Source organism: Streptomyces flavotricini (genome assembly GCF_020639365.1).
Lineage (GTDB): Bacteria > Actinomycetota > Actinomycetes > Streptomycetales > Streptomycetaceae > Streptomyces > Streptomyces flavotricini.
On the sequence record NZ_JAINUL010000001.1, the window covers coordinates 2,531,519 to 2,589,189 of the forward strand.

The 57,671-nt window shown below is 70.8% G+C and carries 41 protein-coding genes (1 of these 41 cut by a window edge); 23 read left to right on the top strand and 18 right to left on the bottom strand.

The genetic code is table 11. From position 1 onward, the window contains the following. Positions 1-1,590: alpha/beta fold hydrolase (locus tag K7B10_RS11355; protein WP_267501373.1), on the top strand; the 1,590-nt coding region annotated here is incomplete at its 5' end. 131 nt (positions 1,591-1,721) lie between these two features. Here the strand turns inward: K7B10_RS11355 and hemQ are convergent. Beyond that, positions 1,722-2,435, bottom strand: coding sequence for a hydrogen peroxide-dependent heme synthase (gene hemQ / locus K7B10_RS11360; protein WP_229335988.1), 714 nt, complete (start codon positions 2,433-2,435; stop codon positions 1,722-1,724). A gap of 47 nt (positions 2,436-2,482) precedes the next feature. After that, positions 2,483-3,937: a protoporphyrinogen oxidase gene (gene hemG, locus K7B10_RS11365; protein WP_229344946.1), complete on the bottom strand. Its 1,455-nt coding sequence runs from the start codon at positions 3,935-3,937 to the stop codon at positions 2,483-2,485. Positions 3,938-4,102: 165 nt separating this feature from the next. Here hemG and K7B10_RS11370 point away from each other — a divergent pair, with 165 nt between their 5' ends. After that, entirely contained in the window at positions 4,103-5,113 is a 1,011-nt protein-coding gene (locus tag K7B10_RS11370) for a DUF4349 domain-containing protein (protein WP_229335989.1), read from the top strand. Positions 5,114-5,196: 83 nt separating this feature from the next. Further along, the gene (locus K7B10_RS11375; protein ID WP_229335990.1) at positions 5,197-6,585 is read left to right on the top strand and encodes an FAD-dependent oxidoreductase; all 1,389 of its coding nucleotides are present in this window, start codon (positions 5,197-5,199) and stop codon (positions 6,583-6,585) included. Between the two features lie 2 nt (positions 6,586-6,587). Here K7B10_RS11375 and hemE read toward each other — a convergent pair whose 3' ends face one another. Next, the gene (hemE, locus tag K7B10_RS11380; protein ID WP_229335991.1) at positions 6,588-7,652 is read right to left on the bottom strand and encodes a uroporphyrinogen decarboxylase; all 1,065 of its coding nucleotides are present in this window, start codon (positions 7,650-7,652) and stop codon (positions 6,588-6,590) included. Between the two features lie 91 nt (positions 7,653-7,743). Between hemE and K7B10_RS11385 the strand changes: the two genes are divergently transcribed. From K7B10_RS11385 to K7B10_RS11440, 12 genes are all read left to right on the top strand, one after another. After that, positions 7,744-8,400 carry a DUF3000 domain-containing protein gene (locus K7B10_RS11385; RefSeq protein WP_229335992.1) on the top strand — a complete coding sequence of 219 codons (657 nt, stop codon included), beginning with the start codon at positions 7,744-7,746 and terminating at the stop codon, positions 8,398-8,400. A 323-nt stretch (positions 8,401-8,723) separates the two neighbouring features. Continuing rightward, positions 8,724-9,386: a helix-turn-helix transcriptional regulator gene (locus tag K7B10_RS11390; RefSeq protein ID WP_069922445.1), complete on the top strand. Its 663-nt coding sequence runs from the start codon at positions 8,724-8,726 to the stop codon at positions 9,384-9,386. Positions 9,387-9,538: 152 nt separating this feature from the next. Further along, the gene (locus tag K7B10_RS11395) at positions 9,539-10,810 is read left to right on the top strand and encodes an HRDC domain-containing protein (protein ID WP_229335993.1); all 1,272 of its coding nucleotides are present in this window, start codon (positions 9,539-9,541) and stop codon (positions 10,808-10,810) included. Positions 10,811-10,940: 130 nt separating this feature from the next. Then, complete coding sequence (locus tag K7B10_RS11400; RefSeq protein ID WP_229335994.1) at positions 10,941-11,690, top strand: ferritin family protein; 750 nt, start codon at positions 10,941-10,943, stop codon at positions 11,688-11,690. A gap of 133 nt (positions 11,691-11,823) precedes the next feature. Further along, on the top strand, positions 11,824-13,050 hold the full coding sequence (locus tag K7B10_RS11405) for a thiolase family protein (RefSeq protein WP_229335995.1): 1,227 nt from the start codon (positions 11,824-11,826) through the stop codon (positions 13,048-13,050). Beyond that, positions 13,047-15,176, top strand: a complete 2,130-nt coding sequence (locus K7B10_RS11410; RefSeq protein ID WP_229335996.1) for a 3-hydroxyacyl-CoA dehydrogenase NAD-binding domain-containing protein — start codon at positions 13,047-13,049, stop codon at positions 15,174-15,176. Before K7B10_RS11405 ends, K7B10_RS11410 begins: the two co-directional genes overlap by 4 nt. 131 nt (positions 15,177-15,307) lie before the next feature. After that, complete coding sequence (locus K7B10_RS11415; RefSeq protein WP_229335997.1) at positions 15,308-16,363, top strand: phage baseplate protein; 1,056 nt, start codon at positions 15,308-15,310, stop codon at positions 16,361-16,363. 109 nt (positions 16,364-16,472) lie between these two features. Beyond that, positions 16,473-18,467: a CDP-glycerol glycerophosphotransferase family protein gene (locus tag K7B10_RS11420; RefSeq protein WP_229335998.1), complete on the top strand. Its 1,995-nt coding sequence runs from the start codon at positions 16,473-16,475 to the stop codon at positions 18,465-18,467. Positions 18,468-18,565: 98 nt separating this feature from the next. After that, on the top strand, positions 18,566-20,098 hold the full coding sequence (locus K7B10_RS11425; protein ID WP_229335999.1) for a bifunctional cytidylyltransferase/SDR family oxidoreductase: 1,533 nt from the start codon (positions 18,566-18,568) through the stop codon (positions 20,096-20,098). 2 nt (positions 20,099-20,100) lie between these two features. Further along, complete coding sequence (locus tag K7B10_RS11430; protein ID WP_229336000.1) at positions 20,101-20,892, top strand: rhamnogalacturonan acetylesterase; 792 nt, start codon at positions 20,101-20,103, stop codon at positions 20,890-20,892. Further along, on the top strand, positions 20,889-21,689 hold the full coding sequence (locus K7B10_RS11435) for an Ig-like domain-containing protein (RefSeq protein WP_229336001.1): 801 nt from the start codon (positions 20,889-20,891) through the stop codon (positions 21,687-21,689). Before K7B10_RS11430 ends, K7B10_RS11435 begins: the two co-directional genes overlap by 4 nt. A 16-nt stretch (positions 21,690-21,705) precedes the next feature. Then, positions 21,706-23,289 (top strand): glycosyltransferase family 2 protein, encoded by a 1,584-nt coding sequence (locus K7B10_RS11440; RefSeq protein WP_229336002.1) that lies wholly within the window; start codon positions 21,706-21,708, stop codon positions 23,287-23,289. Between the two features lie 71 nt (positions 23,290-23,360). Here the strand turns inward: K7B10_RS11440 and K7B10_RS11445 are convergent, their stop codons facing one another. Continuing rightward, positions 23,361-24,506 carry a PLL family lectin gene (locus K7B10_RS11445; protein WP_229336003.1) on the bottom strand — a complete coding sequence of 382 codons (1,146 nt, stop codon included), beginning with the start codon at positions 24,504-24,506 and terminating at the stop codon, positions 23,361-23,363. Between the two features lie 125 nt (positions 24,507-24,631). On the opposite strand from K7B10_RS11445, the gene K7B10_RS11450 reads away from it, so the two are divergent. Then, a complete protein-coding gene (locus K7B10_RS11450) occupies positions 24,632-25,696 on the top strand; it encodes an LCP family protein (RefSeq protein WP_229336004.1) in 1,065 nt (354 codons plus the stop codon). Between the two features lie 78 nt (positions 25,697-25,774). Here the strand turns inward: K7B10_RS11450 and K7B10_RS11455 are convergent, their stop codons facing one another. From K7B10_RS11455 to K7B10_RS11480, 6 genes are all read right to left on the bottom strand, one after another. Further along, positions 25,775-27,271, bottom strand: a complete 1,497-nt coding sequence (locus K7B10_RS11455; RefSeq protein WP_229336005.1) for an amino acid permease — start codon at positions 27,269-27,271, stop codon at positions 25,775-25,777. 123 nt (positions 27,272-27,394) lie between these two features. Beyond that, complete coding sequence (dxs, locus tag K7B10_RS11460) at positions 27,395-29,311, bottom strand: 1-deoxy-D-xylulose-5-phosphate synthase (protein ID WP_229336006.1); 1,917 nt, start codon at positions 29,309-29,311, stop codon at positions 27,395-27,397. Positions 29,312-29,552: 241 nt separating this feature from the next. Continuing rightward, the gene (locus tag K7B10_RS11465; RefSeq protein ID WP_229344947.1) at positions 29,553-30,812 is read right to left on the bottom strand and encodes a sugar ABC transporter permease; all 1,260 of its coding nucleotides are present in this window, start codon (positions 30,810-30,812) and stop codon (positions 29,553-29,555) included. A gap of 29 nt (positions 30,813-30,841) precedes the next feature. Then, complete coding sequence (locus tag K7B10_RS11470) at positions 30,842-31,630, bottom strand: ATP-binding cassette domain-containing protein (RefSeq protein ID WP_030863128.1); 789 nt, start codon at positions 31,628-31,630, stop codon at positions 30,842-30,844. A 224-nt stretch (positions 31,631-31,854) separates the two neighbouring features. Beyond that, positions 31,855-32,970: a substrate-binding domain-containing protein gene (locus tag K7B10_RS11475; RefSeq protein WP_229336007.1), complete on the bottom strand. Its 1,116-nt coding sequence runs from the start codon at positions 32,968-32,970 to the stop codon at positions 31,855-31,857. A 117-nt stretch (positions 32,971-33,087) separates the two neighbouring features. Then, the gene (locus K7B10_RS11480; RefSeq protein WP_229336008.1) at positions 33,088-34,290 is read right to left on the bottom strand and encodes an ROK family transcriptional regulator; all 1,203 of its coding nucleotides are present in this window, start codon (positions 34,288-34,290) and stop codon (positions 33,088-33,090) included. Between the two features lie 529 nt (positions 34,291-34,819). On the opposite strand from K7B10_RS11480, the gene mgtA reads away from it, so the two are divergent. Both mgtA and K7B10_RS11490 read left to right on the top strand, forming a co-directional pair. Next, on the top strand, positions 34,820-37,540 hold the full coding sequence (gene mgtA / locus K7B10_RS11485; RefSeq protein ID WP_229336009.1) for a magnesium-translocating P-type ATPase: 2,721 nt from the start codon (positions 34,820-34,822) through the stop codon (positions 37,538-37,540). Positions 37,541-37,568: 28 nt separating this feature from the next. Further along, positions 37,569-38,303 (top strand): MgtC/SapB family protein, encoded by a 735-nt coding sequence (locus K7B10_RS11490; protein WP_229336010.1) that lies wholly within the window; start codon positions 37,569-37,571, stop codon positions 38,301-38,303. A gap of 8 nt (positions 38,304-38,311) precedes the next feature. Here K7B10_RS11490 and K7B10_RS11495 read toward each other — a convergent pair whose 3' ends face one another. From K7B10_RS11495 to K7B10_RS11515, 5 genes are all read right to left on the bottom strand, one after another. Then, positions 38,312-39,247 carry a carbohydrate ABC transporter permease gene (locus tag K7B10_RS11495; protein ID WP_229336011.1) on the bottom strand — a complete coding sequence of 312 codons (936 nt, stop codon included), beginning with the start codon at positions 39,245-39,247 and terminating at the stop codon, positions 38,312-38,314. A 13-nt stretch (positions 39,248-39,260) separates the two neighbouring features. Beyond that, positions 39,261-40,205 (bottom strand): carbohydrate ABC transporter permease, encoded by a 945-nt coding sequence (locus tag K7B10_RS11500; protein ID WP_030154508.1) that lies wholly within the window; start codon positions 40,203-40,205, stop codon positions 39,261-39,263. Between the two features lie 22 nt (positions 40,206-40,227). After that, on the bottom strand, positions 40,228-41,652 hold the full coding sequence (gene ngcE, locus K7B10_RS11505) for an N-acetylglucosamine/diacetylchitobiose ABC transporter substrate-binding protein (RefSeq protein WP_372481399.1): 1,425 nt from the start codon (positions 41,650-41,652) through the stop codon (positions 40,228-40,230). A gap of 305 nt (positions 41,653-41,957) precedes the next feature. Next, positions 41,958-44,672: an aconitate hydratase AcnA gene (gene acnA / locus K7B10_RS11510; protein ID WP_308284571.1), complete on the bottom strand. Its 2,715-nt coding sequence runs from the start codon at positions 44,670-44,672 to the stop codon at positions 41,958-41,960. A 199-nt stretch (positions 44,673-44,871) separates the two neighbouring features. After that, positions 44,872-45,912, bottom strand: a complete 1,041-nt coding sequence (locus K7B10_RS11515; protein ID WP_229336014.1) for a LacI family DNA-binding transcriptional regulator — start codon at positions 45,910-45,912, stop codon at positions 44,872-44,874. A 171-nt stretch (positions 45,913-46,083) separates the two neighbouring features. Between K7B10_RS11515 and K7B10_RS11520 the strand changes: the two genes are divergently transcribed. Beyond that, complete coding sequence (locus K7B10_RS11520; protein ID WP_229336015.1) at positions 46,084-47,943, top strand: amidohydrolase; 1,860 nt, start codon at positions 46,084-46,086, stop codon at positions 47,941-47,943. A 145-nt stretch (positions 47,944-48,088) separates the two neighbouring features. Next, positions 48,089-49,618 carry a helix-turn-helix domain-containing protein gene (locus tag K7B10_RS11525; RefSeq protein WP_229336016.1) on the top strand — a complete coding sequence of 510 codons (1,530 nt, stop codon included), beginning with the start codon at positions 48,089-48,091 and terminating at the stop codon, positions 49,616-49,618. A gap of 245 nt (positions 49,619-49,863) precedes the next feature. Here the strand turns inward: K7B10_RS11525 and K7B10_RS11535 are convergent, their stop codons facing one another. After that, on the bottom strand, positions 49,864-51,129 hold the full coding sequence (locus tag K7B10_RS11535; protein WP_229336017.1) for a DNA sulfur modification protein DndB: 1,266 nt from the start codon (positions 51,127-51,129) through the stop codon (positions 49,864-49,866). Between the two features lie 536 nt (positions 51,130-51,665). Further along, complete coding sequence (locus K7B10_RS11540; RefSeq protein WP_229336018.1) at positions 51,666-51,902, bottom strand: hypothetical protein; 237 nt, start codon at positions 51,900-51,902, stop codon at positions 51,666-51,668. A gap of 323 nt (positions 51,903-52,225) precedes the next feature. Here K7B10_RS11540 and K7B10_RS11545 point away from each other — a divergent pair, with 323 nt between their 5' ends. Both K7B10_RS11545 and K7B10_RS11550 read left to right on the top strand, forming a co-directional pair. After that, positions 52,226-52,828 carry an excalibur calcium-binding domain-containing protein gene (locus K7B10_RS11545; protein WP_229336019.1) on the top strand — a complete coding sequence of 201 codons (603 nt, stop codon included), beginning with the start codon at positions 52,226-52,228 and terminating at the stop codon, positions 52,826-52,828. A 154-nt stretch (positions 52,829-52,982) separates the two neighbouring features. Beyond that, positions 52,983-54,386, top strand: coding sequence for a cytochrome P450 (locus K7B10_RS11550; RefSeq protein ID WP_229336020.1), 1,404 nt, complete (start codon positions 52,983-52,985; stop codon positions 54,384-54,386). Positions 54,387-54,417: 31 nt separating this feature from the next. Here K7B10_RS11550 and K7B10_RS11555 read toward each other — a convergent pair whose 3' ends face one another. Next, positions 54,418-55,974, bottom strand: coding sequence for an MFS transporter (locus tag K7B10_RS11555; protein ID WP_229336021.1), 1,557 nt, complete (start codon positions 55,972-55,974; stop codon positions 54,418-54,420). Positions 55,975-56,071: 97 nt separating this feature from the next. On the opposite strand from K7B10_RS11555, the gene K7B10_RS11560 reads away from it, so the two are divergent. Continuing rightward, positions 56,072-57,671, top strand: partial view of a S9 family peptidase gene (locus K7B10_RS11560; RefSeq protein ID WP_229336022.1) — the 5' portion only. Its footprint extends 473 nt past the window's final position; 1,600 of the gene's 2,073 nt are visible here — the first part of the coding sequence; its start codon is at positions 56,072-56,074; its stop codon lies beyond the right edge, outside the window.

Below are 57,671 nucleotides of genomic sequence, written 5' to 3' on the forward strand. Positions count from 1 at the left end.
CGCCGCGCCGCCTCCGCGGAACGGACGGCGGCCGCGAACGCGGGCGCCGAACTCGTGGCAGGCCGCGCCGCGAAGGCGGCGCGCCGGGGGGCCGCGGGGACCGGCGCGCTGGAGTTCCGGGCGTGCCCCGCCGTGGAGGAGCTGCCCTCCCCCGTGCGCTGCGCGACCCTGCGGGTGCCGCTCGACTACGCGCGGCCCGACGGACCACAGATCGCGCTCACCGTCAGCCGTGTCCCCGCGACCCGGCACGGCGGGGCGGCGCGCCAGGGCTCGCTCGTCCACAACCCCGGCGGCCCCGGCGCCTCCGGGATGTCCTTCCCGCTCGTCGCCGACCTCCCCGAGTGGGAGCGCATCGGGGCCGCCTACGACCTCGTCGGCTACGCCCCGCGCGGGGTCGGCCGTTCCGCCCCGCTGTCCTGCGAGGACCCCGCCGCCCGGGCGAAGGGCCCGACCCAGGTCCCGGCAGAGCCCTCCGCCGCGTACAAGCGGCAGCGCGTCGCCGCCGCCCTGGCCTACGCCCGCGGCTGCGCGCAGCGGGCCGGCGCGGCCCTGCCGTACTACACGACCCTCGACAACGTCCGGGACCTGCACGTGCTGCGCGCCGCGCTCGGCGAGGAGAGGCTGACCTTCTTCGGCGCCTCGTACGGCACCTACCTGGGCGCCGTCTACGCCACCCTCCACCCCGGCCACGTCCGCCGGATGGTCCTCGACTCCGCTGTCGACCCCGACCCGCGCCGCATCTGGTACGTCAACAACCTCGACCAGGCCCCGGGGTTCGAGCGGCGCTGGTACGACTTCCGCGCCTGGGTCGCCCGCCACCACGCCGCGTACCGGCTGGGCGCCACCCCGGAGGCGGTGCAGGCGAGCTACGAGCGCGTACGGGAGGCGGTGGCGCGCACCCCGGCGGGCGGGACGGTCGGGACCGGCGAGCTCCAGGCCGCGTTCCTCCAGGCGGCGTACTACGACGACGTGTGGCCGCAGCGGGCGGCCGCGCTCGGCGCGTTCCTGGCCGGCGATCCCGGCCCGCTGGTCGAACAGGCCCGCCAGGAACCGGAGTCGGCGGCCGCGCGCGAGAACGCGCGGGCGGTGTACACGGCGGTGCTGTGCAACGACGCCTCCTGGCCCGCGGGGTGGGAGACCTGGGACCGCGACAACACGGAACTGGCCCGGCGGGCGCCCTTCGAGACCTGGGCCAACGCCTTCCTCAACCTGCCGTGCGCGTACTGGCCGGTGGATGAGCGGCAGCGGCCGGTGGCGGTCGGCGCTCAGCCGACGGCGCTCCCCCGCACCCTGATCGTCGCGGCGCAGCGGGACGGGGCCACTCCGTACCCGGGTGCGCTGGAGCTGCAGAGGCGGCTCGGCACCGAGGCCGCGCTGGTCACGGAGAAGGGGGCGGGGGCCCACGGAGTGGTCGGCGGACGCAATGACTGCGTGGACCGTCACGTGGAGCGGTACTTGCTCACGGGTGACACCTCAGGGTGGCGTGTCACGTGTGCGCCGCATCCGGAGCCCGCACCGGTGTCGCTGGACGACCGGGCAGCAAGAGGCCCCGGGAAGGTACCCAGGGCTCTGCTGCCGCCAGTCGTCTGAACTTCCGGGCGGGGTCTCCGGCTGCGTCGTTTCGGGGGTCAGGCCGTCATCCGGACCAGCCTCCCGATCCACCGGAGGCCGCTCCCCAGTCAAGAGAGCAGTCTTCCGGTTCCTTCCCCCCAGGGGAGGTATCAGGCGAGTCCGGCCACCAGATCGGCGACGGACTTGCGGCGTCCGGTGTAGAAGGGCACTTCTTCACGGACGTGCATACGGGCCTCGGAGGCGCGCAGGTGACGCATGAGGTCGACGATGCGGTACAGCTCGTCGGCCTCGAAGGCCAGCATCCACTCGTAGTCGCCCAGCGAGAAGGACGCGACCGTGTTGGCCCGGACGTCCGGGTAGCCGCGGGCCATCTTGCCGTGGTCCGCGAGCATGCGGCGGCGGTCCTCGTCGGGCAGCAGGTACCAGTCGTACGAGCGCACGAAGGGGTAGACGCTGACGTAGTCGCGCGCGACCTCGTCGGCCAGGAAGGCCGGGATGTGCGACTTGTTGAACTCGGCCGGGCGGTGCAGGGCCATGTTCGACCACACCGGCTCCAGCGCGCGGCCGAGCTTGGTGCGGCGGAACAGGTTGTACGCGGTCTGCAGCTCGTCCGAGGTCTCGGCGTGCCACCAGATCATGACGTCCGCGTCGGCGCGCAGGCCGGAGACGTCATAGGTGCCGCGGACGGTGATGTCCTTGGCGGCCAGCTGGTCGAACAGCTCCTGGACCTCGTCGGCGTAGCCGCCGCGGTCTTCGGGCAGGACGTCCTTCAGCTTGAAGACGGACCACAGGGTGTAGCGGATGACCTCGTTGAGGTCCTTCGCCTTCTTCCCCGCGTTGGGAATCTTCTCTGGTGCAGTCATGTGTCCATTGTCCCGTGTACTGATCAGTGGTCGGTGCCAGGGGTGCCTTACGCGGAAACCCCGGCGAACGTGGCCTTCACCACGTCGGCGGCCCGCGCGGCGCTCGCGATGCACGCCGGGATGCCCACGCCCTCGTAGAGCGCCCCGCACACCGCCAGGCCCGGCAGGGCCGCGACGGCGCCGCGGATCCGGTCCACGCGGGCGAGGTGGCCGACCGGGTACTGCGGCAGCCCGCCGTCCCAGCGGGTCACGGTGGAGGCGAGCGGCCGGGCCGCGAGGCCCACGGCCTCGCCGAGGTCGTGCAGCGATACGTCGACCAGCTCGGAGTCCTCGCGCCCCAGGTCGCCCTCGTCGCCGTACCGGCCGACCGAGGTGCGCAGCAGGAACAGCTCCGGGTCGGCGCCGGCCCAGGCCCACTTGTTGCTGGAGAAGGTGGAGGCCTTGATGGTCCGCCCGTCGACGGGCGGTACGAGGAAGCCGCTGGCGCCGCCGTCGGTGATCGCGGCGGGCAGTTCGGAACGCCGGAAGGCCATCGTCACCAGGGCCATGGAGGCGTACTCGACGGTCCGCAGCTCGGCGGCCGCGGCCGGCGCGAGCCCGTCCAGCAGCCGGGCGGCGGGACCGGCCGGGAGGGCCAGGACCACGGCGTCGGCGTCGATGGCCTCGGCCCCGGTCACGACCCTCCAGCCTGCGGCCGTACGCAGGAGCTCGCGGACCGGGGTGCCGGTGTCGATCCGCGCCCCGGCCGCCCGGCAGGCCTCGGCCACGGCCTGCGGGAGCCGGCCGATGCCGCCGTCGATCCCGGCGAAGACGGGCCGCCCGGCCTGCTGGGGCTGCTGCGCGGCCGCCCGGCGCTGGAGTTCGCGTACGCCCTCGCCCAGCGAGGCGTGCGTACGGGCGGCCTCGAAGAGCTGCGGGACGGCGGCGCGCATGGAGATGCGGTAGGCGTCGCCGGCGTAGACCCCGCCGAGGAGGGGCTCCACCAGGCGGTCGACCACCTCGTGCCCGAGCCGGGCGGCCACGTACGCGCCGACGGCGACGTCCTCGCCGATCTCGGCGGGCGGCAGTTCGCGTTCGGCCTCGATGCGGGCCAGACCCTCGGCGGAGAGCACTCCGGAGGCGGCGAGCGGCGCCAGGTCGCCGGGGACTCCCATGACGTGACCGCGCGGCATGGGCCGCAGGGCGCCGCGGGTCCACAGGTGGGCGGTGGCGGTGGCGGGCGGCTGGAGGGCCTCGCCGAGGCCAACGGCCCGGGCCAGCTCCAGGGCTTCGGGGCGGCGGGCGAGCACGGATTCCGCGCCGAGGTCGACGGGGGCGCCGGCGAGTTCGCCGGCGAGCAGCTTGCCGCCGAGGCGCGGGCCGGCCTCCAGGAGCGTGACCCGCAGGCCGTCGGCGAGCAGCCGGTGGGCCGCGGCGAGGCCGGCGATGCCGGCGCCGATGACGACGGCGTGGCGGGCCGGGGTGCCTTCGCCGGTGGCGTCGGCAGGGCCGTCCGTACGCATGTCCGCTTCGTGCATGGACACATCGTCTCAGACCGTTCGCCGGACGATCACCGAGGCCGGACCGTGACCGCATCGGGATCGGCCCGGAACCGCCGGAGCGAAACCCGCGGCGGGACCCTGTACGTCACACCGGCGACAACAGCCGATCCTCGGGGGGTTCCACCGATGCGCACCATTCGCAGCAGCAGAGGCACCGCTGTACGGCACCGCGGCGCGGCCGCCCTGGCCGGCCTGTCCCTGGCCGGGGCGCTCGCGCTCACCGGGTGCGGGGCCGGCCAGGACGCGGCGGGCCCGGCCCCGGCCGACAAGGCCGCCGTCCGCGCCCCGGAGGGCGCGGCCCAGGGCAAGCCGGGGGCGGCGGGCGCTCCCCCGGCGGCGGCCGGATCCGCCGGGTCCGACGCGGCCAAGAACGGGCAGCAGCCGGCCGCCGTGCGCCCGAACGTCATCCGTACCGCCACGCTCGCCCTGGAGACGGCGGACGCGCAGAAGGCGCTGGCCGCGGCCCGCACGGCGGCCGAGGGCGCCGGCGGATACGTGGGCAACGAGTCGACCGGACGCGGCGAGGACGGGCGGATGACCTCGACGCTGACCCTGCGCGTGCCGGGCGAGCGCTTCGACGCGGTGCTCGGCGCCATGGAGGGCAGCGGCAGGCTGCTGCACCGCAAGGTCGAGGCACAGGACGTGACGCAGAAGGTCGCGGACGTCGACAGCCGGGTCAGGTCGCAGCAGGCGAGCGTGGCCCGGGTGCGGGACATGATGGACAAGGCCACGGCGCTCGGTGACGTGGTGATGCTCGAGAGCGAGCTGAGCAAGCGACAGTCGGACCTGGAGTCGCTGCTCGCGCAGCAGACGGCGCTGAAGGACCAGACCTCGATGGGCACGATCACGATGGAGGTCTCGGAACCGGCCCCGAAGCCGGCCGGGAAGAAGGACGGGGATCCCTCTTTCACGGCCGCCCTGAAGGGCGGTTGGAACGTCTTCACGACGATCGTGCGCTACCTGGCCCTGGCGGTCGCCGCGGTGCTGCCGTTCGCGGTGACGGCCGCGGTGGTCCTGCTGGTCCTGCGCGTGCACCGGCGGCTGCGCCCGGCGAAGCCGAAGGAGGGCCCGGTCGCGCGGACGATCCCGGCGGCCCGGCCCGCCGACCCGACGGAAACGGCGGAGGCCACCGACTGAACGCCCGCTGCGCCCGTAGCGTGTTCCGCACGAGACGGTGCCACGAGACGGTGGCACGCGCGGTGCGCAGAACGGGGCGGACGATGGCGACGGAACGACTGGTGGTGGTCGGCGGTGACGCGGCGGGGATGTCCGCCGCGTCACAGGCGCGGCGGCTCAAGGGCCCGGCGGAGCTGGAGATCACGGCCTTCGAGCGCGGGCACTTCACCTCGTACTCCGCGTGCGGGATCCCGTACTGGATCGGCGGCCAGGTCCCCGGCCGGGACGACCTGATCGCCCGTACGCCCGAGGAGCACCGCGCCCGGGACATCGACCTGCGCATGCGCACGGAGGTGGTGGAGCTCGACCTCCCCGGCGGCCGGGTCCGCACCCGCGATCTGGATTCCGGTTCCGAGGCCTGGACGGGCTACGACAAGCTCGTCCTGGCCACGGGCGCCCGGCCCGTCCGGCCCCGGCTGCCCGGGATCGGCGCGCACGGGGTGCACGGCGTCCAGACCCTGGACGACGGCCAGCGCCTGATGGACACCCTGCAGCGGACGGAGGGCACCGAGGGCCGCCGGGCTGTCGTCGTCGGCGCCGGCTACATCGGCGTGGAGATGGCGGAGGCCCTGGTCGCGCGCGGGTACGAGGTCACGGTCCTGCACCGGGGCCCGCAGCCGATGGCCACGCTGGACCCGGACATGGGCGCTCTGGTGCACGCCGCGATGAACCGGATGGGGATCCTCACGGTGTCCGGCGCGGAGGTCACGAAGATCCTCACGGACGACCGGGGCGCGGTGCGCGCGGTGGCCACGGCGGCGGGGGACGAGTACCCGGCGGACGTGGTGGTGCTCGGCATCGGCGTGGAGCCCCGTACGGCGCTGGCCCGCGAGGCGGGGCTGCCGCTCGGCGAGTCCGGCGGCATCCTGACGGACCTGTCGATGCGGGTCCGGGGCCACGAGAACATCTGGTCGGGCGGCGATTGCGTGGAGGTCCTGGACCTGGTCGCGGGGTGCATGCGGCACATCCCGCTGGGCACGCACGCCAACAAGCACGGCCAGGTGATCGGTTCGGGCGTGGGCGGCGGCTACGCCACCTTCCCGGGAGTGGTCGGCACGGCGGTGAGCAAGGTCTGCGACCTGGAGATCGCCCGCACCGGCCTGCGCGAGCGCGACGCCCTGGCGGCGGGCCTGCGCTTCGTGACGGCGACGATCAGCTCGACGACGACGGCGGGCTACTACCCGACGGCCGCGGACATGACGGTGAAGATGCTGGCGGAGCTGCGCACGCGCCGCCTGCTCGGAGTCCAGATCGTCGGCGGCGCGGGTTCCGCGAAGCGGGTGGACATCGCGGCGGTGGCCTTGACGGCCGGTATGACGGTGGACCAGGTCGTCTCCCTGGACCTGGGCTACGCCCCGCCCTTCTCCCCGGTCTGGGACCCGGTCCTGGTGGCCGCCCGCAAGGCCGTATCGGCGGTGCGGGCGGCGGGGTAGAACTAGCGGGCCGTCTTCGTGTGGACGTAGTCGACCAGGCGGGTCAGGGCGTCCGGGGGGGTGGTGGGGAGGACGCCGTGGCCCAGGTTGAAGACGTGGCCCTCCAGGCCGGAGGCCGCCGCGAGGACCTCGTCCGTCTTCGTCCGCACGGCCTCCTCGGTGGAGAAGAGCACCGCCGGGTCCAGGTTGCCCTGGAGCGCCTTGCCGGGGCCGACGCGGCGGGCGGCCTCGTCGAGCGCGACGCGGTAGTCCACGCCCACCACGTCCGCACCGGCCTCGCCCATCAGGCCGAGCAGCTCTCCCGTGCCCACGCCGAAGTGGATGCGCGGGACTCCGTACGAGGCGACGGACTGCAGGACCTTCGCGGACGCCGGCATCACCGAGCGGCGGTAGTCCGCCGGGGCCAGCGCGCCGACCCAGGAGTCGAAGAGCTGCACCGCGGAGGCGCCGGCCTCGATCTGGACCTTCAGGAAGGCGGAGGTGATCTCCGCGAGGCGGTCCAGCAGGTCGGCCCAGAGCTCGGGGTCGCCGTACATCAGCGCCTTGGTGTGCTCGTGGTTCTTCGACGGGCCGCCCTCGACCAGGTAGCTCGCGAGGGTGAAAGGCGCACCCGCGAAACCGATCAACGGCGTGGAGCCGAGTTCACCCGTGAGCATGCCGATCGCCTCGGTGACGTACGTGACGTCCTCCGGGGTGAGGTCGCGCAGCTGTGCGAGGTCCTCGCGGCGGCGGATCGGCTGGGCGACGACCGGGCCGACGCCCGGCTTGATGTCGAGGTCGACGCCGATGGCCTTGAGCGGGACCACGATGTCGGAGAAGAAGATCGCCGCGTCGACGTTGTGGCGGCGGACCGGCTGGAGCGTGATCTCCGTGACCAGGTCGGGCCGCATGCACGACTCCAGCATCTGGGTCCCCTCGCGCACCTTGCGGTACTCGGGGAGCGAGCGCCCGGCCTGCCGCATGAACCACACCGGGGTGTGCGGCACCGGCTCCCGCCGGCACGCCTTCAGGAAGGCGGAATCGTACGTCTGACTCGGCTGGCCCTTGGGGCGGTCGTTGGCGCTCACGCGCCAAATCTTCGCACGTATGAAGAAGTGCGCGGCCCGGTGCGGGTGTCCCTGCGCCGCACGGACGCTCGTTCCGCCTAGTCTTCCCCGCATGGCTGCGGCTCAGGGACGATTTTCAGATGGCGCTGACGGTGTGGACAGCGCGGAGGAGAGCTCCGTCCCGCTCCCGTTCCGACGGGCGGTCGACGGCTTGAAGAAGGCGCGGCTGCGCCCGGGGATCGAGATCGACCCCACCAGACCGCCCCAGCGCCTGGCCCCGCACGCCTACGCCCTCGAGGCCGCGGTCGTCGAAGGCGAGGACGATCTGGCCGACGGCCGGCTCATCCTGCTCCACGATCCGTCCGGGCACGACGCCTGGCACGGGACCTTCCGCCTGGTGACGCTCGTACGGGCCGAGCTGGAGCCCGAGATGGCCGCCGACCCCCTCCTGCCCGAGGTGTGCTGGTCCTGGCTGACCGGGGCGCTGGAGGCGCGCGGCCTGGCGTACGGGGAGGCGAGCGGGACCGTGACGATGGCGAGCTCGCACTACTTCGGCGGGCTCTCCGAGCGGCGGCCCGCCACGCAGATCGAGATCAGGGCCTCGTGGACGCCGCGCGAGGGCGTCGGCGGGGTCCCGGACACCTCGGCGCACCTGTCGGCGTGGTGCGAGCTGCTGTGCCAGATCGCCGGGCTGCCGCCGGTCGGGCCGACGGACTCGGGGACGGGCGTGGTGTCCCTGCCACAGCGGCGGGGTCCGCACCACCCGTAGCCGTGGCCCGTACGGCGGCACGCGCCCGGCCACCGTCCGCCGGGGGGGCCGCCGGGCCTCCGGGGGCGCCGAATGCGCTGTGCCCCGTAGAACGGCCGATCGAGTACCTGCGGCGTGGTGTCGGAACCGGGCGCCCCTTGTGGGCTTCTGATCACCCGATGATCGATCGTGCGTCCGAATTGCCCGAATTGTTACTCACCAAATCGTGATCATTCCCTAAAGCCGGGCGGGTGACGTGCCGAAGGAGTCAGTGACCATCCGCACGGTTCGCACCGGCTTCCTTCCCCGAGCCGGCCGTCCCGCCACTCCCCCAGGAGGCCTAGGTGTCCGTTCTTCTCGAGCAGCCCGCAAGCCTGGTCGCCTACCGCCCGAACAAGCCGACGGCCATGGTCGTCGTGGCCGACCCGCGCGTCCGTTCCACCGTGACCCGCCATCTGTGGGCCCTCGGAGTCCGTGACGTGATCGAGGCGTCGTCCATCGCGGAGGCCCGCCCCCGCGTCGGCAGCCCGCGCGACATCTGCGTGGCCGACGTACACCTGCCCGACGGTTCCGGTCTCACCCTGCTCTCCGAGACGCGGGCCGCCGGCTGGCCGAACGGCCTGGCCCTGTCCGCCGCCGACGACATCGGTGCCGTGCGCAACGCCCTCGCGGGCGGCGTCAAGGGCTACGTCGTCACCGGCACGCGGACCAACATCGGGCTCCCCAGCCGGCCCGGCGCCGCCCCCATCGGCGCCGCCGCCGCCCGTATGCACCGCCGCCCCCCGGGTGCCCCGAGCCACCCGGGCGGCTACCGAGAGCTCTCCGGCCGCGAGGTCGAGGTCCTGCGCCTCGTCGCCGAGGGCCAGTCCAACAAGGCCATCGGCGTCTCGATGGGCCTGTCCGCCCTGACCGTCAAGTCCCACCTCGCCCGCATCGCCCGCAAGCTGGGCACCGGTGACCGCGCCGGAATGGTCGCCGTCGCCCTGCGGACCGGGATCATCCACTGACACCCTCCCGGCAGCCCCCGGGGAAACCCTCCCCCAGCCACCGCTGGGAGGTGCCCCCCGGAGAAGCCGGGGAAACACCCGCGCCGTGCCCCGCGCCCGTCGACGGAACGTTCCGGCGACGGGTGCGTCGTATCCACGGATACCCTTGAGCGGTGACCGACGCCCAAGAGACCGCAGCAGACCTGCGCACCACCACCGGGGGCGGCCCCCCGGACGACGTCGAGAAGGCGCCGATTCCGTTGCTCGAGCCCCGTGAGGGGATCCCTCCGGTGGTCGCCGACGAGGACGCCCTCGCCCGGGTGGTCGCGGCCTTCGCCGCGGGCACCGGACCCGTGGCCGTCGATGCCGAGCGCGCCTCCGGATACCGCTACGGCCAGCGCGCCTATCTGGTGCAGCTGCGCCGCGAGGGCGCAGGATCCGCGCTGATCGACCCGGTCGGCTGCCCCGACCTGTCCGCACTCGGCGAGGCCCTGTCCGGTACCGAGTGGATCCTGCACGCCGCCACCCAGGACCTGCCGTGCCTGCGCGAAATAGGCATGGTGCCCACCTCCCTGTTCGACACCGAGCTGGCCGGCCGCCTCGCCGGCTTCCCCCGGGTCGGACTGGGCGCGATGGTCGAGAGCGTGCTCGGCTACGCGCTGGAGAAGGGCCACTCCGCCGTCGACTGGTCCACCCGCCCCCTCCCCGAGCCGTGGCTGCGCTACGCCGCGCTCGACGTGGAGCTGCTGGTGGACCTGCGGGACGCGCTGGAGAAGGAACTGGACCGGCAGGGCAAACTGGAATGGGCCCGGCAGGAGTTCGACGCCATCGCCGCCGCCCCGCCCGCGCCGCCGCGCAAGGATCCGTGGCGCCGTACGTCCGGCATGCACAAGGTGCGCCGGCGCCGGCAGATGGCCGTCGTACGGGAGCTGTGGGAGTCCCGGGACCGGATCGCGCAGCGGCGCGACGTCTCGCCGGGCAAGGTGCTGGGGGACGCCGCGATCGTCGAGGCCGCCCTCGCGCTGCCGGCGAACGTACACGCACTGTCCGCCCTGCCCGGGTACGGGCAGCGGATGGGCCGGCGCCAGCTGGAGCAGTGGATGGCCGCCGTGGAGCGGGCGAAGGCCCTGCCCGAGAACGAGCTGCCGCAGCCGGGGGCGACCCCGGCGGGTCCGCCGCCGCCGCGCTCGTGGGCGGACAAGGACCCGGCCGCCGCGGCGCGGCTGGCGGCGGCCCGGACCGCAGTCTCGGCGCTCGCGGAGGGGCTGAACCTGCCCCAGGAGAACTTGATCACCCCGGACACGGTCCGCCGGCTGTGCTGGGAGCCGCCGCAGCGGCTGGAGCCGGAGGCGGTGGCGCAGGCCCTCGCGGGCTACGGCGCCCGCCCGTGGCAGATCGAACAGGTGACGCCGGCCCTGGTACGGGCACTGGCGACGACCGCCTGACGCGGCGACACATCACGCAGAGCCCCCGGCCGTTCGGCCGGGGGCTCTGTGCGTCCCCGCGGTGTCCCGGTTCCGCAACAGCCCCGCCGCACCGCTTTTGAACACGCTCAAACCTCGCTAGGTTTTGAACATGCTCAACAAAGAGTCCGAGGGATACGAGGCATGGGTACGCGACTTCGAGGCCGAGCGGGAGCGGCGCGCGGCGACCGGGGATCCGGAGTGGGAGCGGGGAGCCGCCCTCGATCCGGCGCTCGTACGGAGCCTGCAGCGCTTCCAGGTGGGTGAGGACGGGGACGGCTCGGCCCTGATCGGCAAGGCGGACCGGGCCGGGGACCCGCACTACGCGCGGGCCGTACGGCTCTTCGTGGCGGAGGAGCGGAACCACGCGCGGATGCTGGCGCTGCTCCTGGCGGCCGGCGGGGCCGCAACCCTGGAAGGGCACTGGAGCGACGCCGTCTTCGTACGGCTGCGGCGGCTGCTGGGGCTGCGGGTGGAACTGCTGGTGCTGATGGTGGCGGAGGTGGTGGCCCTGCGGTACTACCGGGCGGTGCGGGACGGGGCCCCGGATCCGCTGACCGCGGAGGTGGCGGGCCGGATCCTGGCGGACGAGGAGCGCCACGTCCCCTTCCACTGCCGGAGGCTGCGGGAGGCCCTGGCTCCGCTCCCGGCGCCGGGCCGCCGGGCCGCCACGCTGGCCTGGCAGGGGCTGCTCGCGGGGGCGGGCGCGGTCGTGGCGGTGGACCACGGCCCGGCACTGCGCCACCTGGCCGTCACCCGCCGCGCGTTCGCCCGGGACGTCCTGCGCTCCTCCGGCCCCCTGGCCGGGGCCATCCGCGGCGCCGGGCCCGCGGCCGGCCTCCGGGAGGCGGCGCGAGTGTGACGTTCGCCGCTCCTCCCGGAGGGGGTGTGCACGCCGGTTACCGGCAAGTAGCATGGCCGGGTGAGCGGGCGCTCAGCCACCGGCCGACCGCCCCCGCGCAGCAGTGCACACCCGCACCTGGAGGAGAGCCAACGTGCCTCGTACCGTCAGGGACGTCGTCTTCGTCGACGGCGTCCGCACCCCGTTCGGCAAGGCGGGCCCGAAGGGCATCTACAACGAGACCCGCGCCGACGATCTCGTCGTGAAGGCGATCCGGGAGCTGCTGCGCCGCAACCCGGACCTGGACCCCAAGAAGATCGACGAGGTCGCCATCGCCGCGACCACGCAGATCGGCGACCAGGGCCTGACGCTGGGCCGTACCGCCGGCATCCTCGCGGGCCTCCCGCAGTCCGTCCCGGGCTACTCCATCGACCGCATGTGCGCCGGCGCGCTCACCGCCGTGACCGCCGTCGCGGGCGGCGTGGCCTTCGGTGCGTACGACGTCGCCCTCGCCGGCGGTGTCGAGCACATGGGCCGCCACCCCATGGGCGAGGGCGTCGACCCGAACCCGCGCTTCGTCTCCGAGAAGCTGGTCGACGAGTCCGCCCTGTTCATGGGCATGACCGCCGAGAACCTGCACGACCGGTACCCGACGATCACCAAGCTCCGCGCCGACGAGTACGCCGTGCGCTCGCAGGAGAAGGCCGCCAAGGCGTACGCCGACGGCAAGATCCAGCAGGACCTGGTCCCGATCTCGGTGCGCAACACCAACGAGGCGGCCGGTGAGACGGGCTGGGGCCTGGTCACCACCGACGAGCCGATGCGCCCGGGCACCACGCTGGAGAACCTGGCCGGCCTGAAGACCCCGTTCCGTACGCACGGCAGGGTCACCGCGGGCAACGCCGCCGGTCTCAACGACGGTGCCACCGCCGCGATCATCGCGTCCGAGGACTTCGCCCGCGAGAACAACCTCCCGGTCAAGATGCGCCTGGTCTCGTACTCCTTCGCGGGTGTCGAGCCGGAGGTCATGGGCTACGGCCCGATCCCGGCCACCGAGAAGGCCCTCGCCCAGGCCGGCCTGTCCATCGAGGACATAGGCCTGTTCGAGATCAACGAGGCGTTCGCGGTCCAGGTCCTCGCGTTCCTGGAGCACTACGGCATCGCCGACGACGACGCCCGCGTCAACCAGTACGGCGGCGCGATCGCGTTCGGCCACCCGCTGGCCTCCTCCGGCGTCCGCCTGATGACGCAGCTGGCCCGCCAGTTCGAGGAGCAGCCGCACGTCCGCTACGGCCTGACGACCATGTGCGTCGGCTTCGGCATGGGCGCCACGGTCATCTGGGAGAACCCGAACTTCAACGCCGAGGGAGACTCCAAGTGAGCACCACCGCTGAGCTCCTGAAGGGCGCGGCCGAGCTGTTCCCGGACGAGGTCGTCACGTCCGCGCACGTCCGCCACCTGGACCTGCCGTTCGGCGCCGGGCGCTTCGCGCTCGTCACGCTGGACAACGGCTTCGACCACACCAAGCCGACCACCTTCGGCCCGCAGTCCCTCGCCAACCTGAACGCGGCGATCGACCAGGTCGAGCAGGAGGCCCTCGCGGGCTCCATCGTCGGCGCGGGCATCACCGGCAAGCCGTTCATCTTCGCGGTCGGCGCCGACCTCAAGGGTGTCGAGCTGCTGAAGCAGCACGACGAGGCGCTCGCCATCGGCAAGGGCGGCCACGACGTCTTCAAGCGCCTCTCCGCGCTGGCCGTCCCCACCTTCGCGTACTACAACGGCGCGGCGATGGGCGGCGGTGTCGAGGTCGGTCTGCACTGCACCTACCGCACCGTCTCGAAGGCCATCCCGGCCTTCTCGCTCCCCGAGGTCTTCCTCGGCCTGGTTCCGGGCTGGGGCGGATGCGCCCTGCTGCCGAACCTGATCGGCGCGGAGCGCGCGGTCTCGGTGATCATCGAGAACTCGCTCAACCAGAACAAGCAGCTGCGCGGCAAGCAGGTCTTCGACCTGGGCATCGCCGACGCGCTGTTCGAGGGCGCGGACTTCCTGGAGCAGTCGCTCCTGTGGACCGCGAACGTCCTGAACGGCACCACCGAGGTCGTCCGCGCGGAGATCGACCGCGGCGAGGCCTGGGACGCGGCCGTCGCCAAGGGCCGCTTCATCGCGGACTCCAAGGTGCACGGCGCCGCTCCGGCCGCCTACCGCGCGCTGGACATCATCGCCGCGGCCAAGGGCGGGGACCTCCAGGCCGGCTTCGACGCCGAGGACACCGCGCTGGCGGACCTCATCATGGGCGGCGAGCTGCGCTCGGGCATCTACGCCTTCAACCTGGTCCAGAAGCGCGCCAAGCGCCCGGCCGGTGCCCCGGACAAGTCCCTGGCCCGTCCGGTCACCAAGGTCGGCGTCGTCGGCGCGGGCCTGATGGCCTCGCAGCTGGCGCTGCTCTTCCTGCGCCGCCTGGAGGTGCCGGTGGTCCTCACCGACATCGACCAGGAGCGCGTGGACAAGGGTGTGGGCTACGTCCACGCCGAGATCCAGAAGCTGCTCGGCAAGGGCCGCATCAACCAGGACAAGGCCAACCGCCTGACCGCCCTGGTGACCGGCGTCCTGGACAAGGCCGAGGGCTTCGCGGACGCGGACTTCATCATCGAGGCCGTGTTCGAGGAGATGTCCGTCAAGCAGAAGGTGTTCGCGGAGGTCGAGGCGGTCGCCCCGGCGCACGCGATCCTCGCCACCAACACCTCCTCGCTGTCGGTGTCGGAGATGGCCTCGAAGCTCCGGCACCCGGAGCGCGTGGTCGGCTTCCACTTCTTCAACCCGGTCGCGATCCTCCCGCTGCTGGAGATCGTCCGCGGTGAGCAGACCGACGACGCCTCGCTGGCCACGGCCTTCGGTGTCGCCAAGAAGCTGAAGAAGACCGCGGTCCTCACCAAGGACGCCCCGGCGTTCGTCGTGAACCGCATCCTGACCCGCTTCATGGGCGAGATCCAGAACGTCATCGACGAGGGCACCCCGGTGGTCACGGCGGAGAAGGCCATCGAGCCGCTCGGCCTGCCGATGTCCCCGCTGGTGCTGCTGGAGCTCGTGGGCCCGGCGATCGGTCTGCACGTCTCCGAGACCCTGAACCGCGCCTTCCCGGAGCGCTTCACCGTCTCCCCGAACCTGGCGGCCGTCGTCAAGGCCGGCAAGCGCGGCTTCTACGTCTACGATTCCGGCAAGCCGGAGCTGGACCCCGAGGTCGCCGCGCTCCTGGTCCAGGGCGATGTCGTCCTGACCGAGGAGCAGGTCCGCGACCGCGTCCTGGACGCGGTGGCGCAGGAGATCGGCCTGATGCTGGAGGAGGGTGTCGTGGCCGAGGCCCAGGACATCGACCTCTGCCTCATCACGGGCGCCGGCTGGCCCTTCCACCTGGGCGGCGTCACGCCGTACCTGGACCGCGAGGGTGTCTCGGAGCGCGTGAACGGCAAGAAGTTCCTCGCCCCGGGCCTGGCGAGCGTCCCGGTCTGAGGCCCGTACGCCTGAACGCCCCGGACGCCCGTCCCCCGGTCAGGGGGGCGGGCGTCCGCCGTTGCGCGGGACGGAGGGAGAAGACGGGACCCGGCGCGGAACCCTCCCGTCCGGGCTGACAGAATGCGGCTATGGCGGATGGCACGACACATTTCAGCCGCCGGAACCTGCTGTTCGCGGGCGGCGCGGTGGCCGCCGGCCTCACGGCGGGCGGTCTGTCCTGGGCGCTGGGCGCCGGGGCCGACGAGCAGGACGACGCGGGCCCGGTCGCCGCTGGCCCGATGGCCGGCGCGTTCGACATGCGGACCGGCGCGCAACTGCTCGCCCCGACTCCGCTGTTCAATGCGACGGGCCCGCAATCGTTCGCGTTCGACGATACGAACGGCCAGGTCTACGTACTGCAGACCGTCGAGGGCGGTATCCGGCTCGACGGCGAGGAGGACCCGCTCGACTCGGGTGATCGCAAGACATCCGGCGATATGTGCCTGACCCGGCTGAGCAGTTCCGGTAAAACGCTCGGGCATATGTATCTGCGCGGCTTCGGCCACGGAATTTCCTGCGGAGTCGAGCCGACCGGTCAGCGCACGTACATATGGGTCGAGGGCCGCGCCGACGCCGAGAGCGGCTACGGCCGCACCGTTGTCCGGGTGCCGTTCAAGGACGGCTCGGTCCTCGACAGTTCGGACGAGTCCGTCCGCCATTTCGACCCGGTTCCCGGATCGACCGACGTCTCGCCCGCACTCGACCTGCCCGGCGGGCGGGTGCTGGTGAGCCACGAGGAGGACGGTGTGCACCGGTTCTCGGTGTACGGGACGGCGGACTTCCTGGAGGGGCGCTTCGACGCCGCACAGACCCTCAGGGCCGGGGTACAGGTCAAGCAGGAGGAGTGGTTCCAGGGCTGCGCCCTGTACGGGGACCACGTCTACGTACTGACCGGGGGCCCGTACACCGGCAAGAGCGGGGACAATCCGCGGAAGTCGGGCGGAAATACGTACGTCTCCGCAATTGACGTGCGCACGGGGAAGGCCCAAGGCCGTCATCACGTGACCGTGGCCCCGGACCTGGTGTACCGGGAGCCGGAGGGAATCGCGGTCTCCATGGCCGGCGGACGGCCGGCATTGTGCATCGGCTTTTCCGTGAAGGCCCAGGACCGGCGTGAGCTGGCGTTGTATCGCTTCACGGCCTGACGGCATTGGCCCTTGGTTAACCCTGCGTCCTTCAGCCGTCAATGTTGCTGCTTATACTACTGCGACACTTCACAGAATCCTTATACCTCCACGGGGGAGGAACCGCACGATGGGCTCCAAGCGGCTGCGCGCCGCGCTCGGCGTTCTGATCACTTCCGGGCTCATCCTCAGCTTCGTCGGGATGCTGATCGCCGTCGCGTTCGTCTCCCTCCCCCTGTTCGCCGGCTGCGCAGCGCTCAGCTACGTCGCCGACCTGATGCTCCACAACACCGAGTCGCCGACGCTGGAGAAGCTGCGCGACTCGCGCTTCGGCCTGACGATGCGCTTCCTCATCCGGCAGTTCCTGCTGCTGGGGCTGTGCGGAGCCATCGCCGACATCGAGTCGTTCGTGGCGCAGATGACCACCATCGGCCTGCTCCTGCTGTTCATCCTGCAGCTCGCGTACGGCGCGCTCCTCAAACACGTCCGCAAGATGCGCAACGAACTGCCGTTCACCACGCGCGGGCTGGACCTGGAGGCGCTCGGCATCCGCCGCATGCCGCACCCGTTCCTGATGAACAAGCACGTCCGCAAGACGTTGCACCTGGACATCCCGCTGGTGGCCGGGGCGCTGGCCACCATCGCGACGGACGACTGGCGCTTCGTCACGTACGGCATGATCACCACCGTCTTCCTCGCCTACTTCTCGCTGCTGGTGCTGGTGCCCGACGCGCGCAACGCGCTCAAGCTGCCCACCACCGACGAGGCCATCGAGGAGCTCAACCACCAGCTGGCCGAATACCGACCCCAGGTCGCTCTCTACTTCACCTTCGCGGCAGTCTCCAAAGACTTCATGTACCAGGTGAACATGTGGCTGGAGTCGCTGGAGTCGCTGGAGCTGCGGCCCATCATCGTGCTGCGCGAGCGGGCCACCCTGCGCTACCTGGACGCGACCTCGGTCCCCGTCATCTGCATCCCGAAAGCGGACAATCTCGCCCGTATCGAGATGAACGAGCTCCGTGTCGCCCTCTACCCCGGCAACGCGGGCAAGAACGTCCACATGCTCCAGCGCGCCGAGGTCAAGCACGTCTTCATCGGCCACGGCGACAGCGACAAGCTCGCGAGCAGCAACCGGGTCAGCAAGGTCTTCGACGAGATCTGGGTGGCCGGCCGGGCCGGCCGCGACCGCTACGAGCGCATCAAGCACGCCGTGTCGCACCACCAGATCGTCGAGGTCGGCCGCCCCCAGCTGATGCCCCTGCACCGCTGGACCGGCAAGGTCGCCGCCCCCGTCCCCACCGTCATCTACGCCCCCACCTGGGAGGGCTGGACCGACGACGCCTGCTACACCTCGGTCATCCCGGCCGGCGAGAAGCTGATCAAGGCGTTGCTCGACTACGAGCGCGACATCCGCATCATCTACAAGCCGCACCCGCTCACCGGCTCGCGCTCCGCCGAGGCCGCCGCCGCGCACCGCCGCGTCATCGCCCTCCTCGAAGAGGACAACGCCCGGCGCTTCGGACGCAACCTCACCGACTCCAAGGCCGCCGCCAAGAAGCTCGCCCGGATCGACCAGCGCATCGCCGACCTCTCCGAGCGCGGCGTCCGCTCCAAGTACCCGGACCTCACCGAGGAGGAGCGGACCGCGCGCATCCGGCGCAGCCGCAACCAGGCGGGCGCCCTGTACTGGAACGCGGTCCCCGACGCCGCGCACCACGTGGTGACCGAGCGGATCCCGGCCCTGTACGACTGCTTCAACCAGTCCGACCTGCTCATCGGCGACATGTCCAGCGTCGTCTCCGACTTCGTCGCGACCCTGAAGCCGTACGCCATCTTCAACCTCGACGGGCTGCCCGACGAGCAGTTCCGCAACGAGCAGCGCACGGCCTACGCCTCCTACCTGCTCGACGGCGACTGCAACGGTCTGGCCGAGGCCATCGAGGCGACGCTGAACCCCCGCGAGGACGTCATGGCGCCCTACCGCGAGCAGCTGAAGGAATACCTCCTGGGCGAGGAGTACCCGCCCTCGATCGTCCGCTTCAACGCGGCCGCCAACAACCTCTACCGGCGGGGGCTGCGCGACTTCCCCATCGAATACCCGGACCAGGTCCCCTACCCCGTGTAGACGGGCCTCCTCCGGGCGGTCGAGTCGCACCGCCCCACCCCCCGACCGCCGCCCCGCCCCACCGCCGTGCCGCACCCCTCACTCAGGAAGAAGGAGCCTTGTCCTCCAGACCTGTCCCCCACCGCACCGTCGCCGTCGTTCTCGCGGGTGGCACCGGCCAGCGCATCGGGCTCGAAATACCGAAGCAGCTGCTCAAGATCGCCGGCAAGCCGATCCTGGAGCACACGCTCCACGTCTTCGAGAACGCGCCGGACGTCGACGAGGTGATCCTCCTCATGACGCCCGCGTACGTGGAGGACGCCCGCCGCATCGTCGAGCGGGCCAAGCTGGGCAAGGTCACCCGGGTCCTGGCGGGCGGCTCGACCCGCAGCGAGACCACCCGGATCGCCATCGAGGCCGCGGCCGCCGGGCTCGGCGAGGGCGAGGACTGCAACCTGCTGTTCCACGACGCGGTCCGCCCGCTGCTCTCGCAGCGCGTGGTGCGCGAATGCGTCGAGTCCCTCGAGCGCTACCAGGCCGTCGACGTCGCCATCCCGTCCTCCGACACCGTCATCGTGACCCGTACCCACGGCAACGACGGCGAGTTCATCACCGAGGTCCCCGACCGCTCCCGGCTGCGCCGCGGCCAGACCCCGCAGGGCTTCCACCTCTCCACGATCCGCGCCGCGTACGAGCGGGCCGCCGCGGACCCCTTCTTCCAGGCCACCGACGACTGCTCCGTCGTCGTCAAGTACCTGCCCCACGTCCCGGTGCACATCGTCACCGGCGACGACTACAACATGAAGGTCACCCAGCCGGTCGACGTCTTCATCGCCGACAAGCTGTTCCAGCTCGCCTCCCACGCCGCGCCCGCCCAGGCCGGCGAGGCCGCGTACCGCGAGCAGCTGGCCGGCAAGACGATGGTGGTCTTCGGGGGCTCGTACGGCATCGGCGCCGACATCTCCCGCATCGCCGAGGGCTTCGGCGCCCGCGTCTTCGCGCTGGGCCGCTCCACCACCGGCACGCACGTGGAGAACCTCGACCACGTCGAGCAGGCACTGGCCGGCGCCTACGCCGAGACCGGCCGCATCGACTACGTCGTCAACACCGCGGGCGTGCTGCGCGTCGGGCGCCTCGACGAGACCGACAACGAGACGATCCGCGAGGCGCTCGACGTCAACTACCTCGCGCCGGTCAACATCGCCCGGACCTCGTACAAGTACCTCAGCGAGACCCAGGGGCAGCTGCTGCTGTTCACCTCCAGCAGCTACACCCGCGGCCGCGCCGAGTACAGCCTGTACTCCTCGACCAAGGCCGCCATGGTCAACCTGACCCAGGCGCTGGCGGACGAGTGGGCCGAGGACGGCATCCGCGTCAACTGCGTGAACCCGGAGCGCACCGCCACCCCCATGCGCACCAAGGCCTTCGGCCAGGAGCCCTCGGCCTCGCTGCTCACGTCCGAGTCGGTCGCCCTGACCTCCCTGGACGTACTGCTCTCCGAGATGACGGGCCACGTCATCGACGTACGCAAGCAGGACCCGACCGCGACCCCGGCACAGGCGGCAGTGGCGTCCGCGCCGCAGCAGCGCTCCGGTTTCGAGGCGGCGCTGGCGTCCGTACTGGCGCAGGCCACGGAGGACCAGGAGGTCTAGGCGTGACGAACAGGATCTTCGTCGCCGGCGACTCGGCGGCGGCCACCCGGCCCCACGGCCACCTGCCGATGGCGGGCTGGGCCCAGGCGCTCGCGCTGTTCCTCACCGACACGGTCGAGGTGGTCGACTGTGCCCGCGCCCGCGCGAGCTCGAAGAGCTTCCGTGAGGAGGGGCGGCTCCAATGGGTCCTGGACCACTTGGAGCCGGGTGACCACCTGCTCGTCGCGTTCGGTCAGGAAGAGGGGAAGGCGGATCCGGGGCTTCGCACCGAGCCGTTCTCCACCTATCAGGAGCACATGGCCGCGTACGTGCACGGCGCACGTGAGCGGCAGGCCCATCCCGTGATCGTGCTGCCGTACGAGCGCCGCCGCATGGACGCGCACGGCAACGCGGCCCGATCGCCGGGCGACTACCCGCTCGCCGCACGGCAGCTGGCCGACGACGAGCACGTGCCCGTCGTCGACCTGTACGGCCAGAGCCTGCAATGGTGGGAAGAGCTCGGGCCGGAGGGGTCCAAGGGCCCCTTCGCCCACCGGCGTCCGGGTGAGCCGCTGCTGGAGAACGTCCAGGACGGGGACAACGCCCACCTGCGCCCGGAAGGCGCGATCGAGTGTGCCCGGTTCGTCGCCCGCAGCCTCGCCGAGCAGGGTGTCATCCCCTACCCGTGGGTCCGCGATCTCGACCGCCGCCGGTTCTCGTACGAGGAGATGGGCTGGCTGGACGAGGAGACGTTCTCGCACCGTACGCATTCCCGGGTGTCCGAGCCCGCGCCACCCAAGGAGTCCACCGCGTGAACCTCCTCCTTCGCGGACAGGCCGTCGGCGACGCCCCGTCGCCGGGCTCCGTGTACGCGGCCCTGTACACCTCGGCCGACCCGCGACGGGGCGTGGCCCCGGGCGAGACGGTTCAGTTCGGCATGTCCGTGGCACCCGATGGGGGCGCCTCGCGCGGCTGCGCCTACCTCCTGGAGGAACCGCTGGCCGCCGTCGGCGAGATCGTCGGCGTACAGGGGCTGGAGTACTTCCCCCGCCAGCGCTGGTTCCGGGTCCGCGCGGACGCCGGGGAGCAGACGACGGGGGTGCTGCACCTGCGCGTGGGCGAATCGGCCACGGCACGCAGCATCCGGCCCCGGTTGATCGTGGGCATCCCGGACGCCTCCGACCGCAAGATCGTCCGTACGGGAAAACTCGCCGCCGACCCCCTGCTGCTGCGGCCGCGCGGCCCGCGCGGCCTGCGGCTCGTGACCGAACCGGGGCTGCCGGGCACGGTGAACGTACTCTCGGCCGCCGCTGCCGGCAGCACCGGCGTCTCCGTGACGCAGCCGCGGGGAGGCAGGGCGGAACTGTCACCGGACGGCTGGGTCACCTACACGCCCGCCCCCGGTTTCACGGGTTACGACCGGTTCGAGTACACGGTCGCCGCCGCCGCGGCCGGGCAGGTCACCTCGCACGTGAACGTGTTCGTGGGCTCCCTGGACCACATCCCGGGCGCTTTCCCGCAGCACCCGGCGGACAGCGCCCCACGACCGTGGCAATGGCCCGAACTCACCGGGGAGATGCCGTGGCCCCGTCCCTCCGCTCCGCAGAACTGACGAGGATCCTCCCATCATGTACACCGCCGTCGCCGACGTGACCGTCGCCGTCCGGGTCTGCAACCAGGCCGCCGCGCTCGACGCCTGCCTGGCCTCCGTCCTCGTACAGACCATCGGCACGGAGCGGCTGGAGGTCATCGGGGTCGACGACGGGTCGACGGACGAGAGCGGGTCCGTGCTGGCCCGCGCGGCCCACCAGTACGCCTCGTTCATGCGCGCGGGGCAGGTCTCGCCGGGGCTCAGCCCGGCCGGGGCCCGCAACTGGGCGCTCAGCCAGGTGCGCGGACGGTACGTCATCTTCCTGGAGGCCACCGACCGGCTGGCGCCCGACGCCTTGGAGAGGATGGTCGCGGCGGCCGACGCCCACGAGGCCGACGTCGTCCTGGGCAAGCTGGAGAGCTCGGGCCGCCATGCGGTCGAGACCGCGATGTTCCGCAAGAACCAGGCCTACACCGACCTGTACGCCTCGCGCGCGTACTGGTCGCTGACGCCCGACAAGCTGTTCCGCACCAGCCTGCTGCAGCGCTGCGGGCTCGCCTTCCCCACCGACATGGTGATCGGCGACGGCCAGGCCTTCACGGCCCGCGCCCTCATGGGAGCGGACAACGTCTCGGTCGTCGGCGACGCGACCTGCGTGGTCAAGGGCCCCTCGCCGGCGGAGCGGGCGACGCTCCCCGACCGGGTCGCCCTCGCCTCCCGGATGCTGGCGCTGGTCGCCTCCCAGCTGCCGGAAGGGCCGCGCCGGGACAAGCTCCAGTCGCGCCACCTGGAGGTGGAGCTCGGCAGGGCGACCGCGGCCGCACTGCTCGCCGCCACGGACGCGGCGGAGCGGGACCAGGCCCTGTGGGCCGCGGCCGAGGTGCTGCGCGCCCAGGCCTCCCCGGGCGCGCTGGCACTGCTGCCGCGCATGGTCGCCGTACGGTTCGCCCTGCTCGCGCAGGGCCGTTTCGCCGAGGCGCAGCGGATCGCCGCCTTCGAGGCGGACAAGGACCGGCCGGTGGTGCGCAAGACGGTGGAGAACGGGCGGGTGTTCACGACGCTGCCGTTCTTCCGCGATCCGCAGGTCGCCCTGCCGGACGAACTGTTCGACATCACGGCCGACATGACGGTCACCCACCAGCTGCAGAAGGCCCGGTGGGACGGGCCGACGCTGACGCTGGACGGCTTCGCCTTCTACGAGCAGCTGTCGACGAAGGAGCGCACCACCCGGGTCGTGCTGCGGGAGCGGACGAGCGGCGCGCGGGAGAGCTACGCGGTGACGGCCCGCCGGGACGACACGTTGGCCAACGCCAAGGGCAAGCCCCGGGCGATGGGCCGGTTCTCGGCCCGGGTCAACCTGGCGCAGACCTCCAGCGGCTGGCCGCTGGAGCCCGGCACCTGGGACGTGTACCTCGCGGTCGGGTTCGAGGGCGTCACCCAGGAGGTGCGGCTCGGACCGAAGCGGGCCGCCGATCTGGACACCACCGCCCGGATGCCGGTGCCGATCGGATCGGCGCCGGACGCGCGGGGCATGGAGCTGGCGGCCACCCCGTACTACACGGAGTCCGGCGGTCTCACCATCGAGGTGTCCCGGCGGACGCCGCTGCCGCGGCAGGCCTGAGGCCGGGGGCGCCGGGGGGGCGACAGGCACCCGGTGCAGGAGCGCCCGGCTCCCCGCTCCGGCCCCAGGCCTCAGGCGGCCTCCCAGGGGCCGAAGACCAGACCCTGCTGGGTGGTGTCCTGGCGGGTGCAGATCAGTGCGCCGTCCGCGTCGAAGGCGGCCACGACGATGCGGCCCGCCGCGTCGACCGCCACCTGGGGGGCGTACGCGCCGTGGCCGCCGAGGGAGGCCCACCACGTGCCGTAGCCCTCGTTCTCGGTGACGTAGGCGGTGAGTTCGATGTCGCCCTCGGCTCCGCTCTGCGCGAGCACAGTGCAGTCGTAGCCGCCGACGACGGCCCGTACGACGCCCGGGGCTCCGCGGCCGCCCGCGCCGCCGAGGCCCATCAGGCCGCCCTGGACGCCCTGCCGGGCGGCCCGCCACGCGACGAGCGAGCCGTCGCCCGGATAGCGCCAGAAGTACGTCACCCGGCGCGGGCCCGTCTCACACACGGTGGGGCTGCCGGGGACGACCGGGGTGGGGATGCGGTCCGCGAGCGCGAAGCGGCCCTGGCCGATTCCCGACCACCGGTCCGCGCCGGCCGGTCCGAGGACGAGCATCTCCAGCTGACCGCCGACGGGCATCAGGGGGGTCACCCCGCTCCCGTACGGCTCCGGGGCCACCTGCTTCCAACCGCCCCACGCGCCCTCGGCGTTGCGGCTGCGGCGCAGGACGCCGCCGTGGCGCATCGAGACCAGGACGTGCGTGGAGCCGGAGCGCTGGTTGACGGCGATGCGCGGCGGGCCGGCGAGCCGGTCGTCGGCGGGGCCGCCGCGCAGCCCGGGGGTGCCGAGGCTGTGCCATTCGGTCATGGGACGTCCCGGCTGGAACTGGGTGGAGACGATGATTTCCGGCCGCCCCGAGCCGTCCTGGGCCGCCCGCAGGGCGACGAAGTGCACGTACCCCTCGGAGCTCTGCGCCATCGCGGCCGGGCCCGTCCAGCCCTCGATCCCGAACGTGTCCGGGCCGGTCCAGCCGGTGCGGGGCGCTGCGGCCTCGGTCCAGCGCATCAGGCCGTGCGGGGTGCACGCGTAGGCCGTCAGGCGGCCGTCGCCCCCCTTGAACAGCCAGTTTCCGGCCGGCGGCGAGGAACGGCGGGATCCTTGTCCGCTCGGGGGTGCGTCCTGCGCCGCGCGGAAGGAACTGGCGCCCCGTATTCCGCTTTTGCCTCGGACCACGCCGCTCTTCACCCTTCTGCCGAGAATGTCCTGCTCAAGCGGCCGCGTTCCTCACCGGAAAGAACCAGCCACTCGAAAGTGTGTCTTATGATGCACCCCATCGATAATAGAAGGGCCCTGCCTCCATGACCGACCTGCCCTCTGCCACCTCTCCTTCCTCCCGGCGCAGGCGGCGGCGCGGCGGCAAGCGTGCCCTGCGGATCGTGCTGCTGACGGTGGCCCTGCTCATCCTCGCCGCCGCCGGCGGCGGCTGGTGGGCGTACAGCCACCTCAACGGCAACATCGACAGCGTCGACCTCGACCAGGCCATCGGTGACAACCGTCCGAAGAAGGTCGTCGCGGGCGCGCAGAACGTCCTCGTACTCGGCTCCGACTCGCGCGCCGGGGCCAACGGGGACCTCGACCACGGCGACGTGAGCGGCGCCCGCTCGGACACCGCGATGCTGGTGCACATACCCGAGGGCCGGTCCAAGGCCACCGCGGTGAGCATCCCGCGCGACACCCTGATCAGCCGGCCCGAATGCAAGGACGCCGACGGCAAGACCGTCAAGGCGGCGAACCGGGTCATGTTCAACTCGGTCTACTCGCTGGCCGGTCCGGCCTGCGTGGTCAAGACCGTGGAGCAGATGTCCGGCATCCGCGTGGACCACTTCGTCGAGGTCGACTTCGCCGGCTTCAAGGGCCTGGTCGACGCGCTCGGCGGGGTCACCGTCACCCTGGACAAGCCGATGAGCGGGGCGAAGGGCGGGCTCAAGCTCGACGCGGGCACGCACCGGCTGAACGGCACCGACTCCCTCAAGTTCGTCCGTACCCGCTACGGCTACGGGGACGGCAGCGACCTCGGACGCATAGGCCTCCAGCAGCAGTTCATGATGGCGATGCTGTCGGAGATCAAGAAGCAGGACGCCCTCGGCAACCCGGCCCGGCTCTACAAACTGGCCGACGCCGGCACGAAGTCGCTGACGACCGACTCCGACCTGGCCTCCCTCACCTCCCTGGCCGACTTCGCCCAGAGCATGAAGGGCGTCGACCCGGACACCATGGAGACGATCATGCTGCCGGTCGCCTACGACAAGGTGGACCCGAACCGCGTGATCGTCGCGGAACCGCAGGCGGGCATGCTCTGGGAAGCCCTGCGCGCCGACCAGAAGATCCCGGCGGAGGCCAAGAACTCCCCCGCCAAGGGCTGACGGCGCGCGCCGCACGAGGAGCGGGCCGTACGGGAAGTCCTCCCGTACGGCCCGCTCTCGCGCGTGGGCCCATCGCCCCTAGTACTTCGCGTCCACGCCTGCCCGGCCGAGGCGGCTGTGGCTGCGGCCGTACAAGAAGTAGACGACGATGCCGATGGCCATCCAGACGCCGAAGCGGATCCAGGTCTCGGCCGGCAGGTTGAGCATCAGCCAGAGCGAGGCCGCGATCGAGAGGATCGGGATCACCGGCACCCAGGGGGTGCGGAAGGCGCGGTGCAGGTCGGGGCGGGTCTTGCGCAGGATGATCACGCCGAGGGCGACGAGCACGAAGGCGAACAGGGTCCCGATGTTCACCAGTTCCGCGAGCTTCTCCAGGCTGGTGAACCCCGCGACGATGGCGATGATCCCGCCGAGCAGCAGGGTCGCCCGGTAGGGGGTGCGGTACTTGGGGTGGGTGACGGAGAAGACGCGCGGCAGCAGTCCGTCACGGCTCATCGCGAAGAACACGCGGGTCTGGCCGAGCAGCAGGATCATGCACACGGTGATCAGGCCGACTGCCGCGCCGAGACTGATGGCACCGGAGAAGAAGGGCTGGTTCACCGACTTGAAGGCTTCGGCCAGTGGCGCCGTCGGTGACATCTCCGAGTACTTCTGCATGCCGGTGACCACCAGCGTCACGGCGACGTAGAGCACGGTACAGATCAGCAGCGAGCCGAGGATGCCGCGCGGCATGTCACGCTGGGGGTTCTTGGTCTCCTCGGCGGCGGTGGCCACGACGTCGAAGCCGATGAACGCGAAGAAGATGAGGGAGGCCGCGGTGAAGATGCCCATGACGCCGAAGTTGGTGGGCGCGTAGCCGAACATCAGCTGGACCAGTGGCGCGTGCAGGTCGTTGCCCGCCTCCTGCGGCTGGGCCGGGGGGATGAACGGCGAGTAGTTGTCGGCCTTGATGAAGAACAGGCCCGCGACGATGACCAACAGGACCACGAAGACCTTGATGGCGACCACGACCGCGGTGATCCGCGCCGAGAGCTTCGTCCCGATGACCAGGATCGCCGTCAGCGCCAGGACCAGCAGGAAGGCCAGCAGGTCGAAGCTTCCTCCCGCGTCCGGTCCGGCCAGTGCGGTGGGCAGGTCCCAGCCCAGGTTGGTATGCATCAGGTGGCGCACGTACCCGGACCAGCCGACCGCCACGACCGCCGTGCCGAGCGCGAACTCCAGCACCAGGTCCCAGCCGATGATCCAGGCGGGCAGCTCACCGATCGAGGCGTACGAGAAGGTGTACGCGGATCCGGCCACCGGAACGGTGGACGCGAACTCGGCGTAGCAGAGCGCCGCGAGAGCGCAGACGATGCCCGCGGCCACGAAGGCCAGGGACGTGGCGGGTCCGGCGTTGTTCCGGGCCGCGATGCCCGTGAGGACGAAGATGCCGGTGCCGATGATGACACCGACACCGAAAACCGTCAGGTCCCAGGCGGAGAGCGACTTCCGGAGCGCGTGTTCCGGCTCCTCCGTGTCACGGATGGACTGCTCGACCGTCTTGGTGCGGAAGACGCTGTTCAGGTCCTTGCTCACCGACGCACCTCCGACAGGTGACGACGCACACGAACGGGCCGGGAGGCCCACCCCTCAAGGGTGATCTCCCGGCCCGTGACGTGCAACCGCGCGATCGGCGGTGACCGGATACGGTCGCCGGAGCTAGTCGACGGCTGCGGCCGGCTCGCTGTCGTAGCGTCCGTCCAGCTTGGCGACCAGGCCGGTGACCTGCCGGGCGATGTCCGGAGCGGTCAGACCGATCTCGGCCATGATCTCCTTGCGCAGCGCGTGGTCCAGGAAGCGCTGCGGGATGCCGAAGTCGCGCAGCGGTACGTCGACGCCCGCGTCGCGCAGGGCCTGCGCGACGGCGGAGCCCACACCGCCGGTGCGGCCGTTGTCCTCGACGGTGACGACCACGCGGTGCCGCTCCGCGAGCGGGGCCAGGGCCTCGTCCACGGGCTTGACCCAGCGGGGGTCGACGACGGTCGTGGAGATGCCCTGCTTGTCGAGCAGGTCGGCGATCTCCAGACACATCGGGGCGAGCGCGCCGACCGAGACGAGCAGTACGTCCGGACGGGTGACCTCGGCCCCCGGGGCGCGCAGTACGTCCATGCCGCCGATCCGGCCGACGGCCGGGACGGCCGGGCCGACGACGCCCTTGGAGTAGCGCACGACGGTCGGGGCGTCCTTGACCTCGACGGCCTCGCGCAGTTGGGCGCGCAGCTGCTCGGCGTCGCGCGGTGCGGCGAGCCGCAGGCCGGGGACGATCTGCAGGATGGACATGTCCCACATGCCGTTGTGGGAGGCGCCGTCGTCGCCGGTGACACCGGCGCGGTCCAGGACGAAGGTGACCCCGCACTTGTGCAGGGCGACGTCCATCAGGACCTGGTCGAAGGCGCGGTTGAGGAAGGTCGCGTAGACCGCGAAGACCGGGTGGACGCCGCCGGTGGCCAGGCCCGCCGCCGAGGTGGCGGCGTGCTGTTCGGCGATGCCGACATCGTAGATCCGGTTCGGGAAGGCCTCGGCGAACTTGTTGAGGCCGACCGGGTGGAGCATGGCGGCGGTGATGCCGACGATGTCCTCGCGCTCGTGGCCGAGCTTGACCATCTCGTCGGCGAAGACGGAGGTCCAGCTGGCCGCGGCGGTCTTCACCGGCAGGCCGGTGTCCGGGTGGATCACGCCGACCGCGTGGAACCGGTCCGCCTCGTGCTCCAGGGCCGGGGTGTAGCCGCGGCCCTTCTGGGTGAGGCAGTGCACGATGACCGGGCCGCTGAAGCGCTTGGCGCGCTGCAGGGCGGACTCCAGGGCCTCGATGTCGTGGCCGTCGATCGGGCCGATGTACTTCAGGCCCAGGTCCTCGAACATGCCCTGCGGGGCGATGAAGTCCTTGAGGCCCTTCTTGGCGCCGTGCAGGGTCTCGAAGAGCGGCTTCCCGACGACCGGGGTGCGCTCCAGGAGCTCCTTGCCGCGGGCCAGGAAGCGCTCGTAGCCGTCCGTGGTGCGCAGGGTGGCCAGGTGGTTCGCGAGGCCGCCGATGGTGGGGCCGTACGAGCGCTCGTTGTCGTTGACCACGATGACCAGCGGGCGGTCCTTGGCGGCGGCGATGTTGTTCAGCGCCTCCCAGGCCATGCCGCCGGTCAGCGCGCCGTCGCCGATGACGGCGGCGACGTGGTGGTCCTCGCGGCCGAGCACCTCGTTGGCCTTGGCCAGGCCGTCGGCCCAGCCCAGCACGGTGGAGGCGTGCGAGTTCTCGATGACGTCGTGGTCGGACTCGGCGCGCGAGGGGTAGCCGGACAGGCCGCCCTTGCTGCGCAGGCCGCCGAAGTCCTGGCGGCCCGTGAGCAGCTTGTGGACGTAGGCCTGGTGGCCGGTGTCGAAGAGGACCTTGTCCTTGGGCGAGTCGAAGACCCGGTGCAGGGCGATCGTCAGTTCGACCACCCCGAGGTTGGGGCCGAGGTGCCCGCCGGTCTTGGAGACGGCGTCGACGAGGAAGGACCTGATCTCGGCGGCGAGCTGGTCGAGCTCCTCCTGGCTGAGCCGGTCCAGATCGCGCGGTCCCTTGATGCGGGGCAGCAGCACCCGTGCCTCCTTGCAGTTGCTTGCTGGTCTGTCGAGTCTAATGTTCCGCTCGCGGCGGTGGTCATCGGGCCGTCCCTGGTGGGTCACGCCTTTGTCATACATCTACACGCCGCCGCTCGGTCACACATCCCAAACGGGCGTATATCCGCACAGTCGCACACACATACGTACGCACGGATGCCCGGCGCCACACGAAGTGGCGCCGGGCACTGTGACCGTTCTTACCGCATCGGGCGCGGTGTCAGGCGCGTCCGGCCGTCTTCTGGGTCTTGCGGGTGACCGAGTCGATCACCACGGTCGCCAGCAGCACCGCACCGGTGATCATGTACTGGATCGGGGTGGCGATGCCCTGGAGAGCCAGACCGTACTGGATCGAGGTGATGACCATGACACCGAGGAGGGCGTTCCAGGTACGGCCCCGGCCGCCGAAGAGGCTGGTGCCGCCGATCACGGCCGCCGCGATCACGTTCATCAGCAGGTCGCCGGCGCCGGCGCTCTGGTTGGCCGCCGCGATCTTGGAGGCCCAGAACAGTCCGCCGATGGCGGCGAAGGTGCCCGCGATGGCGAAGACCGTGATGCGGATCCCGGTGACGTTGATGCCCGCGCGCCGGGAGGCCTCGACGCTGCCGCCGAGCGCGAAGATGCTGCGGCCGAACGAGGTGCGGCGCAGGATGAAGTCCGTGCCGACCAGGACGAGCACGAAGAGCACCACCGCGAGCGGGAGGCCCTTGTACTGGTTGAACACCGCGGCGGGACCGAAGGTGAACAGGGCCAGCAGGCCCGTGCGCAGGGCGATCTCGCTCACCGGGCGGGACGGGATCCCCGCGGCCTCGCGGCGCCGGTTGTCGAAGAAGCTGGCCAGGAAGTACCCGACCACCGCGACCGCGGCGAGGCCGTAGCCGGCCGCGACGTCCGTGAAGAAGTACGTGGTGAGCTGGCCCACCGGACCGTCGGGGTCGATGTTGATCGTGCCGTTGCTGCCGAGGATCTGCAGCATGGCGCCGGACCAGAAGAGCAGGCCCGACAGGGTGACCGCGAAGGCCGGTGCGCCGATCCTGGCGAAGAAGAAGCCGTGGATTGCGCCGATCAGGGCACCCGCCGCGACCGCCGCCAGGATCGCCACCCACTGGTTGACCCCGTGGGTGACGGCCATGACGGCGAAGAGGGCGCCCGAGACACCGCTGACGGAGCCGACCGAAAGGTCGATCTCGCCGAGCAGGAGCACGAAGATGATGCCCACGGCCATCATGCCGGTGGCGACCATCGTGATCGCGATGTTGGTCAGGTTCTCCGGGGACAGGAAGTTCGCGTTCAGCCCCTGGAAGATGCCGCAGATGACGATCAGGCCGATGACGACCGGGACGGAGCCCAGGTCGCCGGCCCTCATCTTGCGGCCGAACTCGCTCAGGTAGCCGGACAGGCCCTGCTCGCGGACGAGCAGGCGCGGGTCGACCGCGGGGATGGCGTCCGCCGGGGCGGAGGGGTTGGCCAGCTGGGCCACCTCTTCCGCCGAGGTGTGGTGTTCGGTGCTCACTTGCCGGCCTCCCCGGTGCGGGCCGCGCGGCGGGTCACGGCGTTGTCCGTGGCACCCGTGATGGCGGAGATGATCTCTTCCTGCGACGTGTCCTTGACATTGAAGACGCCGTTGTTGCGGCCCAGCCGCAGGACCGCCACCTTGTCGGCGACGGCCTTCACATCGGCCATGTTGTGGCTGATGAGGATGACGGCGTGGCCGCGCTCGCGCAGCCGCTCCACCAGGTCGAGGACCTGTGCGGTCTGCTCGACGCCGAGGGCCGCCGTGGGCTCGTCGAGGATGACGAGCTTGGGCTCGCCCAGCATCGAACGGGCGATCGCCACGGTCTGGCGCTGACCGCCGGAGAGCGAGGCGATGGGGATGCGGACACTGGGGATCCGGATGGACAGGGTGGTCAGGAGCTCGCGGGCGCGGCGCTCCATCTCCACCTCGTCCAGGACGCCGCGGCGCTTGAGCTCGCGACCCAGGAAGAGGTTGCCGACGACATCGATGTTGTCGCACAGCGCGAGGTCCTGGTAGACCGTCGCGATGCCCAGGTTCTGGGCGTCGTGGGGCTTGCTGATCGAGACCGGCTTGCCTTCCCACTCGATGACTCCGTCATCGATGGGGTGGACGCCGGCGATCGTCTTGACGAGCGTGGACTTGCCGGCGCCGTTGTCGCCGACCAGGGCGACCACCTCGCCGGAATGGATCTCGAGCTCTACGTCGGTGAGCGCCTGGACGGCACCGAATCGCTTCGAGACCCCTCGCAACGCCAGCACGGGCGCAGCGGACACATGAACCATCTCCTTCGCCGCCTGACCGGCGGGGATGTCGTGCAGTAAGTGCAGGAGCGGGGTGGGGTGGGGGAAATCGTTTCTGCCCGGCGCCCCGCGGGTGGCGGGGAAGGAAGGGGCGGGGCGCCGGGCAGGCGCGGGGGTCCCGGTGTCCGGAGGCCGCGGGGGCGGGCCTCCGGCCGGCGGGACGACGGGGCCTGGTGAGGCCCGGGGCCCGGGTGGGCCCGCAGGGCCTACTTCAGGCCGAGGGTGGTGCAGGCGGCCGCGTACTTGTCGGTGCAGATCTCGTCGGCCGTGTAGACACCGTCCTTGATGACAGTGTCCTTGATGTTGCTCTTCGTCAGCGAGACGACGGGGACCAGGACCGACGCGATGCCCTTGGTGGTGGGGCTGTCGACCTTGGAGGTGGTGACACCGTCGAGCTTCTCGCCCTTGGCGAGCGCGACGGCCATCTTCGCGGCGGCCTCGGCCTCGGGGGCGTACGGCTTGTAGACGCTCATGAACTGCTCGCCCGCGACGATGCGCTGCACGCCGGCGAGTTCCGCGTCCTGGCCGGTGACCGGGGGCAGCGGGTCCATGCCGGCGGCCTTGAGGGCGGTGATGATGCCGCCGGCCATGCCGTCGTTGGCGGAGTAGACGCCGACGATCTTGTCCTTGCCCAGCGCGGAGATCGCACCCGCCATGTTGGTGTTGGCGTTCTCCGGCTTCCACTCCTTGGTGTCGTACTCCTTGCCGATGGTCACCTTGCCATCGAGGACGGAGTGCGCGCCCTTCTTGAAGAGCGCGGCGTTCGGGTCGGTGACCGAACCGTTCATCATGACGATCTGGCCGGATCCGGCCTTGTCGCCCAGGGCCTCCAGCAGTGCCTTGCCCTGGACCTTGCCGACCTCTTCGTTGTCGAAGGAGGTGTAGGCGTCGATCGGACCCTCGGCGAGGCGGTCGTAGGCCACGACGGGGATGCCCGCCTCCTTGGCCTTCTTGACCGAGCCGGCGATGGCCTTGGAGTCCACCGCGTCGACGACGAGGACGTTCACCTTGTTGGTGATCATCGTGTCGACCTGGGAGTTCTGCGTGGTCGCGTCCTGCTTGGCGTTGGCGTAGACCACCTCGGCCTTGCCACCGGTGAGTTCGGCGACCTTCTTCTCGAAGAGCGGCTTGTCGAACTTCTCGTAACGCGCGGTCTGGTTCTCCGGCAGGAGCAGACCGATCTTGATCGCGCCACCCGCGGCGGCGGAGCCGGACTCCTTCGGCTTCTCGCCGGCCTCCTTGGCGCTGCCACAGGCGGCAAGGGAAGCGGCCATGGCGGTGGCGGCAACGGCAACGGCGGCTCTGCGCATACGCGTGTTCATTTCCTGAACCTCCCTGACGAGGCCGCAACATTGCGGCCGAGGTGGACGTGAGTCAACCTCGGCCGCAGTTTGCCGTCAAGGAGTGAATCCTTAACGAGATGACAACGGTGCCATCCGTTATCTAACTGAAGGCAAGAGCTTGAGGGTCGGAGATCCGGCCAGAAGGGTCGAATCGCCCATCTCGCTGAGCACCAGGGCCAGCGCGCCCAGCACCTCCGCACGTCCCCCCAACGACCCCGTGAGCACCGAGAGTTGGCGTGCCGCGCTGGGGATCGCGTACCTCCCCACGGACTCGCGTATGGGGGCCAGGATCAGCTCACCGGCCTCCGCCAGCGAACCGCCGAGCACCACGCGGCTGGGATTGAGGACGTTGCACAGGTTCGCGACACCACTACCCACATGGCGGCCCACGTCGGCGATCACGCGGCGGCAGCCCGGGTCACCCTCCCGGGCCAGCTCGACCACGCGCTCCATGGTGAGCTCGGGCCCGTGCGTGCTCTGCAGCAGCGGCAGTACGTACCGGGCCGCCGCGAAGGTCTCCAGGCAGCCGCGGTTGCCGCAGCGGCAGACCGGGCCGGACTCGTCGAGGGTGATGTGCCCGATCTCCCCGGCGGTGCCGCCGGGCCCCCGGTAGATCTGCCCGTTGATCACGAGGCCGGCGCCGACGCCGCTCGCCACCTTGATGTACGCGAGGTCCTTGACCCCCCGGCCGCTCCCCCACACCAGCTCCCCGAGCGCTCCGAGGTTGGCGTCGTTGTCCACGTACACGGGCACGCCGAGGCGCTGCGAGAGCTCCTGGCGCGGATTGATGCCGGCCCAGCCCGGCAGGATCGCCGTGGAGCCCAGGGTCCCGGACTCCACGTCGATGGGGCCGGGCACGCCGAGCCCGACGCCGATGACCTTCTCCAGGCCCACCCCGATGCCCGCGATCAGCTCTCCGACCAGGGCTTCGGCCCGGTCGAAGCCGTCCGCCCAGGAGGCGTCCACGTCCAGCGGGGCCGACTCCTCGGCCAGGACCTGGTGGGCGAGGTTGCCGACGGCCACCCGCAGGTGGGTGTGGCCGAAGTCCACGCCGATCACGATGCCCGCGTCACCGCTGAGCGAGACGCTGCGCGCCCGCCGGCCGCCCGCCGAGGTGTCCGTGACCTCGACGGTCCCACCCTCCTTGAGCTCGCGGACGATGTTGGAGACCGTGGCCGCCGACAGTCCGGTGGACCGGGCGATCTCCGCCTGGGTCAGCGAACCCGCGAGCCGCACCGCCCGCACGACCCGTTCGAGATTCGCGCGGTGCAGTGAAGACTGCGATCCGGGAGTCTGCACGACTCATCCACTCCTGCCCATTAGCGACGGCTGACCGTCGCCCCCCGAGCCGGCGGTCGCGGCTTGGTGCTCCGAGACCCCGGCGTCTCTCCAACTTGTGAACCTTAAGTCGAGCCTTTGGCCCTCCAGACGTCAAGAGGCTGACGCAGAACGAATCGGCCACTACCGGTCATAAGTATGAGAGACATCCCTCTGGATCGTGTTACGGTCGCTGAGGCAACCGGTTCTCTGCGGCTTTCCGGCCGGATCGGGTGCCCCGTGATGACGGCGCTACGCAAGGAGGTGTTCGGGATGAGTCCCGATCGAAGTCTTTGCAGCGCTCTCGTCGGCTGACCTGATCAGCTGATCTCTTCTTTCTTCTCCCCCTCCTTTCCCTTCCGCATGCCCCGGCGCTTGCGCCCGGCATGCGTCATCCATGCCCATCGGCGTGTCCGACGGCCGTTTCGTGCCCTCTCGCGCCGATCCATGATCACTCCCCGTGACCGCGCGGCTTCGTGCTGCCCGGACGCGGTGGAGGGAGGTATTCGTCATGACCATGCTCACCCCCCGTACCCCGACCAAGCTCGCACCGCCGGGCAAGGGCCGCCGCGAGCGCAAGGCCGCCGAGCTGGAGACCCGTACCCGGCTCGCCGGAGAGCAGCTCACGGGCTTCAGCGCCCGCCCCGGCGCCTCGGTCCTCCAGGAGCTCGGCGCCACCCGCAGTGGTCTCACGCACGCCGAGGCGGCCCTGCGCCTGGAGCGGCACGGCGCCAACGTCGTCGCCCACGAGCGCGCCCCGCGCTGGTGGTTCCAGCTGGCGAAGGCGTTCTGGAACCCCTTCATCGGCGTCCTCGTCTTCCTCGCCGCCGTCATGTGGTGGCAGGACCCCGCCGATCCGGGCGTCGTCATCCTCTCCGTGATGGTGGGGATCAGCGGACTGCTGCGCTTCTGGCAGGAGTTCCGCTCCGGCCGGGCCGCCGACGCGCTGAAGAAGCTCGTCACCACCACCTGCGCGGTGCAGCGCCGGGCCGGCAGCGGCTCGGCGCCGACCACCTTCGAGGTGCCCATGGACCAGGTGGTCCCGGGTGACGTGGTGAAGCTGGCCGCCGGCGATCTGATCCCGGCCGACCTGCGGCTCATCACCTCCAAGGACCTGATGGTCGGCCAGGCCGCGCTGTCCGGCGAGTCCCTGCCGGTCGCCAAGGCCGACACGCGTACGGACGACCGGGGCCAGTTCGAGACCACCGACCCCGTCGAGGCCAGCAACCTCTGCCTGATGGGCACGTCGGTCACCTCCGGCACCGCCACCGGCGTGGTCGTCGCCACCGGCGCCGACACCTACTTCGGCTCGATGGCCGGCTCGCTGGTCGGCGAGCGCCCGCAGACCAATTTCGACAACGGCGTGCGCAAGGTCAGCTTCCTGCTGATCCGCTTCATGCTGGTCATGGTCCCGGTCGTGTTCGCGATCAACGGCCTGACCAAGGGCGACTGGGACGAAGCCTTCCTCTTCGGCATCGCCGTGGCCGTCGGCCTGACCCCCGAGATGCTGCCGATGGTCGTCTCCGCCAACCTGGCGCGCGGCGCGGTCGCCATGTCCAAGCACAAGGTCGTCGTCAAGCGCCTCAACGCGATCCAGAACCTGGGCGCCATGGACGTGCTCTGCACCGACAAGACCGGCACCCTCACCGAGGACCGCATCGTCCTGGACCGCTACCTGGACGTGCACGGCGACGAGGACGACGAGGTCCTGGAGTACGGGTACCTCAACTCGCACTTCCAGACCGGCCTGAAGAACCTGATGGACCAGGCGGTCATCAACCGCGTGGACGAGGCCGAGGAGGTTGTCGTCGACGCACGGTTCTCGATGGTCGACGAGATCCCCTTCGACTTCGCCCGCCGCCGGATGTCCGTGGTCCTGGACCGCAACAGCGTCGTGGCCGGCCTCGGCCGCCCCGAGCACGTCATGATCACCAAGGGTGCGGTGGAGGAGGTCCTGGACCTGTGCACCCACATGCGCGACCGCGGCCGGAGGGTCGAACTCACCGGTCAGCTGCGCGCCCACGTCACCCGCATCGCAGAGGACAACAACCGCCGGGGCCTGCGCGTCCTCGCCGTCGCCACCCGCACCGTGGACACCCCGCGGGACACCTACTCCGTCGCCGACGAGGAGCGGCTGACCCTGGTCGGCTTCCTCGCCTTCCTCGACCCGCCGAAGGCCGACGCCGCCCGGGCCCTGCAGGCCCTGGCCGACAAGGGCATCGCGGTCAAGGTCGTCACCGGCGACAACGACCTGGTGGCCGCCCGGGTCTGCGCGGACGTCGGCCTCGACGTCGGGCACGTGGTGCTCGGCGCCGAGATCGACCCCCTCGACGACACGGCGCTGCGCGCGCTGGCCGCCCGTACGACGGTCTTCGCCAAGGTGAACCCGGTCCAGAAGGCACGCATCGTACGGGCCCTGCAGGCCGACGGGCACACCGTCGGCTTCCTCGGGGACGGCATCAACGACGCTGCCGCGCTGCGCGACGCCGATGTCGGCATCTCCGTCGACACCGCGGTCGACATCGCCAAGGAGTCGGCGGACATCATTCTGCTGGAGAAGGACCTGACCGTCCTGGAACAGGGCGTGATCCAGGGCCGGACCACCTTCGGCAACACGATCAAGTACGTCAAGATGACGGCCTCGTCGAACTTCGGCAACGTCTTCTCGGTCCTGGTCGCGAGCGCGTTCATCCCGTTCCAGCCGATGCTCGCGATCATGCTGCTGGTGCAGAACCTGGTCTACGACATCGCCCAGCTGGCCACGCCGTGGGACCGGATGGACGAGGAGTACCTCCGCAAGCCCCGCAACTGGGACGCCAAGGGCATCGGCCGCTTCATGGTCTGCATCGGCCCGATCAGCTCGATCTTCGACATCGCGATGTTCGTGATCATGTGGAACGTGTTCGCGGCCGACAGCGAGGCGCACCAGGCGCTGTTCCAGTCCGGCTGGTTCATCGAGGGCCTGCTCTCGCAGACCCTGATCGTCCACATGATCCGTACCCGGAAGATCCCGTTCATCCAGTCCCGCGCCTCCTGGCCGGTGATGGTGATGACCGTCCTCGCGGTGCTGACCGGGCTGTACCTGCCCTTCTCGCCGCTGGCCGCCTCGCTGGGCTTCGTGCCCCTGCCGGCGAGCTACTTCCCGTGGCTGATCGGCGTGCTGCTGGCGTACTGCACGCTCACGCAGCTGCTGAAGACCCTGTACATCCGCAGGTTCGGCACCTGGCTGTAGACGGCCGCGCAGAGGAGGGGGAAAGCCGATGCTGCTCAACGAAGGGGAAATGGCCGGACACCTGGCCGCCGCGCTCGGCTTCGGAGCGGCGATCGGCCTGGAGCGGCAGTGGCGCGCCCGGATGGCAGGACTGCGGACGAACGCCCTGGTGGCGGGCGGTGCGGCGCTGTTCGTGCTGCTCTCGCAGTACGGGTTCATCGGCGCCGTCTCGGAGGTCCAGTACGACGGCTCCCGGGTCGCCGCCCAGATCGTGTCGGGCATCGGCTTCCTCGGCGCCGGCGTGATCATGCGCGACGGGCTGAGCGTACGGGGCTTGAACACGGCCGCCACCCTGTGGTGTTCGGCGGCCGTGGGCTGCCTGGCCGGCACCGGGATGTTCGTCCTGGCCGCCTTCGGCACGGCGGGCGTGGTGGGGGCCAACCTCCTGCTGCGCCCGCTGGGCCGGCGCCTCGACCGCGAACCGCGCGGCGGGGCGGAGGTGGCCACCGACTTCCACTTCGAGGCCGTGTGCCTGGAGGCGGAGGAGGCCCACATCCGCCACCGGCTGGTCGACGCGCTCGGCCGTCCGGGCTACGCGCTGCGCTCGATCCGCAGCCAGGACGGCCCGGAGGCCGGCCTGGTGACGGTGTCCGCGCTGCTGACCGCCGAAGGGGCGGCGGGGGGCCGGATGCTGGAGGAAGCGGTCAGCAACCTCTCGCTCGACCCGTCCGTCTCGGCGGTCAGCTGGTCGGTCGTGCCCGACCCGTCGGCCTCCTCCGGTTGAGCGGGGCGCTACTTGAGGGTGGCCGAGGTCAGACCGGCCTGGATCTGCCGCTGGAAGGACAGGTAGACCACCAGCATCGGGATCATCGCGATGGTCACGCCGGCGAACAGGACCGGCAGGTCCGTCTCGTACCCCATCTGGTACTGCAGCTGGATCAGGCCCTGGGTGAGCATGTAGCGCTCGGGGTCCGATCCGGTCTGCGGCTGCATCAGCACGGAGGGCAGGATGTACTGGTTCCACTGGCCCAGGACATTGAATATCCCGACGCTGATCAGGCCGGGCTTGGCCATCGGCAGCATCACCTGGAAGAAGATCCGGGTGTCGGAGGCCCCGTCGATCACCGCCGCCTCGTGCACGGCCGTCGGCAGCGTGCGGAAGAACGAGTGCATGAAGAAGACGGTGAAGGGCATCGAGTAGGCCACGTACACCAGGATCAGACCCTGGTACGTGTTGAGCATGTCCAGGCGCTTGACCATGAAGAACAGCGGGACCAGCGCCAGGAACACCGGGAACATGGCCCCGCTGACGAAGAAGTAGTAGAAGAGCCGGTTCCCCGGGAAGGGGTAGCGGGCCAGGACGTACGCCGCCATCGAGCCGAGCAGCATGGTCAGCGGGACCGAGAACACCATCACGATCAGCGTGTGGGCGAAATAGTCGCCGATGCCCTTGTCCCAGGCCCGGGTGAAGGCGTCGAAGTGCCAATTGGACGGCCAGCTGAGGGCCGAGCCGCCGATCTGGGCGTCGGTCTTGAACGAGCCGAGCGCCAGCCAGATCAGGGGCAGGACGATCAGTATCGCCCAGACGGCGAGGAACCCGTGGGAGAAGACGTTCAGCACCATGCCGTCGGAGGCGCTCTTGGCACCCTCCTTGGGGCGGCCGCTGCCGCCGGACCGCTCGGACGGGGCCTCGCCCGGCGCCTTGATTACCGTGGACTCTGCAGTCATCGGGGATCTCCTCTCAGAACTCGATGCGCTCGCGGCGGGTGGCACGCAGCGTGACGACGGAGAGGATCATGGTCAGGACGAGCATGACCACGCCCATGGCACAGGCGTAGCCGCTCTTGCCGAAGTAGAGGAAGTTGCGCATCAGCACCGTGGCCATGACCTCGCTGTGGTGGTCGGGCCCGCCGCCGAACTGGCCGGAAGTCATGGTCGACACCAGCACGAACATGTCCATGGCAGCGATGCCCAGGTAGACCGCGGAGGTCTGTACGGAGTCCCACAGCAGGGGCAGCGTGACCTTGAGGAAGGTCTGGGCGCGCCCGGCTCCGTCGAGCAGGGCGGCCTCGTAGATGTCCTTGGGCACGGACTGCATGGCGGCCGAGAAGAGGACCAGGTAGAAGCCGACCCCGTGCCAGACCACCACCAGCAGCAGGCACCACAGCACGAGGTTCGGCTGGTTGAGCCATTCGACGGGGTGGGCCGGGTCCACCAGGCCCAGCTTGGTGAGGAACCCGTTCAGCAGGCCGCCCTCGTCGCTGCGGTACACCGCGCCGAACAGCACGGCGAGGATGGCGAGGGACAGCACCTGCGGGAAGAAGTAGACGATCTTGTAGACGGAGGAGCCGCGGACGCCGCGGACCCCGCCCGCCCCGCTGCGCCCTCCCGCGTTCACCATGAAGGCGAAGAAGAGGGCCAGCAGGATGGTGATGGTCGGGACGAACACCAGGAGCAGCAGGTTGTGCCACAGGGCTCCGCGGAAGACCTCGTCCTTCATCAGTGCGGAGTAGTTGTCCAGGCCGACGAAGTCGAACGTGGGCGACTGTCCCGACCAGTTGGTGAAGGAGTAGCCGAACGTCTGAATGTACGGCCAGATGACGAAAGTCAGGTACAGCGCGAGCGGCAGGATGAGGAAGCCGGCGATGAAGCCGATCCTTCCCTTGCCCTGGGCTACTTGGCTCATGGTGTGCGCCCCTTGGACGATGTCAGCTGCGGTGGTTGTTCTTGGCGTTCGGGTCCTTGGCAGCCTTGTCTACCGCAGCCTGGGCCCGCTTGATCCATTCCTTTGGCTGGATCCGCTTGGCCATCAGCTCATTGGACGCGTTCTGGATCTCGGTGTCCATCTCGCTGTACCAGTCGGGGTACAGGTAGTTGAAGGTGTTCGTCCCGGCCGTCTTGACGGCCGCGACGGCCGAGGCAGTGCCCGGGCGCAGCTTGACGTTCGGGTCGACGCCGTCCTTGACCACGGTGAGGGAGTTCGCCTGCTGGGCGAAGAGGGTCGACCATTCGCGGGACAGCATCGAGCGGAGGAACTCCAGGCCGCCGGCCTTGTTGGCGGCCTTCTCCGGGACGATGAAGGGCTCGCCGGCGCCTGCCCGGATGGCCTCGAAGGGCAGCTTGCTGTCGGCGAGGGTCGGCACCGGCAGGAACTTCATGTCGAAGTCGTCCGGGGTCTGCTTGAGCTGTTCGTTCTCCAGCCAGGATCCGGAGGGGATGAAGGCCGCCTTGTACTGGTTCCAGGCGGTCTGGGACTCCGTGTGGGTGAGGCCGTTGGTGCCGGCCATCAGCAGGTCCTTCTCGACGACCTCGTAGACCGCCTCGACGGCGGCGAGGGCGGCGGGGTTGCCCTCGAAGGCGTTCGGCTCCAGGTTGTCGATCGCCTTCATGGCCTCCAGACCGCCCTTCTTGGCGATCAGGTCCATGATGACGACGTTGATGTAGTACGGGAACTTGCCCTGGTGGGCGAGTCCGCCGATGCCGGCGGCCTTGGCCTTGGTGCAGATGTCCAGGAACTCGTCCCAGGTCTTCGGCTCGGCCCAGCCCTTCTCCTTGAAGAGCTTGCCGGAGTACCAGAAGCCGAACACGGTGTAGACGTAGTAGAGGGCGACGAACTTGCCGCCCTGGGTGCCCTGTTCCACGGTGCCGGGGATGAGCATGTCCCGGACCTTCTTGGCCGGGTCGTCGAGCGAGGGCGCGTCGAGCACGGCGGTGAGCTCGGCGAGCTGGCCACCCTTGGCGAGGACGTCGACCTTGATCTGCTGGGCGCCGGAGTCGTCGATGACGTCCGGCGGGTTGCCCCCGTTGAAGCGGGGCTGGAGCTTGGCGGCGATCTCCTGGGTGCCCAGGTGGGAGCTGGTGGTGCCCCACTTCTTGTCGAAGGCGGCCTCCCAGGCCTTCGCGTAGTCGTCGCCGAACCCGCCCTTGAAGACGACGACGTCGAGCTTGCCGCCCTTGGCGACGCCGAACGGGTTCTCCTTGGTCACCGCACCCTTGTCCGGCCCCTTCGTGGTGTCCTCGCCGCCGGAGGCGCAGGCGGACAGGAAGCTCATCGTGGGCACCGAGATCAGTCCCAGTGCCGCGGAGCGCTTGATCAGGTCACGGCGGCCGATGCCCTCACCAGTGGATCCCATGCTCATGTCCTCGCCTTCGTCAGAAGTGTGAAGGAGGGCCGGGAACCGACGCATGCCCGTGGTCACCGCGCATACGGACATCACCGCAGGTCTCCGCCATCCCCCGGGTCCGGTGCCGCTCGTAACGCGATGATCCGGACGAGGCACAGGTATAGTCCACTTCCGTTCATGTGAGCAAGATCATGCACACGGTTGTCCGTCAGCTTTTCCGAGTTGAGACCTCCCCGAAACCTGACCCCGGCCGGAAAAAGCGGAAGGGCCGTACCCCCTTGACGGGGATACGGCCCTTGGTGCCGCTGCGGAACTCAGCCGCGGATGAGGTTGCGGAGCACGTACTGCATGATGCCGCCGTTGCGGTAGTAGTCCGCCTCACCGGGGGTGTCGATGCGGACGACCGCGTCGAACTCGACACCGGTGTCGGTGGTGACCTTGACGGTGCGCGGGGTGGTGCCGTTGTTCAGCTCCTCCACACCGGTGAAGGAGAAGGTCTCCTCGCCGGTGAGGCCCAGGGAGGCGGCCGAGGCACCCTCCGGGAACTGCAGCGGGAGCACGCCCATGCCGATCAGGTTCGAGCGGTGGATGCGCTCGTAGGACTCGGCGATGACCGCCTTGACGCCGAGCAGCGCGGTGCCCTTGGCGGCCCAGTCGCGGGACGAGCCCGAGCCGTACTCCTTGCCCGCCAGGATGACCAGCGGGATGCCGGCGGCCTGGTAGTTCTGGGAGGCGTCGTAGATGAAGGAGACCGGTGCGCCCTCGACCGTGAAGTCGCGGGTGAAGCCGCCCTCGGTGCCCGGCGCGATCTGGTTGCGCAGGCGGATGTTGGCGAAGGTACCGCGGATCATGACCTCGTGGTTGCCGCGGCGGGAACCGTACGAGTTGAAGTCGCGGCGCTCGACGCCGTGCTCGGTGAGGTACTTGCCGGCCGGGGTGTCGGCCTTGATCGCACCGGCCGGGGAGATGTGGTCGGTGGTGACCGAGTCGCCCAGCTTCGCCAGCACGCGCGCGCCGGCGATGTCGGAGACCGGGGTGGTCTCCATCGTCATGCCCTCGAAGTAAGGGGGCTTGCGGACGTAGGTGGACTGCGGGTCCCACTCGAACGTGTTGCCGGTCGGGATCGACAGCGCCTGCCACTGGGCGTCGCCCGCGAAGACGTCCTGGTAGGACTTGCTGAACATGTCCTCGCCGATGGCGTTCGCCACGACGTCGTTGACCTCGGCCTCGGAGGGCCAGATGTCCTGGAGGAAGACCGGCTTGCCCTCGGTGTCGGTGCCGATGGCGTCCTTGGTGATGTCCACCTTCATGGAGCCCGCGATGGCGTACGCGACGACCAGCGGCGGGGAGGCCAGGTAGTTCATCTTGACGTCGGGGTTGATCCGGCCCTCGAAGTTGCGGTTGCCGGAGAGCACCGAGGTGACCGCGAGGTCGTGCTCGTTGATCGCCTTCGAGATCTCCTCGTCCAGCGGACCGGAGTTGCCGATGCAGGTGGTGCAGCCGTACCCGACGAGGTTGAAGCCCATCTTGTCGAGGTACGGGGTCAGGCCGGCCTTGTCGAAGTAGTCGGTGACGACCTTCGAACCCGGGGCCAGGGTGGTCTTGACCCACGGCTTGCGGGTCAGGCCCTTCTCGACCGCCTTCTTGGCCACGAGCGCCGCGGCGACCATGACGTAGGGGTTCGAGGTGTTGGTGCAGGAGGTGATCGCGGCGACGGTGACGGCGCCGTGGTCGATCTCGAAGGAGGTGCCGTCGGCCAGGGTGACCCGGGTCGGGCGGGTCGGCACGCCGTTGGCGGTGGCCGGGGCGTCGGAGGCCGGGAAGGACTCCTTGCCCGCCTCGTCGTCGTCCTCGACGTAGTTGCGCACGTCCAGGGCGAACTGCTGGGAGGCGTTGGCGAGGACGATGCGGTCCTGCGGGCGCTTCGGGCCGGCGATGGAGGGGACGACCGTGGAGAGGTCGAGTTCCAGCTTCTCGGAGAAGTCCGGCTCGGCGGCCGGGTCCAGCCACAGGCCCTGCTCCTTGGCGTACGCCTCGACCAGGGCGACCTGCTGGGCGTCGCGGCCCGTCAGGCGCAGGTACTTCAGCGTCTCGTCGTCGATCGGGAAGATCGCGGCGGTGGAGCCGAACTCCGGCGACATGTTGCCGATGGTGGCGCGGTTCGCGAGCGAGGTGGCGGCGACGCCCTCACCGTAGAACTCGACGAACTTGCCGACGACGCCGTGCTTGCGCAGCATCTCGGTGATCGTCAGCACGAGGTCGGTGGCGGTGGTGCCGGTCGGCAGCTCGCCGGTCAGCTTGAAGCCCACGACGCGCGGGATCAGCATGGAGACCGGCTGGCCGAGCATCGCGGCCTCGGCCTCGATGCCGCCGACGCCCCAGCCCAGCACGCCGAGGCCGTTGACCATGGTGGTGTGCGAGTCGGTGCCGACGAGGGTGTCGGGGTACGCCTGGCCGTTCCGGACCATGACCGTGCGGGCCAGGTGCTCGATGTTGACCTGGTGGACGATGCCGGTGCCCGGGGGGACGACCTTGAAGTCGTCGAAGGCGGTCTGGCCCCAGCGCAGGAACTGGTAGCGCTCCTTGTTGCGGCCGTACTCCAGCTCGACGTTCTGCGCGAAGGCGTCCTTCGTGCCGAACTTGTCGGCGATGACCGAGTGGTCGATGACCATCTCGGCCGGCGAGAGCGGGTTGATCTTCGCCGGGTCGCCGCCGAGCGCCTTCACGGCCTCGCGCATGGTGGCGAGGTCCACGACGCAGGGGACGCCGGTGAAGTCCTGCATGATCACGCGGGCCGGCGTGAACTGGATCTCCTCGCTGGGCTGGGCTTGCGAGTCCCAGTTCCCGAGCGACCGGATGTGGTCGGCGGTGATGTTCGCGCCGTCCTCGGTGCGGAGCAGGTTCTCCAGCAGCACCTTCAGGCTGTAGGGAAGGCGGGCAGCGCCCTCAACCTTGTCCAGCCGGAAGATCTCGTACGACTCGTCGCCCACCTGCAGCGTGCTGCGGGCGTCGAAGCTGTTCGCCGACACGACAGTCTCCTTCATGCATGAAATTCGCGCGTTTTACCGCAATCCTGCCGCCACGCCCTGTGGCCAATCCGCTAAGGTAAGGCTAAGTTAGGTGAGCCTTACCAGCAGGGGCGGCTGCGGTACGCCTTCGGCAGATATCTCGATGTCGAGATAACTCTAGTGCATTGCCGCGCCCTGGTCATGCACGGCATGGGGCAGATCACAGCGACGGCGTGCCCGGAGCCGCGCGGGGCGCCGTGTACGGCCCCGAACGGGAGGACGTACGCACGGTCAGCGCGGCCGGGACGGTCAGCTGGCCCGGCTCGGCCCCTTCCGGGGATTCCAGCAGCGCGACCAGTGCGGCGACGGCGCTCTCCCCGATCACCTCCGGGCGCAGGCTCACGGTGCTCACCGGCGGGTCGCCCGCCGCGTACGCGGGGTCCTCGCTCGCGCAGACGAGCAGCAGCTCGTGCGGTATCCGCAGCCCGTGCCGGGCGGCGGCGGCCAGCACCTGGCGGCCGCCGGGGTCGTACACGCAGTACACGGCGTCGGGGCGGGTGCGGCCGGGTCCGGCGAAGACGGGGTCGAAGGCGTGGCCCTGGGCGTCCTCGGGGTCGAAGGGGACGATCTGCTCGGCCACTCCGCGCTCGGCGCACCAGCGGGCGTAGGCCGAGGTGACGGCCCCGGTGTAGTACTCGCGGCCGTACGCGGAGTGCAGCGCGATCCGCGTGGCCCCGGCCGCCGCGAGGTGGTCGAGGACCTCGCGGGTGGTGGCCTCGTGGTCGTTGTCCACCCACACGTCCCCGGCCCGCGGGTCCGGGGGCCGGCCGTCGAAGACCACCGGCAGGCCACGGGCCCGCAGGGCCCGGAGCACCGGATCGCCGGCCGGGCTGTCGAGGAGCAGCATCCCGTCGACGGCGAGGGTGTGCCACAGCGGCTCGGCGCCGCGGTCGGCGGGCAGCAGGGTGAGGGCGTAGCCGCGGGCGTGGGCGGCCGCGGTGGCGGCGGTCAGCAGCCGGGAGAAGTAGGCGATCTCGACGTAGTTCCAGGCGGAGCCCGCGTACGTGGTGACGGCGAGGCCGAGCGTGCGGGTGCGGGGGCCACGGCGGGCGCTGTAGCCGAGGGCGGCCGCCACCTCGCGGACCCGGCGGCGGGTGGACTCGCCGACGCGGCCGGTGCCGCCCAGCGCGTGCGAGACGGTCGCGGTGGACACCTCCGCGGCGCGCGCGATGTCGGCGATGGTCGGTCCGGGGCCGGGCACGGGGTCATCGTACGGACGGCGGTGCGGATTTCGTCGGCGGCGGCGGGTTCTGGTTAAGGGGTTAATCAAACAGTGTCCTGGCCACACCGACGTTTGGAGTGGCCATGACCTCTGCTTCCTTCTCCTCACCCCTCTCCCGGCGGGGCCTGCTCGGGGCCGTCGGGGCGGCGGGTGCGGCCGGCCTGCTGGGCGCGGCGGGGCGCGGCGCCCGCGGCAGCGGCCGCCGCGACCGGCTCCGTCTCCGGCTCGCGCGGCTCGGCGGCCCTGGTGATCCACGGCGCCCGGGTGTTCACCGGGACCGCGGGCGGCGGGGCGCCGGTCGAGGCGGTCGCGGTCGGGCGGGACGGGAAGATCCTGGCCACCGGGAGCGGTTCGGCGGTGCGCCGGCACATCGGGCGGGACACCGAGGTCGTCGACGCCCGCGGGAACACGGTGATGAGCGGCATCCACGACGGTCACGTGCACCCGCTGGGCGCCGGGGACCGGTCGCTGCGGCCCTCGCTGGAGGGGGCGGAGACCACGCTGCCCGAGCTGCGGGAGCTGCTGGCCGGCTTCCTCGCCGACACCGGGGGCTCGGACGCGGAGCCGGACCGCTGGCTGGTGGTGGAGGACTGGAACCCGGTCGGGCTGCTGCCGACCGGGAGCGTGCCGCACCACTCGATGCTGGACGCGCTGGCCACCCGCAGACCGGTCGCGCTGGTCGGCGGCGACGGGCACAACCTCTGGGTCAACCGGCGGGCCCTGGACATCGCCGGGATCACGGCGTCCACCCCGGATCCGGTCGGCGGCCGGATCGTGAAGGGGGCGGACGGGCAGCCGACGGGTGTCCTGAAGGACGACGCGCAGGACCTGGTGAAGCGGCACATCCCGGAGCCCTCGCGGGCCGAACTGGTCGCGGCCTGCGCCAAGGTGCTGGAGCTGGCGGCCGCCTCCGGGGTCACCACGATGATGGACGCCCTGGTCGGGCGGCACGAGCTGGAGCTCTACCAGGCCCTGGCGGCGGCCGGGAAACTGCCGCAGCGGATCGTGCCGGCGATCCGGCTCGACGCCGGACAGACCAAGGACCCGGCGGCCGCGCTGGCGTACGCGCGCGGGCTGCGGAAGGAGTTCGAGGGGGTACGCGGCCTGCGGTTCGGGATGGTCAAGGTGTTCCTGGACGGGGTCATCGAGTACCCGGCACAGACGGCCGCGCTGCTGGAGCCGTACCTGGACGGGAACGGCAAGCCCACGGCGAACCGGGGCGAGCTCTACACCTCGGCGGCCGACTACGGCCGCCTGACGGCCGCGTTCAACAAGGCCGGCTGGCAGCTGCACGCCCACGGGCTCGGAGACCGGGCGGTGCGGACCGCTCTGGACGGGTACGCGTACGCCCGCCGGGTGACCGGGCAGCGCGACGCGCGCAACGCGATCGCCCACCTGCAGATCGTGGACCCGGCGGACCTGCGGCGTTTCGCGCAGCTGGGCGTCGCGGCGTGCATGCAGCTCCAGTGGGCGGCGCAGGACACCTGGACCATGGACGCGCTGCTCCCCTACATCGGTCCGCAGCGCCACCGGTGGATGTACCCGGCGCTGAGCCTGGAGCGGGCGGGGGCCCGGCTGACCGGCGGCTCGGACTGGCCGGTGGACGCCCTCCAGGTGTGGAACCAGCTGCGGACCGCGATCGACCGGCAGGGCGCGTACGGGACGGGCGAGCTGTACCGGAAGCTGGAGGGGCTGAGCCGCGGTTCGGTGCTGCGGATGCACACCGCCGGGACTGCGTGGCAGCTGAGGCAGGAGGGGCTGACGGGGACGGTGGAGGTGGGCAAAGCAGCCGACCTGGTGCTGCTGGACCGGGATGTGACCCGTTGTCCGGTGGCCGACATCAGCGGGACCGGCGTACGGATGACCCTGGTCGGCGGCCGGGCGGTGCACGACGCGGACTCGGCGGCGGGCCGGGCCGCGGCGGCGCGGGCGGCCCGGGCGGTGTCCGGACCGCGCCCGTCGACGTACGCGGCGGTGCACGGCGGCCGCCACCACAATTGCGCCCACTAACCCACTCAATGGTGGTGGATGTCCGCAATTGAAGTGATGCGCGGAGAGTCGGGTGGAACCGACCATCAGTGGATCTGACGGTCGGTAACACCCGTCTGCCACACCCGACGCAGGAGCCATCTCATATCTGAGATACGGTGCATCCATGGCAGACGACTACCTCGTACGCATCGGCAAGCTCATCCGTGACGCCCGGCAGCACCGTGGCTGGACGCAGAGTCAGCTCGCGGACGCACTGGGCACCAGCCAGAGCGCCGTGAACCGGATCGAGCGCGGCAATCAGAACATCAGCCTTGAGATGATCGCCCGAATCGGTGAAGCTCTCGACAGCGAGATCGTCTCTCTGGGCTACGCCGGCCCGATGCACCTGCGGGTCGTCGGCGGCCGCCGGCTGTCCGGCGCCATCGACGTCAAGACGAGCAAGAACGCCTGCGTGGCGCTGCTGTGCGCCTCGCTGCTCAACAAGGGCCGTACGGTGCTGCGCCGCGTCGCCCGCATCGAGGAGGTCTACCGGCTCCTCGAAGTCCTGAACTCCATCGGCGTCCGCACCCGCTGGATCAACGAGGGCGTGGACCTGGAGATCGTCCCGCCGGCCCGCCTCGACATGGACGCCATGGACGCGGACGCGGCGCGCCGCACCCGGAGCATCATCATGTTCCTGGGTCCGCTGCTGCACCGGATGGACCAGTTCCGTCTGCCGTACGCCGGCGGCTGCGACCTCGGCACCCGCACCATCGAGCCGCACATGATCGCCCTGCGCCGCTTCGGCCTGGACATCACGGCGACCGAGGGCATCTACCACGCCGAGGTCGAAGCGGGCGTCTCCCCCGGCCGCCCGATCGTGCTGACCGAGCGCGGGGACACGGTCACCGAGAACGCGCTGCTGGCCGCCGCCCGCCACGACGGCGCCACGGTCATCCGCAACGCCTCCTCCAACTACATGGTCCAGGACCTGTGCTTCTTCCTGGAGGCACTCGGCGTGCGCGTGGACGGCATCGGCACGACGACCCTCACGGTGCACGGCGTCCCCAACATCGACGTGGACGTGGACTACTCCCCCTCCGAGGACCCGGTCGAGGCGATGAGCCTGGTCGCCGCCGCCGTGGTCACGGAGTCGGAGCTGACGATCCGCCGGGTCCCGATCGAGTTCATGGAGATCGAGCTCGCGGTACTGGAGGAGATGGGCCTCGACCACGACCGCTCGGCGGAGTACACGGCGGACAACGGCCGTACCCGCCTGGTCGACCTGACGGTCCGCCCGTCGAAGCTCGAAGCCCCGATCGACAAGATCCACCCGATGCCGTTCCCCGGGCTGAACATCGACAACGTCCCGTTCTTCGCGGCCATCGCGGCCGTGGCCCAGGGCCAGACGCTGATCCACGACTGGGTGTACGACAACCGCGCCATCTACCTGACGGACCTCAACCGCCTCGGCGGCCGCCTCCAACTCCTGGACCCCCACCGCGTCCTGGTCGAGGGCCCGACGCGCTGGCGCGCGGCGGAGATGATGTGCCCGCCGGCCCTGCGCCCGGCGGTGGTCGTCCTGCTGGCGATGATGGCGGCCGAAGGCACCTCGGTCCTGCGCAACGTCTACGTCATCAACCGCGGCTACGAAGAACTCGCGGAACGCCTCAACTCGGTAGGCGCCCAGATCGAAATCTTCCGGGACATTTAAGTACGCCGCAGGTCAGGATGCTTTCCCGTCCTCCTGGGCCGTCCGTGGGCCGTCGCCGGTGTCTCCGCCCCCGCGGAAGACCCCGTCGACGGCCCTTCGCGCGCGTGCCTGGCTGTTGGGCACGAGGTGCGTACAGGTCCGCAGGGTGAACCCCGGATCGCCGTGCCCGAGGTACTCGGACAGGCCCTTGACGTTCGCCCTCACATGAGAGGGGAGTTGGGCGGCGCCCGCTGTCGACCTGACAGCTACAGTGCGGCAGGGGCCTTCTTGTACCAGCTTGTGATGACGCTCACCAGGTGGACGATATTCTGGGTACGCATGATCGGCGCGGCCGCGTTCGGCTCGAAGTCGACGTTCGCCGCGGTGGTGCGCCAGATACTGGTTTCAGGCACCGGCGCACCCATATGTGCGTCGAGACGCTTGAAGAAGTCAGTGACATCGTCGAGCTCGACCGGGTTCTCGCCCGCCCGAAGCTCACGGAACACGCCGCCGAGGACCCGGAGCATGCCCACCGAGCCGAGCAGTGAGGTACGGCGCACCTCTTGAGCCATGGTGAGGTCTCCAGGCCGACGCTCAGCTTCGGGGTCGTCCTCCGTGAGGGCAGCGAGGTCGGTGAAGGCATTGGAGATCACGTCGAGGAAGTCCTTGACCTGCTCGATCACCTCGCCATCGGTGAGAGTCTGCTCGGCCTTCTTGCTGATCCGCCCGCCAGCGCCGGCGATGACGGCGCGTGTGATGTCGGCAACGTGCTTGGCCCCCATGAAGTTGGGGTTCTTGAGCGTCATGCGGTCCTGCTCGGCGTCGACCCTGCCCCTCAGCAGCGGGTGGTCGATCACGTCGGACAGGGTACGGTTGGCAACCTTGTAACTGTCGAAGCGGGCGCGCACGGCGCTGCTGATGCCCTTGGCATTGTCTGCGACGTCCACGAACATCTGCTGGGCCTTGATGGGGTCGGGCTCCACATAGATGTCCAGACCGACGTACTCGGCCTTCAAGCGGTTCATCTGGCCGATGAGTTCGTTGCGCTCCCCGTCAAGCTTCGCTGCCTTCTCCGGGCTGACCTTACGGGCCACCTCGCGGTCCACGGCAGAGATGGCGTCAGTGATGCGCTGCTTCTCGATGGCGACGCCGAGCACGCGATGCTGGCCGTCAATGGTCCGCAACGAGGAAATGCCGCCGATCGCCCACGGGACGGTGAGGTAGCCGACGGCACCCTGATCGTCCAACTTCTCGAAGGTGCAACCACCGCCGTCGCGTGCCAGAAGGGCTGGGGCAACCCAATCCTGCTTCGTGTCGAGATACTCGCCGAAGTGCTTGGCGTGGAGGCGATCGACCTTACGGTTGTCCTTGTCGACGTTGTCCGGGTCGGGAACGGGGAGGATGGTCGGGAGGTCCAGCAGCGGCACCCGCACGCTGTAGACGATCCGTCCGCCCTGAGGCGTCTTGATGGCTAGATAGGTGCTGGAGTCCTGCGGCTTGGACAGCCGCAGAGGGTCCACGGTGATGCTCATGAAATCCCCCCAATGGGATCAGCCACGCTCTTGTTTGGCGCGACAACAAGCGGAGCGTAGAACTAAGCCGCCCCCACATCTAGTAATTTCTTAATTTGAAAGCCAAGCAGGTAGGTATTGAGCACAAGTATTCACTATCGATCATTGGCGATTTCTTATGATCGCTCTGGGTGGCGCAATAACAAGACGACGCACGGTCGCGACGCCCCATGCGGAATGCTCTGACCTGCTCACGCAATGCCGGAGGATCGCCCCCCAGGAGCTGTGTCCCGTTCGTGCTTCTGTCCGCGTGGTCTGCGCCTCCCCAGCTCAGTCCGACGCTGGAAGCATCCCCTTGTCCGACCGGTTGGGGAGATGACCGTAGAGGGGCGGGACGATGACGCAGCCGACGTGCGGGGCTCCGACGCAGGAAGGCACCCGGTGCCGGAACAAAGCGGTCACAGGTAGCTCGCGGTGCGCCAGGCATCAGGGGCCGCGGTCCGCTTATGGAGTGGCGCAGCGGAAGAAGAAGGAAGCCGAAGCCAAGATGAGGAAGCTCAGGAAAAAGCGGTGACCTGGCTGCCGGACCCTACGAGCTGACCTCTGCGGGTGACATCAGCGAGGGCGGGCGCGGCCGGGAACCGAAGCTGCTGGGCACGCACTTCATCCGCCACCGAGGCGAGGAGTGGCCCGCGAACCACATCGGCTTCATCTTCGACGGCGGCACGCTCACCGACGAACAGATCGGCGGCATCGTCCTCGACCCCGCCGAGCACACCGGGTTCCGCGTCCACACCGCGGCCGAGTGGGAGGCCATCATGACGCCCGGCAACTTCGCCCGCCTCAAGGAGATCGACTCAGCCCGCAGAGCGGGCACCGTCGCCTACGTGGAGACCTGCTAGCGCCGCACCGGACGGCCTGGATGCGGTCGGGGGAGGTGGCTCGGTGTCCGCCGGGAGGTGTCCCGTCCCGGTATGGCCCGGCGGGCTTCGCGCTGGGCGGGGTGAAGTTGGCGGGAAAGTGCTTCGTTCGGGGTGGGTGACCCGCGTACGCTGCGGCGGTTCCGCGGAGTGTTGATCTTGGGGGGTCATTCATGGTGCGTCGTCGGGGGTTCGGTGTGGCAGCGGTCCTGGGGGCGGTGGTCGTGCTCGGGAGCGGGTGCGAGGGGCCGGCGCCGAAGGCGGGTGCGGTGGGGGCCGGTTCGGGTGTCAACGCCTCGCCCTCGGCCAGTGCGGCCGCCATGCCCTCCTTCGTCGGGCAGAAGTTCGCCGATGCCGGAGCCGCCGTAAAGAAGCTGGTCAGCAAGCCCGTCGAGGTGCGCAGCGCCTACTCCGACGTACCGTTGGCCTCCGACCACGCGGGCTGGGCGGTCTGCTTCCAGACCCCGGCGGCCGGTGCCCCCGTGGAGCAGGCGTCCACCGTCGAGCTCTCCCTCGTCGCGCCCGGCCGGCCCTGCCCGGACAAGGCCGGCGCGGTCCTCGTCCCGTCCAAGGCCCCGGCGGCGAGCGCGACTCCCGCCGTCCCGAAGCCGAAGACCTCGCCCCCGACCGACGGCGGCTCCACCGGCGGCGACACGGGCGGCAGCGGGGCGGGGAGCAGCGCGTACTACAAGACCTGCGCCGATGCCAGGGCTGCCGGGGCGGCGCCGATGCGGCGCGGCCAGCCCGGGTACCGCTCGGCCCTCGACAAGGACCAGGACGGCATCGCCTGCGACAAGTAGCCCGTCCCCGGCCGGCCGTGCGGCCGTGCGCGCCCGGTCGGGCGTGCAGCCGTGCGGCTGGATCCGGTCGGTCTGCTCCGATGTCCTCGGCGCGGCGGCAGCGGGGCGGGCAGAATCGGGCGCGTCGGTAGCGGGCGGTGTCGAGGGGGCGGCCATGGCAGTGGAAACAGGGGCGGAATCCGGAAGCGGTACGGAGGTTCCGACGCTCGGCGGGGTGCCGCTGCTCGGCTCCCTCTTCGACCTGAAATCGGACTCGCTCGGAACGTACCTGCGCGCCCGGCACCGGCACGGCGACGTCGTACGGATCACCGCCGGCCCGCCCGGGCTGCGCGCGGAGCTCTACTGCGTGTTCTCCGCCGAGGGCGCGCAGCAGGTCCTGGCCTCGGACTCGGCCAACTTCCGCAAGGACAACACCTTCTACCAGGAGATCCGGGACTCCTTCGGCAACGGACTGCTGACCAGCCAGGACGAGGACTACCTGCGCCAGCGGCGGCTCGTCCAGCCGCTGTTCACCAAGCGCCGGGTCGACGGCTACGCCGGAGCCGTCGCCGCCGAGACCCGGGCCGTCGTCGCGGGCTGGGAGCGGGCCCCCGGCGCGGTGGTCGACGTCGGCGAGGAGATGATGCGGCTCGCGCTGCGCGCGGTCGCCCGCATCCTCTTCGGCACCGATGTCGAGGCCACCGTCGACGTCGTCGACCGGTGTTTTCCGGTCATCACGGAGTACGTGCTGCGCCGCGGCTACTCCCCCGCCAACTTCCCGCGCAACTGGCCCACCCCGGGCAACAAGCGGGCGGCCGCCGCGATGGACGAGCTGTACGCGGCGTGCGACGCCATCATCGCCGCCCGGCGCGCCGGCGGTACGGCCGGGGGCGAGGATCTGCTCAGCCTGCTCGCCGCCGCCTCCGGCACCGACGACGGGGAGTTCGACGCCGCCGAGCTGCGCGACCAGGTGCTGATCTTCCTGCTCGCCGGGCACGAGACGACCGCCACCTCGCTCGCCTTCTCTCTGCACCTGCTGGCCCGCCACCCCGAGCAGCAGGCGCGGGCCCGCGCGGAGATCTCCCGCGTCCTGGGCGACCGTACGCCCCAGGCCGCCGACCTGGACCGGCTCCCGTACCTCACGCAGGTCCTGAAGGAGGCGATGCGGCTCTACCCGGCGGCCCCGGTCATCGGCCGCAGCGCGGTCGCGGCCACCGAGGTCGGCGGCCTGACCATCCCTGCGGGCGCGAACGTGATCGTGGCCCCGTGGGTCACCCAGCGCGACCCCCGCCACTGGCCGGACCCGGACCGCTTCGACCCGGACCGCTTCACTCCGGAGGCGGAGGCCGGCCGCCCCCGCTACGCCTGGTTCCCGTTCGGCGGCGGCCCGCGCGCCTGCATCGGGCAGCACTTCTCGATGCTGGAGTCGGTGATCGCTCTGGCGATGATCCTGCGCGCGTACGAGTTCGAGGCCGTGGACACCGACGTCCCCGTCACCGCCGGGATCACCCTCCGGGCGGAGGGCCCGATCCGCTGCCGGATCCGCGGCGCCGAGGTGGAGCCGGCCGCCGAGGCGTAGCCGGCCTCGGGCGGCCGGCTCCCCCTCGGCGTCAGACCGCCGCCGGCGTGTGGTTTCCCTTGAGGCGTTCCAGGTCCGAGGGGCGGACCTGGATCACGAACAGGGCGATGAGCGCGGCGACCAGGGCGAAGCAGGCCGCGACGATGAACGCGGCGCTCGCGCCGGAGGTGAGCACCTGGTCGCCCCACGGGTCCGGGAGCTGTCCGGTGCGCAGGAAGAGGGCCTTCTGGGCCGGGTTGGCCTGGCTCAGGAAGACCGGGACCTGATCGTGGGCCTCGTTGCGGCTGGCCGTTCCGAAGACCGTGACCAGGATCGACAGTCCGAGCGATCCGCCCACCTGCTGCGTGGTGTTGAGCAGTCCGGACGCCGCGCCCGACTCCCGGTCGGCGACGTTGGACAGGGCCATCAGGGTCAGCGAGACGAACTGCATGCCCATGCCGAGGCTGAACACGAGCACCGGGCCCAGGATGCTGCCGAGGTACGTCGAGTGGACGTCGGTCTGCGTCAGCCAGGCGAGGCCGGCCGCGGAACACAGGGCGCCCGCCACCATGAAGGGTTTGGGCCCGACTCTGGGCAGCAGCTGGGACGTGATGCCCGCGCCGACGGCGATGACCGCGCTCACCGGCAGGAACGCGAGGCCGGCCTGGATCGGGCTGAAGCCCAGCACGTTCTGCACGAACAGGGTCAGGAAGAAGAACATGCCGAACATCGCGCAGGCGAGGAAGAGCATGATGCCGTACGAGCCGGCCCGGTTGCGGTCGGCGAACATGTGCAGCGGGGTGATCGGCTGCGGCGAGCGCCGCTCGTTGAGGAAGAACAGCAGGAGCAGGACCACGGCCGCCCCGAACGATCCGAGGGTGACGGGGTCGGTCCAGCCCTCCTGGGAGGCGCGGATGAAGCCGTAGACGAGGGCGACCATGCCCAGGGTGGACAGCAGCGCGCCGGCGAGGTCGAAGTGTCCGGGGTGGCGTTCGGACTCGCGGATGACCCGCGCGGCCATCACCGCGATGGCCACGGCGATCGGGACGTTGACGAAGAGCACCCAGCGCCAGTCCAGCCATTCGACGAGAACGCCGCCGGCCAGCAGTCCGATCGCGCCGCCGCCCGCCGATACGGCGGCGAACACGCCGAACGCCCGGTTGCGTGCCGGGCCTTCCCGGAACGTGGTGGTGATCAGGGCCAGGGCCGTCGGGGAGGCGATGGCGGCGCCGACGCCCTGCAGCGCCCGGGCGGCCATCAGCTGGCCTTCGTTCTGTGCGAGGCCGCCGAGCAGCGAGGCCAGCCCGAAGAGCAGGATGCCGAAGATGAACACGCGTTTGCGGCCGAGGATGTCGCCGGTGCGCCCGCCGAGGAGGAGGAGTCCGCCGAAGGTGAGGGTGTAGGCGTTGACGACCCAGGACAGGCTTTCGGTGGAGAAGCCGAGGGCGGTCTGGATGTGCGGAAGCGCGATGTTCACGATGGTGATGTCGAGAACGACCATGAGCTGGCAGGACGCGATGACGAACAGGGCGAGGCCGTTGCCGCTTCCTCGGACCCTGCCGTGTTCGCCGTCTGTCCCGCCACCGGTCGGCGTTGCGTTCTCGTCCACCTTTTCGACGCTAAACCCGGTGCGGGGGGTACACCACTCGAATGGCCTAGGCTGCATGACATGTACAGTGTGCCATTTCACATGACACACTACGATCATGGATGACTTCCTCAGGCTCTCCGCGAGCACCGGCCGCTTCACGTACGGCGCCCCGCGCGCGTTCTCCTTCGGGGACGACGGCAGGCTGCTCTGGTTCCTCCGCTCCACCGGCCCCACCGACGCCTTCGACAGCCTCTGGGTCCTGGACACCGCCACCGGCACCGAGACCCGGCTCGCCGACCCCCGCGAGCTGTCCCCCGAGCCGGGCACCCTGCCGGTCGCCGAGCGCCGGCTGCGGGAGCGGACCCGGCTCGTGGCCGCCGGGATCGGCTCGTACGCGCTCTCCGGCGACGGCCTCAGCGCCGTGTTCCCGCTCTACGGGCGGCTGTACCGGGTGAGCTGCGAGGGGCTCGCCGAGGGGAAGGCGCAGCCGGCCGAGGAGATCCCGGCCGCCGGGCCCGCCCTCGACCCGCGCCCCAACGCCGACGGCTCCCGCACCGCGTACGTCACCGGCGACGCCCTCCACACCCACCCCGGCGGCCGGATCAGCCCCGCCGACGGGGCCCGCTGGGGCCTCGCGGAGTTCGCCGCCGCCGAGGAGCTGGGCCGGGACCGGGGCCACTGGTGGTCCCCCGACGGGGAGACCCTGCTGGCCGCCCGCGTGGACGAAACCGCCCTCCAGCGGCGCCATTTCGCCGATCCCGCGCACCCCGAGCTCCCGGCCGAGGACTTCGCGTACCCCGAGGCGGGCGGTCCCAACGCCGAGGTCCAGCTGTGGGTCCTCGGCCCGGAGGGCCCCCGGGTACGGCTCGACTGGGACGCGGCGGCGTACCCGTACGTCTCCGACGCCGACTGGGAGTCGCGGACGGAGATCCTGCTGACCGTCCAGGACCGGCTCCAGCAGAACGTGCTGCTGCTCACCGCCGACCCGGCCACCGGCCGCACCCGGGAGCTGTCGCGCACCGAGCACCCCCACTGGGTCGACCCTCTGCTGCCCGGCACCCCGGCCCGGCTCCCCGACGGGCGGATGCTCACCGCCGCCGACACCCCCGGCGGCGCCGCCCGCGCCCTCGCCGTGGACGGGGAACTGCTGACCGGAAGCGGGATCCAGGTCCGCCGGGTGGCCGGCATCCACCAGGGCCGGCTGCTGATCGAGGCCGGGCAGCGCGACCCCGCCGAGCAGCAGGTGCTGCTCCTCGACCCCGCCACCGGTGAGCTGACTGCGCTCGCCGACGGACCCGGGGTGCACGGCGTCCAGGCCTCGGCCGGGGCCCTGCTGCTGACCAGCGCCGACGCCGACGGGATCCGGCGGACCGTGCACACCGCCGACGGGCGCCGGTCCACACCCGGCGACCTGTCCGCGCCGCTGCCCCACCGGGTGGTCCCGGTACTGGAGCGGGTCACCGAACACGGCGTCCCCACGGCGCTCGTGCTCCCCCGCGGCCACGTCCCCGGCCGGCGGCTGCCCGTGCTGATGGACAGCTACGGCGGCCCCGGCTACCAGGACGTCTGCGCCGAGCCGCGCCGCTGGCAGCAGCGCCAGTGGTGGGCCGACCGGGGCTTCGCGGTCGTGACCGTCGACAACCGCGGAACCCCGTACGTGTCCCCCTCCTTCACGCACGCCATGTACCGCGGGTTCTCCGAGGTCACGCTGGACG

Coding starts and splice junctions, on each gene's coding strand:
- K7B10_RS11475 (WP_229336007.1), bottom strand. CDS start 32,970: ATGAACACGCGTATGCGCAGAGCCGCCGTTGCCGTTGCCGCCACCGCC.
- K7B10_RS11550 (WP_229336020.1), top strand. CDS start 52,983: ATGGCAGTGGAAACAGGGGCGGAATCCGGAAGCGGTACGGAGGTTCCG.
- K7B10_RS11375 (WP_229335990.1), top strand. CDS start 5,197: ATGGCGACGGAACGACTGGTGGTGGTCGGCGGTGACGCGGCGGGGATG.
- K7B10_RS11470 (WP_030863128.1), bottom strand. CDS start 31,630: ATGGTTCATGTGTCCGCTGCGCCCGTGCTGGCGTTGCGAGGGGTCTCG.
- K7B10_RS11535 (WP_229336017.1), bottom strand. CDS start 51,129: ATGAGCATCACCGTGGACCCTCTGCGGCTGTCCAAGCCGCAGGACTCC.
- K7B10_RS11400 (WP_229335994.1), top strand. CDS start 10,941: ATGCTCAACAAAGAGTCCGAGGGATACGAGGCATGGGTACGCGACTTC.
- K7B10_RS11370 (WP_229335989.1), top strand. CDS start 4,103: ATGCGCACCATTCGCAGCAGCAGAGGCACCGCTGTACGGCACCGCGGC.
- K7B10_RS11495 (WP_229336011.1), bottom strand. CDS start 39,247: ATGACTGCAGAGTCCACGGTAATCAAGGCGCCGGGCGAGGCCCCGTCC.
- K7B10_RS11450 (WP_229336004.1), top strand. CDS start 24,632: ATGACCGACCTGCCCTCTGCCACCTCTCCTTCCTCCCGGCGCAGGCGG.
- K7B10_RS11525 (WP_229336016.1), top strand. CDS start 48,089: ATGGCAGACGACTACCTCGTACGCATCGGCAAGCTCATCCGTGACGCC.
- hemQ (WP_229335988.1), bottom strand. CDS start 2,435: ATGACTGCACCAGAGAAGATTCCCAACGCGGGGAAGAAGGCGAAGGAC.
- K7B10_RS11385 (WP_229335992.1), top strand. CDS start 7,744: ATGGCTGCGGCTCAGGGACGATTTTCAGATGGCGCTGACGGTGTGGAC.
- hemG (WP_229344946.1), bottom strand. CDS start 3,937: ATGCGTACGGACGGCCCTGCCGACGCCACCGGCGAAGGCACCCCGGCC.
- K7B10_RS11415 (WP_229335997.1), top strand. CDS start 15,308: ATGGCGGATGGCACGACACATTTCAGCCGCCGGAACCTGCTGTTCGCG.
- K7B10_RS11420 (WP_229335998.1), top strand. CDS start 16,473: ATGGGCTCCAAGCGGCTGCGCGCCGCGCTCGGCGTTCTGATCACTTCC.
- K7B10_RS11500 (WP_030154508.1), bottom strand. CDS start 40,205: ATGAGCCAAGTAGCCCAGGGCAAGGGAAGGATCGGCTTCATCGCCGGC.
- K7B10_RS11490 (WP_229336010.1), top strand. CDS start 37,569: ATGCTGCTCAACGAAGGGGAAATGGCCGGACACCTGGCCGCCGCGCTC.
- ngcE (WP_372481399.1), bottom strand. CDS start 41,652: ATGGGATCCACTGGTGAGGGCATCGGCCGCCGTGACCTGATCAAGCGC.
- mgtA (WP_229336009.1), top strand. CDS start 34,820: ATGACCATGCTCACCCCCCGTACCCCGACCAAGCTCGCACCGCCGGGC.
- K7B10_RS11440 (WP_229336002.1), top strand. CDS start 21,706: ATGTACACCGCCGTCGCCGACGTGACCGTCGCCGTCCGGGTCTGCAAC.